General features: G+C 46.2%; 40 protein-coding genes (2 of these 40 running past the window's edge). 4 read left to right on the forward strand and 36 right to left on the reverse strand.

All coding sequences use genetic code 11. The features are described from left to right. From JOE49_RS02945 to ftsE, 8 genes are all read right to left on the reverse strand, one after another. Window positions 1–209, reverse strand: the start of a protein-coding gene (locus JOE49_RS02945) for a glycosyl hydrolase (protein WP_209940527.1). 3,847 nt of this gene lie to the left of the window's left edge; the window shows 209 of its 4,056 coding nt (coding positions 1–209); the start codon lies at window positions 207–209; its stop codon lies beyond the left edge, outside the window. A 301-nt stretch (window positions 210–510) separates the two neighbouring features. Continuing rightward, window positions 511–894 (reverse strand): hypothetical protein, encoded by a 384-nt coding sequence (locus JOE49_RS02950; protein WP_023990615.1) that lies wholly within the window; start codon window positions 892–894, stop codon window positions 511–513. A 273-nt stretch (window positions 895–1,167) separates the two neighbouring features. Next, complete coding sequence (locus JOE49_RS02955) at window positions 1,168–1,725, reverse strand: class I SAM-dependent methyltransferase (RefSeq protein WP_023990616.1); 558 nt, start codon at window positions 1,723–1,725, stop codon at window positions 1,168–1,170. Window positions 1,726–1,902: 177 nt separating this feature from the next. Next, window positions 1,903–3,219, reverse strand: coding sequence for a PDZ domain-containing protein (locus tag JOE49_RS02960; protein ID WP_209940528.1), 1,317 nt, complete (start codon window positions 3,217–3,219; stop codon window positions 1,903–1,905). Between the two features lie 164 nt (window positions 3,220–3,383). Next, entirely contained in the window at window positions 3,384–4,850 is a 1,467-nt protein-coding gene (locus tag JOE49_RS02965) for a S41 family peptidase (protein ID WP_023990618.1), read from the reverse strand. A gap of 206 nt (window positions 4,851–5,056) precedes the next feature. Continuing rightward, the gene (locus JOE49_RS02970; RefSeq protein WP_209940529.1) at window positions 5,057–6,340 is read right to left on the reverse strand and encodes a M23 family metallopeptidase; all 1,284 of its coding nucleotides are present in this window, start codon (window positions 6,338–6,340) and stop codon (window positions 5,057–5,059) included. 86 nt (window positions 6,341–6,426) lie between these two features. Beyond that, a complete protein-coding gene (ftsX, locus tag JOE49_RS02975; protein ID WP_013312238.1) occupies window positions 6,427–7,344 on the reverse strand; it encodes a permease-like cell division protein FtsX in 918 nt (305 codons plus the stop codon). After that, entirely contained in the window at window positions 7,334–8,020 is a 687-nt protein-coding gene (ftsE, locus tag JOE49_RS02980; protein ID WP_023990620.1) for a cell division ATP-binding protein FtsE, read from the reverse strand. The genes ftsX and ftsE overlap by 11 nt, the downstream gene beginning before the upstream one ends. Before the next feature lie 224 nt (window positions 8,021–8,244). On the opposite strand from ftsE, the gene JOE49_RS02985 reads away from it, so the two are divergent. Further along, window positions 8,245–9,663, forward strand: coding sequence for a VanW family protein (locus tag JOE49_RS02985; RefSeq protein WP_209940530.1), 1,419 nt, complete (start codon window positions 8,245–8,247; stop codon window positions 9,661–9,663). A 71-nt stretch (window positions 9,664–9,734) separates the two neighbouring features. Here the strand turns inward: JOE49_RS02985 and JOE49_RS02990 are convergent, their stop codons facing one another. Continuing rightward, window positions 9,735–10,898 carry an S-layer homology domain-containing protein gene (locus tag JOE49_RS02990; RefSeq protein WP_209940531.1) on the reverse strand — a complete coding sequence of 388 codons (1,164 nt, stop codon included), beginning with the start codon at window positions 10,896–10,898 and terminating at the stop codon, window positions 9,735–9,737. Window positions 10,899–11,164: 266 nt separating this feature from the next. Between JOE49_RS02990 and JOE49_RS02995 the strand changes: the two genes are divergently transcribed. Continuing rightward, entirely contained in the window at window positions 11,165–11,953 is a 789-nt protein-coding gene (locus tag JOE49_RS02995) for an alpha/beta hydrolase (protein ID WP_209940532.1), read from the forward strand. A 74-nt stretch (window positions 11,954–12,027) separates the two neighbouring features. On the opposite strand, the gene JOE49_RS03000 is transcribed toward JOE49_RS02995, so the two are convergent. The 13 genes from JOE49_RS03000 to argC form a co-directional block, all read right to left on the reverse strand. Further along, complete coding sequence (locus tag JOE49_RS03000) at window positions 12,028–13,662, reverse strand: glycosyltransferase family 39 protein (protein ID WP_075154842.1); 1,635 nt, start codon at window positions 13,660–13,662, stop codon at window positions 12,028–12,030. Between the two features lie 103 nt (window positions 13,663–13,765). Next, window positions 13,766–15,367 (reverse strand): ArnT family glycosyltransferase, encoded by a 1,602-nt coding sequence (locus JOE49_RS03005; RefSeq protein WP_209940533.1) that lies wholly within the window; start codon window positions 15,365–15,367, stop codon window positions 13,766–13,768. Continuing rightward, on the reverse strand, window positions 15,364–15,783 hold the full coding sequence (locus tag JOE49_RS03010) for a GtrA family protein (RefSeq protein WP_023990626.1): 420 nt from the start codon (window positions 15,781–15,783) through the stop codon (window positions 15,364–15,366). Before JOE49_RS03010 ends, JOE49_RS03005 begins: the two co-directional genes overlap by 4 nt. Beyond that, window positions 15,746–16,753: a glycosyltransferase family 2 protein gene (locus JOE49_RS03015; protein WP_023990627.1), complete on the reverse strand. Its 1,008-nt coding sequence runs from the start codon at window positions 16,751–16,753 to the stop codon at window positions 15,746–15,748. The genes JOE49_RS03010 and JOE49_RS03015 overlap by 38 nt, the downstream gene beginning before the upstream one ends. Before the next feature lie 23 nt (window positions 16,754–16,776). Continuing rightward, window positions 16,777–19,236 (reverse strand): cyclic di-GMP-binding domain-containing protein, MshE-related, encoded by a 2,460-nt coding sequence (locus JOE49_RS03020; RefSeq protein ID WP_209940534.1) that lies wholly within the window; start codon window positions 19,234–19,236, stop codon window positions 16,777–16,779. After that, a complete protein-coding gene (locus JOE49_RS03025) occupies window positions 19,229–19,480 on the reverse strand; it encodes a hypothetical protein (RefSeq protein WP_023990629.1) in 252 nt (83 codons plus the stop codon). The genes JOE49_RS03020 and JOE49_RS03025 overlap by 8 nt, the downstream gene beginning before the upstream one ends. 515 nt (window positions 19,481–19,995) lie before the next feature. After that, the gene (gene argH, locus JOE49_RS03030; protein WP_209940535.1) at window positions 19,996–21,408 is read right to left on the reverse strand and encodes an argininosuccinate lyase; all 1,413 of its coding nucleotides are present in this window, start codon (window positions 21,406–21,408) and stop codon (window positions 19,996–19,998) included. Between the two features lie 86 nt (window positions 21,409–21,494). After that, window positions 21,495–22,730 carry an argininosuccinate synthase gene (locus JOE49_RS03035; RefSeq protein WP_013312249.1) on the reverse strand — a complete coding sequence of 412 codons (1,236 nt, stop codon included), beginning with the start codon at window positions 22,728–22,730 and terminating at the stop codon, window positions 21,495–21,497. 60 nt (window positions 22,731–22,790) lie between these two features. Continuing rightward, entirely contained in the window at window positions 22,791–23,747 is a 957-nt protein-coding gene (argF, locus tag JOE49_RS03040) for an ornithine carbamoyltransferase (protein ID WP_071558148.1), read from the reverse strand. A gap of 48 nt (window positions 23,748–23,795) precedes the next feature. Continuing rightward, window positions 23,796–25,058: an acetylornithine transaminase gene (locus JOE49_RS03045; protein WP_023990633.1), complete on the reverse strand. Its 1,263-nt coding sequence runs from the start codon at window positions 25,056–25,058 to the stop codon at window positions 23,796–23,798. A gap of 53 nt (window positions 25,059–25,111) precedes the next feature. Beyond that, the gene (argB, locus tag JOE49_RS03050; protein WP_023990634.1) at window positions 25,112–25,951 is read right to left on the reverse strand and encodes an acetylglutamate kinase; all 840 of its coding nucleotides are present in this window, start codon (window positions 25,949–25,951) and stop codon (window positions 25,112–25,114) included. A 118-nt stretch (window positions 25,952–26,069) separates the two neighbouring features. Beyond that, window positions 26,070–27,296 (reverse strand): bifunctional glutamate N-acetyltransferase/amino-acid acetyltransferase ArgJ, encoded by a 1,227-nt coding sequence (argJ, locus tag JOE49_RS03055; RefSeq protein ID WP_025723997.1) that lies wholly within the window; start codon window positions 27,294–27,296, stop codon window positions 26,070–26,072. 103 nt (window positions 27,297–27,399) lie between these two features. Further along, on the reverse strand, window positions 27,400–28,449 hold the full coding sequence (gene argC / locus JOE49_RS03060) for an N-acetyl-gamma-glutamyl-phosphate reductase (RefSeq protein WP_209940536.1): 1,050 nt from the start codon (window positions 28,447–28,449) through the stop codon (window positions 27,400–27,402). 390 nt (window positions 28,450–28,839) lie between these two features. On the opposite strand from argC, the gene JOE49_RS03065 reads away from it, so the two are divergent. After that, window positions 28,840–29,760, forward strand: a complete 921-nt coding sequence (locus JOE49_RS03065; protein ID WP_209940537.1) for an SMP-30/gluconolactonase/LRE family protein — start codon at window positions 28,840–28,842, stop codon at window positions 29,758–29,760. Window positions 29,761–29,858: 98 nt separating this feature from the next. Here the strand turns inward: JOE49_RS03065 and JOE49_RS03070 are convergent, their stop codons facing one another. The 4 genes from JOE49_RS03070 to hpf form a co-directional block, all read right to left on the reverse strand. Further along, window positions 29,859–30,758 (reverse strand): YitT family protein, encoded by a 900-nt coding sequence (locus JOE49_RS03070; RefSeq protein ID WP_023990638.1) that lies wholly within the window; start codon window positions 30,756–30,758, stop codon window positions 29,859–29,861. A gap of 96 nt (window positions 30,759–30,854) precedes the next feature. Then, a protein-coding gene (gene prfB, locus JOE49_RS03075; RefSeq protein WP_103744773.1) for a peptide chain release factor 2 occupies window positions 30,855–31,968 on the reverse strand; the annotation gives its coding sequence in 2 pieces (ribosomal slippage) (window positions 30,855–31,895 and window positions 31,897–31,968; 1,113 coding nt in all). A 445-nt stretch (window positions 31,969–32,413) separates the two neighbouring features. Continuing rightward, complete coding sequence (gene secA, locus JOE49_RS03080; protein WP_023990640.1) at window positions 32,414–34,864, reverse strand: preprotein translocase subunit SecA; 2,451 nt, start codon at window positions 34,862–34,864, stop codon at window positions 32,414–32,416. Between the two features lie 413 nt (window positions 34,865–35,277). Further along, window positions 35,278–35,838, reverse strand: a complete 561-nt coding sequence (gene hpf / locus JOE49_RS03085) for a ribosome hibernation-promoting factor, HPF/YfiA family (RefSeq protein WP_023990642.1) — start codon at window positions 35,836–35,838, stop codon at window positions 35,278–35,280. Window positions 35,839–36,272: 434 nt separating this feature from the next. Here hpf and JOE49_RS03090 point away from each other — a divergent pair, with 434 nt between their 5' ends. Further along, window positions 36,273–47,348, forward strand: a complete 11,076-nt coding sequence (locus JOE49_RS03090) for a DUF7507 domain-containing protein (protein WP_209940538.1) — start codon at window positions 36,273–36,275, stop codon at window positions 47,346–47,348. 159 nt (window positions 47,349–47,507) lie between these two features. Here the strand turns inward: JOE49_RS03090 and JOE49_RS03095 are convergent, their stop codons facing one another. The 10 genes from JOE49_RS03095 to JOE49_RS03140 form a co-directional block, all read right to left on the reverse strand. After that, the gene (locus JOE49_RS03095) at window positions 47,508–47,705 is read right to left on the reverse strand and encodes a cold shock domain-containing protein (protein ID WP_013312263.1); all 198 of its coding nucleotides are present in this window, start codon (window positions 47,703–47,705) and stop codon (window positions 47,508–47,510) included. Between the two features lie 261 nt (window positions 47,706–47,966). Beyond that, window positions 47,967–49,055 (reverse strand): hypothetical protein, encoded by a 1,089-nt coding sequence (locus tag JOE49_RS03100; RefSeq protein ID WP_069080794.1) that lies wholly within the window; start codon window positions 49,053–49,055, stop codon window positions 47,967–47,969. A gap of 135 nt (window positions 49,056–49,190) precedes the next feature. Beyond that, entirely contained in the window at window positions 49,191–49,916 is a 726-nt protein-coding gene (locus tag JOE49_RS03105) for a GNAT family N-acetyltransferase (protein WP_209940539.1), read from the reverse strand. Beyond that, window positions 49,910–51,064 (reverse strand): dTDP-4-amino-4,6-dideoxygalactose transaminase, encoded by a 1,155-nt coding sequence (rffA, locus tag JOE49_RS03110; RefSeq protein ID WP_209940540.1) that lies wholly within the window; start codon window positions 51,062–51,064, stop codon window positions 49,910–49,912. The genes JOE49_RS03105 and rffA overlap by 7 nt, the downstream gene beginning before the upstream one ends. Before the next feature lie 45 nt (window positions 51,065–51,109). After that, a complete protein-coding gene (locus JOE49_RS03115; protein WP_209940541.1) occupies window positions 51,110–52,660 on the reverse strand; it encodes a glycosyltransferase in 1,551 nt (516 codons plus the stop codon). Window positions 52,661–52,831: 171 nt separating this feature from the next. Further along, a complete protein-coding gene (locus JOE49_RS03120) occupies window positions 52,832–53,731 on the reverse strand; it encodes a polysaccharide deacetylase family protein (RefSeq protein WP_069080792.1) in 900 nt (299 codons plus the stop codon). A 2-nt stretch (window positions 53,732–53,733) separates the two neighbouring features. Then, the gene (locus tag JOE49_RS03125) at window positions 53,734–54,876 is read right to left on the reverse strand and encodes a GNAT family N-acetyltransferase (protein WP_028542138.1); all 1,143 of its coding nucleotides are present in this window, start codon (window positions 54,874–54,876) and stop codon (window positions 53,734–53,736) included. 59 nt (window positions 54,877–54,935) lie between these two features. Next, window positions 54,936–55,169, reverse strand: a complete 234-nt coding sequence (locus tag JOE49_RS03130) for an acyl carrier protein (RefSeq protein ID WP_028542139.1) — start codon at window positions 55,167–55,169, stop codon at window positions 54,936–54,938. Continuing rightward, window positions 55,166–56,833 (reverse strand): HAD-IIIC family phosphatase, encoded by a 1,668-nt coding sequence (locus JOE49_RS03135; RefSeq protein ID WP_028542140.1) that lies wholly within the window; start codon window positions 56,831–56,833, stop codon window positions 55,166–55,168. Before JOE49_RS03135 ends, JOE49_RS03130 begins: the two co-directional genes overlap by 4 nt. Window positions 56,834–56,864: 31 nt before the next feature. Continuing rightward, window positions 56,865–57,671, reverse strand: the 3' portion of a protein-coding gene (locus tag JOE49_RS03140; protein WP_053326232.1) for a TylF/MycF/NovP-related O-methyltransferase. The gene runs 39 nt beyond the window's last position; the window shows 807 of its 846 coding nt (coding positions 40–846); its start codon lies off the right edge, out of view — the gene reads right to left on this strand; the stop codon is at window positions 56,865–56,867.

The raw sequence follows: 57,671 nt of genomic DNA on the forward strand, positions 1-57,671 counted from the left end.
GCCAACTCCTGATTCGTACCGTAAATATAAGGGCTAATAGGCTTACGATCCTTGGATGTATCGACTTTAATGGTAACAGTCTTTGCCGTTTGACCGTGAACTACAGTTGGAGTCGGTAGAGCACCCCCTACTATAATCGTGCATGCCATGACGACAGGCAGCCATTTGGAACGTTTGGACCAAATACTACTACTATTTTTCGCCTTCATGCCGTTTTCCTCCCTTCAATTTAAAAAGAGCGGCACCCATACGAATGCCCCTCCTTGAGGCTTTAAGGCCCCTTCCCTGTCCCCAACGAGCTTATCGTTCCGTTGCAGCGTCATATCCCTGCTTGAAATGTTCCAGCCGAAGACAACACCTTCTTTCTTTGAAACTGGATTTATAATATTACCTTAACACAAAGGTATATTGACATTTTTAACTATTATTTTAATTAGCTAGTATTAATTTCTTAAATAACCATATAGCTTGAGTATCCCAATAGCTCTTGCTCATCCACACTCGTCTTCCCTAGCGCACTTTATCCTTTTGAATAAGCTTATAATAGATGCGTGCAGGCTCTGATTCTCCAGTGGATAAAATGTATTCTGCCAAAGGTGCGCACAGCTTTTGGAGATAGAAGGAGTATAGCAGCTCGGCCGTGTCAAAATGAATTTTCAACACTTGCTTCATCAAGCCTTCGAATTTGGAGTAATCCAGTTCTTCCGGGGTAATATCAAACGGGTATTCAGGAAAGGTTTTTTTCTGAATTTCAACAAACTGCTCCCTAAGCTTCGGTTGATTGCCTGAACGGGCAGCCGAGAAATTCATCATAAAAAAAGATACAAAATCCGTCTCACGGTCACTTAACTCATAGTACTCACACCAACGCATGAATATCAGCGGTTTTACCATATATAAATCTCCTTTAACAAAAGTTCAGATTTATCATGAATCTTACAAAAATCTAGCGGGTTCCATCTTATGTAATATATAGGTTAAGCCCCATTTTAAAATATGATTCCTTAAATGAATTTTGCTTTTTAACATATCCCCTTCTTATATATCCATAAAAGTGCACAACAAAAAAAGACTGTTTCAGCATCTCAATGACGCTGACCAAGTCTTCTCATAATTATCCGTATATTCACATTCGTATTTATTCTAATCCTCTACATAGCTGCAAAGTTACAGGCTGCAAGTGAACACATAAGCGGGAGGGACATTGCAGTTTACCTTTTTAATCTGAATGTCAGCAAAAAAGGTGCGAAAAAAATTGTGTTTGACCTTGCTGTACTGGAACGTAATAAATTTGCCTTCCTGGCCCAAAACCTCAGCCGTTTGTCCCAAAATGAGGCTGGATAATGCAGCGGGCAAGCTGGTGAAAGGGAGCCCTGACACGACATAATCCACTTTTGGGACCTCATACTGTCGTATATACTGCGCTACATGCTCAGCCGATCCATGAATAATGTGTACCCTCTCCAGGTGTCCGTACTTGCTTTGTAGCGTTTTGTAAAACGATTCATTAGCTTCAATCACTAAAAGTAGCGTTTCTGGACGCTTGTTCAAAATAAGCTCTTGCGTAAACACACCGGTTCCTGCACCATATTCAATAATGCACGATGCTTTGTCAAAGTAAATCGGTGTGGCAATTTGTTTGGCCAACTGTCTTGAACTGGGTATAACAGCGCCTACGCTACGTGGATGCCTGATGTACTCTCGAATAAAGTGAATCGCGTTCATCTTTTTCTCTCCCTGCTTGACACACATGATAGGCATTCGGTTCATCAACACTTCTTATTACATATTCATTGTATACCGATCAGAATATTGATTTCAAGCAGGCTACTGTCGGCATATAAAAAGAGCGTAGCCTTATTCGACTCTAATCAAATAATGACTACCCTCTTGTTGTAACATCTATTTGTCCATGGTATCCAAATGTGCATCCTCTGCCTGCGATGCCTGTCCAGCTTTACGTCGTCGTGCGCCTATGTGCATGGCAACAATCCGATAGATGGAGGCTGGCTGTATGGATACGGCCCAGCTCGCGTCTGCATCCGGTGCAAGCACGACCCCTAGCTGGTGATGATCGCCATCGTACATGCCTCGCTGCACAAACTTGCTCTCGCCCTGCAGATTGCGTACCTCCAGCTTACAAAAAGCAGAGTTGATTCGCAAGGCCTGGTGTAACTCGGCACGGGTATTCACAACAACCCCATTCACGCGGTAAATGGCCTCGCCCGGCAGTATGCCCATGGCTGTCGCTGGACTGTCTGGCAGCACAGCGAGAACACGCATCCCTTGCTCCGGATGGACAAACATCGGGCTAAGACGACTTTCCTCTATATTACCATACCAGATCAGCGCCTCATGAGCCAGAAAGGAGAATAACGCTGCGAGCAATATCAGCGGACTCCACCATGCAGCCAGCAAGCTCAGCAGAAGTAAAGCCACACTATACAGGAGCAAACGGTTCGAAGTAAGTACCGCCTTCTGTCGTGGTAGCTGGCCTAGCGTCACGCTGCTGAAGCCCATCAGGACTGGCAAGGCTGCCAGCATATACCCGGTTCCGGCATCGCCGCCGAACAAAGGTGTCCAGGGAAGCGTGAATCCTCCCTGAGTCGGTACCAACAACAACAACGGAATGGGCCAGAGGTCTTCCATACGATAACCGCCAACCAATCTTCCCCGTTTGCCCTCGACAAACAGCGGAGTGGCCGCCTTCCCCCCTTGCCAGCGAACCAACAGCGCCTCAGCCACATGCAGCACGGCGACCAACACCAACAGTGCTGGAATATCCAATCCGCGGATGGCTGCTACTGATGTTCCAAGCGCTCCTCCAGGTTGCCAGCCACTGGCCACGTTTAAGAAAAACTGAACCACACCTAGCAGACCTACCGAATAAGCGAGACACAGGTAACGGACGCGTACCAGCATGAGCAGTAATGTCGCTACCCACAGGCACACGATGGAAGCCGAGTTCAGATGCACACTGACGAACATTCCCAGAGCAGATAGCGCCATTCCAGCAAGCAAACCACTCCATACGACACGCCAGGTCTCTGCAGCCCAGCTATGCATTTTGGTATGAAATAGCTTGCGCTCCAGCAGCATTTGCCGACGATAACCAAGTGCTACAATGAGTATTGAGATATAATAAAACGGCTGCAAAAGCAGGTACAAGCAAGCATTCAAGACGCTCCATCCCCATTGTAATGCCCATTCCAAGTCCATTCACACTCCTTATGCCCCTGGCCCGCTGTATAGCGGATCACGTACATTTCATATCCATTTATTCTATATGAAATTGCCAACGTAGGGAAGACAAACCGACAGACTGCAAATAAATCCCAATATAAAAGGAGGCTGTTTCCAGCCCCCTTGTTGTAGCCTCACTATTATTTCGCTGCGCTTGTCTTCATTTCCTTCCGAATCTCTTCAATCCCCTGCTTGAGTTGATTATCATTTTTCGGATCACGAATTTTCTCAATCAGCTTGGCTTCCATCGCTGCTGCTGTCTTCGCATCAATGATGCCGCTAGCCGTCAGCTTCGCTTGTTTTTGGAAAGCAATAACAGAGCTTTCAGTTACTTTGTCAAAATAGCCATCCTCGCGACCTGGTTTGTATCCCAAGCCTTGCAGAATGATTTGTGCATTTTTCACATCACTGCTATTCATATTGTATTTCAAGGACTTTTCCTTGTTCAACGGTGCTGCTGTGAAGTATTCAGGCTGTTCCACCGCAATATTCGGCTTAATCCCTTTTTTATGAATCCACGTTCCATTTGGCGTTAACCATTTGGCAATCGTGATTTTGAGCAGGCTACCGTCACCCATTTGCTTGTCATAGCTGGTTTGTACAGTACCTTTACCAAAGGAATTTTCCCCGATCAACACAGCACCTGCTGATTGCTGGAGAGCACCTGCCAGAATTTCGGACGCACTTGCGCTGCCTTTATTCATTAGCAAAGTCACTGGATAGTTCTTACGTGATCCTTTGGATTTCTCTTCTTCACGCTTCTGATTCTTGTCTTCCACTTGTACAATCGTTTTGCCAGAAGGTACAAATTGCTGTGCAATATCAATGACCACGGAAAGCACGCCGCCCGGGTTATTACGCACGTCAATGACGAGCCCTTTAAGCCCTTGTTTTTCGAGCTTCGCTAACTCTTCCTTGAAACGTTCTGCTGTATTCAAGGAGAACTGGGTGATCGTGATGACGCCTACACCGTCGCTTTCCATATGAGCCGTTACAGTTTCCATATCAATGTTGTCACGGGTAATCGTGTATTCGAGCGGATCAGGAGAGCCACTGCGCTGAATTTTGACTTTTGCCTGACTGCCTTTAGGTCCACGGATTTTGGAAACGGCCTTGTTTAGATCCAATCCGTCCAGTGTTTCACCATTAACAGACAAAATAATATCCTTAGAGCGTAATCCTGCCTTTTCAGCCGGGGAGCCTTTAATTGGCGTGACTACAACTACTTTCCCGTTTTCGGCAGCTACTTCGGCTCCGATCCCAGTAAAAGAACCTTCAATGGATTGCTCGAATTGTTGGGCAGTTTCTTTACCCATATAAGAGGAATACGGGTCGCCGAGCGACTCCATCATACCATTGATGGCGCCATCCACCAGCTTGGTACGATCCACATCCTGATAATATTGTCCCTGAATCAGGTCCATCGCCGTCTCAATTTTGCGGATATCACTTCTGGAGGTAGAACTGCTACCTGTCACACTCGCCAGCAGTCCTTCGCCCAGAGCGCTGTTCCCTACTGTAGTCGTTCCAGTATAGGCAAAAGTGAGCAGACTGCCGCCAAGCAGCCCGATCACCATCAAGAGTATCGCTGTACTTTTTTTCAACATCTAATCGTCCACCGCCTTCTCATTATCTTGTATCCTATTGCCTTACAACGCATATCCATCCACGAAGTATACGTCTAGCTTGTACGGAATATGTTAATTGTATCCTACTCCGTGTCTCAATGCACATGTTCTTCATCGGATATTAACCATTACAGCAAAGCCCTATCTACAACCGTAATGGCTATAAATAGGGCTTACCTTATCTACTATAAATAGTTCATCGGATTTACAGGTTTGTTATTTTCGCGCACCTCAAAATGACAGTGAGGTCCTGTGGAATTGCCCGTCGAACCAACTTCTGCAATTTTTTGACCACGTTTCACAGTCTGCCCGGTATGAACCACCGTACCGCCATTGCGAATGTGTCCGTATAGGGTCCATAGCCCGTCTCCATGGTCAATCACAACCGTATTTCCATAGCCACTCCACCATTCGGCAACAATGACAACACCATCTTCGGCTGCATGAATATCGGTTCCCTGAGGAGCCGCCATATCAACACCTGTGTGGCCTTTAAGCTTGCCAGTAATCGGATGTACCCGCATGCCAAAAGTAGATGAAAGTCGGTAATGGGATACAGGTAAAGCCAACGTGCCTGATCCACCCGTATACGTACTGGCTGCCGCATGGCTGGAATTCGAGGCGGCACCTGAGGATGAAGATGCATATCGTTTGGCTTCAGCCGCACGTGCAGCCGCTCTAGCGCGTGCTGCTTTGGCAGCCTGCTCCGCTCTAAGCTTGTTCTTCTCCTGCACCAGACCCACACGTTTGTTAGCGAGTGCTACCAGCATGTCATTTTGCTCTTCGCTGATTTCATCTGACTCAGCAATATCATGATCGTAATTGGAAATCAGTCTTTGTTTCTCTTTTTCCTTCGAATTCAGTTCTGCTTTGGCGTCCTGCTTGAGCGCATAGAGCTTCTTGGCATTTTTATATTCCGTGTCCAGCTGTTTCTTCTTGCTTACGACCAATGCCTTGTCCTTTTTATGCTCGTCCAACAGGATTTGATCCTGCTCCACGATCGTTTTCAAGGAATCTACCCGGCTGAGAAAGTCACTAAAACTGGACGAAGACATAAGCACGTCCATATATGAGACGGTTCCATCCGTATACATCAAACGCACACGAGTTTCCAGCATTTTTTCCCGTGACTGGATACGATCAATGGCCTCAGCTAAATCTTTTTTAGTCGCACGTAGATTATCTTCCGTTTGATCAATCTGAACCGCAACACGAGTCAGCTGATCACTGACGCTGTTAATCTGAGCAAGCACAATTTTCAGGTTTTGCACGGTTTTATTTTTGTAATGTTGAGCATACTGTTTATCTTGAGCAGCCTTTTCCTGTTGTTGCTTGGCAGATTGGGCCTGCTTTTCCAATTGGTTCAGCTGCGAATTGATTTCACTCATGCTTTTGGCATATCCGTCAGAAGGCTGGATTAGCAATGCGGCTACCAAGGTAGCGGCCAACACAGATCCTGTTTTTTTCAACTTGCACTCCCCATCCTTTATCGCAAAATAACACCGGGCTTCCCCGTTCTAATTGATACCGACCACGACGTCCAGCCAACGCTTCTTTATACTTTTAAGAACTTGCGCATGGACAGGGTACTGCCAACAATTCCGACCAGCATACCCAAAATAATCAGCAAAGCACTCAACTGAATCCAAATGCCTTCAAGTGGCATAAGCTTCAACATATTCAGAGCTATATCGCCCTGAACGGCGGTCAGCAAACGCTGATAGCCAGTAAATAAAATACCTACAGTAATAAGGGAACCAATAAGACCAATAAGCGCGCCTTCGATAAAAAACGGCCAGCGTATAAAAAAGTTGGTCGCACCGACCAGCTTCATAATGCCAATCTCTCTGCGTCGTGCCAATATGGTCACTCGAATCGTATTCGAGATAAGGAACATGGACATGATCGCCAGTCCGGCGACGAATATAAAGCCTACATTACGAATAAGCTTCGTAATTGTAAAGAGTGTCTCTACGGTGCCTTTTCCATAACGAACCTTTAAAATCGGCTTCTCTGGATGCAACGTATTCAGCTTCTCAATCTTTTCGGCCACAAATGGAACCGTTGTTGGTTCAATAACTTCTACTACAATTTTGTCCGGTAACGGATTGCTGTCCTTATCAAAACCCTCCAGCAGCTCCTTGCCGCTGTCTCCCAGATCTTTGCGCAGCTCCTCCAAACCCTGAGCTTTAGTCACAAAGGTCGTTTTGCTGATTTCCGGCATCGCCGCAATTTCCTTTTGCAGTGTTTCGCGCATGTTCTGCTCTACATTTAGCTCCAGAAATACGTTAACCTCCACCTGACTATCTGCCTGATCAGCCAGGGAATTGACATTGAGCACCAGCATGATAAATACGCCCAATATAAGTAATGACACAATAATCGAGGTGACGGATGCCACGGACATCCAGCCATTGCGGAATATGTTTTTGAAACCTTCCCGCACATGACGTAAGAAGGTGTTAAAAGTCATATCCGTACTCCCCTCTTACCTGATCCCTTACGATGTTGCCATTTTCAATGGCAATTACACGTTTACGCATGGAGTTCACGATGTCCTTATTGTGGGTCGCCATTACAATAGTCGTGCCCCGAAAATTAATTTCGTCCAGCAACTGCATGATCTCCCACGATGTTTCGGGGTCCAGATTACCCGTAGGTTCATCGGCAATGATCACGGAAGGATTGTTCACGATCGCCCGTGCAATTGCTACACGCTGTTGCTCCCCACCGGAAAGTTGGGCAGGCTCACGATTCATTTTTGTTTTCAAGCCAACCAGTTCAAGCACTTCTGGTACCCGTTTGCGAATCAGCTTCTTAGGAGCTTCAATAACTTCCATAGCAAAAGCCACATTCTCATAAGCCGTCAAACGCGGCAAAAGGCGGAAATCCTGAAAAATGACTCCGATGTTACGACGAACGTAGGGAATTTTACGCTGCTTGAGCTTCCCGATATTAAAACCATTGACTGAAATTTGCCCCTTGGTAGGTACTTCTTCTCTATAAATAAGCTTCATAAAAGTCGATTTCCCCGCTCCAGACGGGCCGACTACGTATACAAATTCATTACGGTCAATTCTGACCGATACTCCTTGAAGTGCGTGGGTTCCGTTAGTATAGGTCTTCCACACATCCTGCATTTCAATCACTCGATCACTTCCCGCTGCTTAATCATATTACGCATAACCTAATATCCATTCGACATATTCCATGCATTTCCTTTAAAAACTTCTCTATTTCATCATACCGTTTATCATTGTAACAAATTTGTTACCTAAATAGTACCGAAAGTTTTCTGCTTTTGGCACATATATATGAATAATATGGCACACGAGTACGCTATCAAGCTTATCAGACAGGAGACATCTGCATTATGAAAAAAATTCATTTATCTGTCATTTGGATATGGGCTGGTGTTCTGGCGCTGGCCATGTTGTGGGGGGGACTTCATCTGTACGCCGACAGACAAACGCTGCCGGAGGGAGTAAGGGTCGGAGGAGTCAACGTAGGAAGCATGGATTACACAGCCGCTCTCCGGCTGGTGGATAAAAAGCTGGATGCATTAAAGCAACGCCCACTGCTTCTGACGGACAGTGACAGCAGTGCACAGGATATAAAACTTACACTCGGGGAAGCAGGGATTCGTTATAAAGCGGAGGCATTTCGGAATGCCGTGAAGGCGCTCAGCTCGGAGCACCTATGGACTCGTGTGCAGACACGTTTTAGCTTCGAAAAGGAATGGTCTATCACATCTTTCCGACAGAAGGAGATATTGAAAGCCCAATTCGGAGCCGATTGGGAGGAGCAACGATATGGCATGCCTATCAATGCTGTGCGTCAGATTGACGGGAATGATCAGGTTCGTTATATTCCGGGGCGCTCTGCGCGACGTCTGGATTGGCCCAAACTGGACGCCGCACTGGATAAGGCGCTGCCCAAGGATTTTACCGCTTCTGAGGAGCCGATACGAGTGGAATTACCGTTCCTTCAGCTGGAGCCGAAAATTTCGGTGGACAGCCTGCGTAACGAAGGGATTGAGCGTAAAATCGTCCAGTTCTCCACCAGTCTCGGCAGCAGCTCGGAAGGACGTGTGTATAACGTCAATTCAGCGGCAAGCACCGTTGATGGTTTAATTCTCAAGCCAGGCGACATATTCGACTACGGTCAATTGATTGCCAAGGCCGAGCGCACTCATGGCTTTCGTGAAGCTCCAGTGATCGTGAACGGTCAGTTGGAGTCCGGCATAGGCGGCGGGATTTGTCAGGTATCCAGCACGGTGTATAATGCAGCACTGCGAGTCGGTTTGGACATTGTTGAGCGCCGCAACCATTCCTTGCCGGTCAGCTACCTGCCCAAAGGTCAGGATGCGACTTTTGCTACAGGGTCCATTAATTTTCGTTTTAGAAACAATACAGGCAAGCATTTACTACTTCGTGCGGCTGTCCAAAACCGAACGCTTACTGTTAAATTTTTTGGTACATTTCCGTCCAATGTTTCGTATGAACTGGAATCCCATACGGTTCGCATACTTCCCATACCGGAGAAGAGACTCCGTAATGACTCACTTTCTCCCGGCTTCTATCAAGTACTTCGGCAAGGCAAAGAAGGGTATGTGGTAGAAACATTCCGGGTAAAAAAGGTAGACGGAAAAACTGTAGATCGCACCCGAATCAGCCGCGATACGTATCGAGCGCAGCAACGCATTATAGCTAGTTATGGCGGTGGCACATCGTCTGAGCCACAAACACATGAACCCGAGAAATCTATTGTCGAGGACGGTATAAGCGAATAAACGAAAAATCCCCCTTCCACTGTCGGCTGGACTTGTTCCAGGCAGAGTGAAAGGGGGATTTTAGCTATAAATTACTCGCTGCGTTTACCCAAAACAGAAATTTCTACAGGCTCACTTTCGTTACCGTCTGCATCTTCAGCTTTGATTACCAGCCTAACCGTTGCTTTTTGAGTAAGCACACTGATACTAAATGTGCCATCACCTTTGGCTACTGCACTACCGATAGGCAGTTCATTGGAATAGGCGGTTACTGTGGAACCTGCTTTAGCTGTCCCCGTAATTGTACCTTCTCCGTCATACACATCGTTGACTTTCAGTGCTTCCGTAGTTGCAACCGCGTCAGTAGCTGTGTCTGTAGTGCTATCTGTAGTCGTATCCGTAGTTGTTTCTGTATCTGTGTTGGTATCTATTGTTGTAGAGTTATCCGTAGTCGTGCTATCTGTGCTGGTATTTGTGCTGCTATCTTCTGTTTCGCTGCCAGAAGTAGTCGACGTGTTACCATAAGTGGAATCTGTCACGTTGCCGTATGTGGAATCCGTCACCGTTCCACCAGGAGTCGTCGTCAGATTATCAACAGGGCTCAGGTTGTAACCGGAAGCAGCGTCCAGAATAGCAATCGCCTCTGCACGAGTCAGCGACTTCAGTGGCTGGAATTTACCATCTGGATAACCGTTGATGATTTTTTGCTCCGCAGCTGCAGCTACACTTTTCTTCGCCCAAGCTCCAATTTTGTCGGAGTCAATGAATTTAGTAACATCTGCTGCGTTACCGGCAGTGAGTCCAATAGCTTTGCCTACGATAGCCGCAGCCTCTTGACGTGTTACCTTACCATTTGGTTTGAGCTTGTTATCTGCATAGCCGCTTATGTAACCTGCATTCACGGCACTTGTCAGCTCGTTGTATGCCCAGTGAGAAGCTGGTACATCTGTGAACGTTCTGCTTCCATTACCGTTTACTTTTACACTGTCCGCATACGTTACGTCAGTCACTGCTGGAGTATCCTGCGTGAACGTACCCAAGCTGCGATTCAGAAGAACAATAAATTCTGCACGTGTGATTGCCGCATCTGGTTTCACCGCGCCGTCCAATTGTCCTGTGGCTGACCAGCGTTGCACCTGATCTCCTGCCCAATGTCCACTTGTAGTTTGAGGAGCAGCTGCCGCTGCGCTGAATGCGCTAAGAATAAGACCTGTACTCAATACACCTGTAACTGTGTTTCTTAACTTTTTTCCCATGCTATAAATTCCTCCTCTGATTGGATTCATCATTCTTTTTTAAACACTTTACCAGAAATCAAACCCAAATAACCCCCAAATTAAAAAAATCGTCCCATATAACCATACCCCCTCCTAATGTAGGATAAATAAGAAACGGGACTTAATGCCTAGTCATTCACTTGGATATGTATATTTAGACAAGCTAAGGTATACTGAATGAATATTCGGTCATATGCTGGAACACCGCAATGAGGTCACAAAACCCTAAGAAAAGAGGTCTTCTTATGGCTCTTATTCAATGTCAGTTTTATTCTGAAGTTCTTGGTCTGAGCACATCCATGAATGTTATTCTTCCTCAGGCAACCCGTTCGCAAATTGGACTGGAAGGCAAGCAAGGAACCGGGCCACATCCGACGCTGTATTTGCTGCATGGCCTATCGGACGATGATTCAACCTGGTTACGCCGAACCTCCATTGAACGCTATGTCGCCTCATTGGGCCTAGCTGTCGTCATGCCCCAGGTACATCGGAGTTTCTATACGAATATGGAGCAAGGCGCGGCTTATTGGACCTTTATCAGCGAAGAATTGCCGGCTTTGGCACGTTCATTCTTTCCTCTGTCCGACAAGCGTGAAGATAATTTTGTAGCCGGGCTTTCTATGGGTGGATATGGTGCTTTCAAACTGGCGCTCCGGCATCCAGAGCGTTTTGCAGCCGCTGCCAGCCTTTCGGGAGTCATGGATTTACACGCATCACGCACCGATCCTATGCAAAATGCGATGAATCCAGCGGAATGGCTTAACATTTTTGGTCCAGATGAAATACGTGGAACGGATCACGATTTGCTGGAACTGTTACAACGTCATGCTGCCTTGGGAACCTCACTTCCCCGGCTCTACCAATGCTGCGGCACGGAGGATTTCCTATATAAGGGAAATCAGGATTTTCGTGAAACATGTAATACTGCCGGAGTTCCGCTGACCTACGAAGAAGGTCCTGGAGCTCATGAATGGGGATACTGGGACGCGAAAATTCAGGATGTACTGGCGTGGCTACCGCTCCAAGAGCACTAAACAAGTTAAAAAATCCCCGCAGCTTCCCTCATCGCACCATGGCGAAGGGATAGGCTCGGGGATTTTTATGCACATTAGGGATTTGTCGTGGTCTCCGTCGATGGAGATCCTTTAGTTAGTGACTTGGGTAGCACCTTGTACAAGCGCCACTCACCGTTAAACTCACGTTCAAGCTGGACCCAAGGAGCGCCTTTTTCATATAAATTCGGATATACCATATTGATTTTACTCAGTGGCATGCCTGACATGATCTTAGGTACAAGGATATAATCCACATGGTTATCCTGCGGATAACTTAATGCCTTATTGAACAAATAATCACTGGTAATCAGGAAGCGTTTTGGATATTGGCTGTAGACAATCATGGTGTAGGCTGAAGCCGAATCGGTCATAATGGTAGACTTCGGCAGATGCTCATCCAACCAGACGGCAATCTTACGATCTGACTCCTGTCTCACATAGTTCACATTCCCCGTTCGTGTGAGAAAGCTGTTCTCATCCGGTGCAATATCCGGGCGAGTCAATGCATAGGAAAGTAATCCAGCGGTAAGCAGCAGACTGACGGACACCAGGCCAAAGGCTGCCCTCCGCCATCGTCCCTGAAGCTGGCTCAGCTCATAGGGCAACCAGGCTACGGTAATTGGGAACACGTACATAAAATAACGAAACCATCCGTACGAAGATTGCTTCATCATGAGTAAAAATTGCAACCCTGGCACTGACAGGAACAGCAGCAAAATAATCAATGTTCCCCATCGGAACAAGCGTCCACTCAACAGACGAATGAACAGAATAGCAAACAACGGTACCGAATACCAGAGTGTTTTGGAAGCAATAAATTTCAAGGCCACCAGCGGATTGGAGAAAATCTCTACAAACTTATCATCATTCAGCAGCTCTGCCGATTGGGCCGTGTTCGAATACTCCGAATTCAGGAAATAAAAAGCATTCCCCATAATGAGATAGTTAAAGAAAATCCACAACAGCCCGGAAAAGACCACGGGGAGCAGAAGCAGTAACCAAGTTGCCTCTACCTTGTGCAGTTTTTCTCGCAAGGCCAGTTCACGTCTGCCCATGTTCCGATGAAGAAACATGATCGCCAATACCACTCCACCCGCCATTGCCACGCCCAGAGGAACCGCTTCATAGCGAGTCCAGAACGCCATGGCAAGCGCTAATCCAGAAACAATAAGACTTGCCGTCATGCGATCCTTGAGCCACAATGCAAACTCAATCACCGTCATCATAATGAAGTATATGTATAGCGAATCGCTCAGCCCATTGGCACCAAACAGTAAAATAAACGGATTCAGTGCATACAACAGTGCCAGCATGATGCTCATCCGTGAGCTAAGCCCTGTTCTGACCCCCGCCCGATACAGCAACATAGCGGTCAAAGCAGCAAAGGTAGCACTAAGAATGACAGCAGCCAATCCATAGGTGGCTAATGCCGGAAAGATTGGATACAGCAGTAGAATCACCATTTCCAGAAGACTGGGTAGTGGATTCCAGATAAATCCGATTGCGCCCAGATGCGGGTCCCGGCTGTACAACACATAAAATGCATTAGCTACGCGACTGAGCGCGTCTGTGTGCATATATCCCAGAACATAGCTGAAATAGATGCCCGCAGACAGTTCCAATGCAAGTATAAATACAAACAGACCTATAGCCATCCATCTGCTTGCAGACCATTTGCGAAAGGACATTCCTCTCGTTCCCCCTCAAACTTCTTGCGGTGATACAGCTGTAGCCTACTCACACCCTACAGCTGTATGCTTTCCTCCGCTACGATGCACTAAAATATCATAATTATTTCGATTCTGCATGCTCTATTTTGTACAGTCGCCACTGACCGTCAAAGTCATGTACCAACGAGGCCCACGGCGCTCCCTTTTCGAACAAATCAGGATAGTTCCGGTTCACCTGATCCAGCGGTACCCCATCCACCAAGCGCGTGACCAAGACATAATCCACCTTGGAAGCAGGCAGATCCATTAAAGATTCCCCAAAATCAAAATCACTCGTAATCATAAACTTCTTCGGAATTTTGCTGCTCAAAATGATCGGATAGGCGGCATAAGAATCTGTCAAAATGAGAGATGAACCATAATGCTCATCCAGCCACGGCGCTATTTTCCGCTCAATAATTTGCCGTTCGTAGCTTTCATTACCACTATGCGTTAAATAGCTGTGTTCATCTGCTGCAATCGCGGGGTTCGTCAGTGCGTAGGATAACAAGCCTGCTGTTACCAACATTCCTGCTGTTACCAGAGAGATTCCGATCCCCCTCATTTTTCCCTTCAATAAACTTAGCTCATACGGCAACCAGGCAACTGTAATCGGGAATACATACATAAAATATCGGAACCATCCAAAAGAAGACTGCTTGAGCATCAGCAAAAGCTGAAGTCCTGGCACCGATAAAAAAATGGCCAGTAGCGTTAACGTGCTCCAACTCAACAGACGTTTGTCCAATAGTCGTATGAGCAAAATCGCAATCAACGGAGCAGCATACCATAAGGTTCGTTGCCCGATAAACTTTAGCATCAGCACAGGGTGGGCAAACATGGCCACGAAGCGTTGATCCTCCAACAAAGCCGCTGATTGTGTGGAATTGGAATATTGCGAGCGTAAAAAGTAAAGCGGATCGCCCATGATAATCCAGTTAAAAAAGAGCCACAGCAGACCGGAAAAGACAAGTGGCAACAACAATAGAAGCCATGTCGCTTCCACCTTGTATAGGCGCTCTTTTAAAGACAATTCCGTTCTAACCCTCTCTCTGTTTGTACGCCACCGATGCAGAAAAAAGATCGTCAGCAGGACACCCAAAGCCATCGCAACGCCAAGCGGGACCGCTTCATAGCGTACCCAAAATGCCAATGCAAGCGCAAAACCGGATACGATCAAATGCGCCGCCTTGCGATCCTTCAACCACATACAAAATCGACTCACAGTCAACAGGATGAAAAAGATATATGGCGAGTCACTTAAGCCGTTGAAGCCAAACAGAAACATAAATGGATTCAGTGAAAATAATAGCGCAATTAGCAAACTGGTTGCACCGTGAAGCCCCAACTGTTTGCCCGTCGCATACAATAATGCCGTGCTCGCCCCTGCAAACAGGCTGCTCACAATCACTGCCGCCAGCCCGTGGGAAGCGAGTACCGGAAATAAAGGATAAAATAACAGCACTATCAGTTCCATCAAACTGGGCAGCGGATTCCATACAAACCCGATAGCACCCAAGTGTGGGTCACGACTGTATAGCACATAAAATGCGTTAGCCACTCGACTGAGCGCATCGGTATGCATATAGCCAAGATGCCATGCAAAATACACACCCACGGCCAGTTCAAGAGTAGTAATACAAGCAAACAATGATAGCAATTTTCCGTGTTTTCTTAAAATCATGAAACCTCTTTCTGACGCTGTTGCGGAACGGAGAAGATCCAGTAACGGTTCCAGATATAATTATGAACAGGCACGATGATGGTAGTTAGTACTTCACCGATCAGATACGACCAACCGATCCAGTGAATGGTCACGTACATCAGAGCGGCATTTAAGAGCAAGCCACAGGTACAGACCAATAAATATTTAAGAAACTGGGTGCGGCTTCCCTCGCCGGTAGGCTCGAACGTCCAGTTTCGGTTCAGCACATACGAAACGAGCAATGTAACCACGAATCCGATTGTAGTAGCCGTTACTGCTGGTACCGTAAACAACTCCACCAGCAACACAAGCACACCAACATGGATACCTGTACCCAGCAGCCCCACAATACCGTATTTAATGATTGGATACTTTAGATATGAACGTCTGATCATGTTGATTAAACTCCCTGTCCACCCACAATCGGTCAGCATTCGCCCGTTTATCTGCTATCAGATAGCGAGGCCTAGCTTTGACTTCGTGATATATGGCGGCAATATATTCTCCTACCACACCAATTGACAGCATGAGTACACTGCCAATAATCAAGAGCAGCAAAATGACAGTGGTAAAACCGGTCACAGCATCACCCGTTAATTTGCGCATTAAGGTCTGAATCCCCAATACGACTGAAATCAGCATAAAAATGAGGCCCATCAGACTTACTACTCGCAACGGTACTGTCGAAAACGAAACGATCGCTTCTGCTGCCAGTCGAGTCAGCCCTAACGGACTCCAGCGGCTTGGCCCCTCTTCGCGTGGAGCCACCCGGAATGAAATCTGGGTTTTGCGGAAACCTAACCAGGCCGTCATCCCACGGAAAAACGGCATCCGTTCTGGCATCGCCATCCAGGCATCCACCACTCGTCGATCCAGTAGCTTATAATCGGAGGCATCCTTGAGATTAAAGCCCGTCAAGCGGTTCAGGGTCGCGTAGAACAAAGAAGCTCCGAGCTTTTTGCCCACCGACTCTTCTCCCCGAAATTCTTTCACACATTCGACCAAATCATAACCTTCATTTTGCCATAAACGTACCATTTCACCAATCATTTCAGGAGGATGCTGCAAATCACCGTCCATGACAATGATTGCATCGCCAGAGGCATTTTCCAAACCTGCACACAACGCCAGTTCCTTACCGAAGTTCCGACTCAGTCGGAGCGCGAGCAAAGAGGGCATACGACGGGACAATTCGGACAGCTTGAGCCACGTATCGTCTTTGGAACCATCATCTACTATGATGAGCTCATAGCGTGAGGTGACAACAGACAATACCCCATCAATTACCTTAAGTGAACGCTCGAGATGCGAGCTTTCATTATACATGGGAATGACGACGGATAAAAAAGGTGTTTTTGTCTCCATTCTTGCTCCTTCTTTCTTCATATTCAGGAGGACTGTGCCGGGGTATCATCCAAATCGTGCATATCGGTCAGACCATGTGTCGTCTTCTCCCAATAGAACGGCTTGGTAATGAGCTGCCAAGCGGCTTTCACCGCAGCTATACTCATAAGTACCCAATATAACGGCGAGAGTAGCCCGTATTTGACCATTGCGTATGAAAATGTTCGTTCACCGCGCTCTTCCAGTTCCCCGATGACCCAATACATTCCGGCCACGTTACTGAATACGAACAGAAAGTTACCGATATAAAATTCCGCGCTGGCCAGGTAATACACATACCCCGGGAACAGCTTGGGAATAAAGGATAATTCCCAGCCAAACCATAAAATAAGCAAACCCCAAAAAATCGGATTCAGCAACGGCAACATCGGAGTTGCCAAGATCATCACCTGAAAGCCGAAAAAGCCCTTCCAGCCCACTTCGCGCACCAGCTTAACCGGATTGCGCATATGAACCAGCCATGTCTGCATATACCCCTTGATCCAGCGTGACCGCTGACGAATCCAGTTGCCCACGCGGCTGTTAGCTTCCTCCCATGTGCGGGAATCGACAATAGCAGTTTTGTAGCCGCCTTTATACAGACGTATGCCCAGATCGGCATCCTCGGTTACATTGTAGGGGTCCCACGCATTAATATCTTTCAATACAGATACCCGAAAATGATTGGATGTGCCGCCTAAAGGAATTGGGGTATCTAACTGCATAATACCCGGCAGCAGTAACTCGAACCACATACTGTATTCTTGAGTGAACCAGCGGGTCAGCAAATTTTGTGTACTATTAAAGTAGTTGAGCTTCGCTTGAATACATGCATAATGCTCAGGGAGTGAATCGAACGCTGCAATGACCTTTTTAAGCTGATCAGCGTCGGGACGATCCTCAGCATCGTAAATCACGACAAACTCGCCACGTGCCCGAATAAGTCCATAATTACATGCCTTCGGCTTGGTTTTCGGCAAACCGTCTGGAACGACCAGTGTCGTGTAATAGGCCGGCAGCTTCATTTCACGGAGTAGCTCAATCGTCTCAATGTCATCCTCTTCAATCAGCAGCCGCACATCCAGCTTGGACTTTGGATAATCCAGCTGCTCCAAATTCCGCAACAACATCGGAAGCACGCCCGCCTCCTTATACATAGGTACAAGAATGGTATAGATCGGCAGTTTCTTTTCATCCATGGCGTCAACCTCTTCCTTCGTAAAACGAAGCTGCGCCCCACGCCGGGAACCGAGATAAATAATGCCAAATTTAAATAGCGTCATCGCAAAATAAAACAGCTGAATCATCATATTGATGATCAACACCGTTTTCCAACTGTTCCACAAGAGACCGAGCAGTGTAATCATACCCATAGCTGCGAACACCCAAAGTTGTCCCTTTGTAAAAGTCGTCCGCGCCGAATTGTGCGGTTCTTTTTCCAATAGCCCAGTCGTGCTCTCCTGCATCATTTCTTCACCGTAGATTTTACCCCAGAGCTGCTCCATTTCTTCCTTCGTAGCAAGCACCTGCTCTACCGGCATACCCAGGATTTCCTCCAGCTTCAAGCGTCGCTCTTCTGGCAACGGATCGCTAACCGCCACAATATATCGGTTCATATACTGATGGATGACGACCACGCCATAAGCCATTGCCACTTGCTCGGGTAGTTTGTACGCCGCATCCAGCGCCAGCTCCTCACCAATGCGCCCGATTCGGTTCTGTGTAGCAATCGCGCGGTACAAATCCGCAGGTTCCAGCATTTGCAATGACAGCAAGATGTCGCCGAGCAGCCCGCCGCTCTTCGCCTGGAACTCCAGTGCGCGCTCCAGTTGTTCCGGTAATATATAGCCGGAACGAACCAGCATATCGCCTAGGCGCTCCTTGGACTCGTCGCCGCCAACCTGTTCCTGTAGCTGCTCGGCTGTAATGAAGCCCATTTCTACAAGAATATCGCCCAACCTGCCACCGTAACGCTTCTGGTTACGGATGGCATCTGTCAGCTGATCGCGGGTGATCATCCCGTTCTCCACCAGTTGATCCCCCAGACGGGCCTTGCCGTTTCGTCCGCTCTGCGTTCCTGTTGCGGCCTCTTCGCCTTCCGTACCAGGGATACTGGAAGCAGCGTCCATAGCAGCTCCTGCTGCTGTCTGTTCCTGCCCAGATGCATATTGGACTTGAGCCTCCTGTACCTGTCCATCCTGTAACCCTTCATCCAGCAATTGTTCCACAGTTGCTGCTGTATCATTGGCATTCTGTATCGCCTGGATACGAAGTTCTGTATCCTGAAGTCGCCGTTCCAACTCTTCAATATGAAAATCAAGCTTGTACAGCACCGGGGCCTGCTCTAACCGCTGAGCCTCTAGCTGTTGTTGCAGTTGTTCGATTCGCTGACGCTCTTCTTTTATTCTTCTCTTGGTTTGGCGAATTGAAACTCCTCCAACCTGCCACCTAAGCTTGTCACCCATGAATTCCCGCCCTTTCAATCCAGCGCCGCTCTTCCGCAAGCGCATCCGCAAGCAGCTGCTTTAACTCCGCATCCCGCTGCTTTTTCCGTTCCAGCGCCGCGTGGAAAAGTTCCCGCTCCTCACGCAGTAACTCCTCCGCTTGCACCCGTTCCTCATGCAATGAAGATATCAGTTGATCGGCTTCAGAAGCGCGATAACCGAACCAAGCGCTCTTTAACTGACGCGCCGTCCTTTTAGTTCTCATAATACCTCCCTAGATCATCCCGACTCTGCCTTCAGCTACATCGCTACCTTAGAGCTTTTACTTGCCGTTCTCCCGAAACCAGGACATACCTATGTTCTCATTCAAGCCCTTCATTTACACATTTATGAAATTGGCCTAATCAAAAGTGCCTCTAGTAACTTGACATTTATTTATTGAATATAGTTCTTGTCCTATTGAATTGGTAATTCAATGAAAAACTTAGTGCTATTCTACCATAATCATCGTAGGCGTAGTATACAAAAATGTAAATTCTAGAAACTTTCACACTAGCGTATTAGTAGGTATTTAGAACTATAAATTAAATGCTTTGAAAAATACCTTCCAGGAAATCTATGCATTTCATGATCATTGGGATCATGAATAAAACAAATACCTCAAAAAGCACAAAAGACACCGCGAACGGTGCCTTTGAAACCTAGATTGCTAATTCCTTAAAATCTGATTTTACACAGCATCCCGCTACTGTGCAAGACAATAATATCTTTCTTTACTGATTAATTTTTCGGCTTGTGCCCTTCAAACCATGTTGATGTATTCGCCAGGAGCTGTTCACTGCGCCCAATGGCTGCCTGTACCTGCCCAGTAGCGGTTCCGCCATATACATTCCGTGCATTAACTACCGCTTCTGGTTGAAGCACCTCATAAATACGATCGTCGAACAGATCCGAAAACTGCTGAAATTCGTCCAGTGTCAGATCAAGCAAATATTTTCCATGCTGGATGCAATACAGCACGGTTTTGCCAATGACCTCATGCGCCTGACGGAACGGAAGCCCTTTGCCGACCAAAAAGTCCGCAATATCAGTTGCATTGGAGAAATCCTGGTTGACCGCTTGACGCATGCGATCCTTGTTCACCTTCATCGTGGCGATCATCGGTGCGAACAGTTGCAAGGCTCCTTCCAGCGTGGCAACGGTATCGAACATCCCTTCCTTGTCCTCCTGCATGTCCTTGTTGTATGCCAGCGGCAAGGATTTCAGTACAGTCAACAAGCCCATGAGGTTTCCATAGACACGTCCGGTTTTACCACGTACCAGCTCGGGCACGTCCGGGTTTTTCTTCTGCGGCATAATGCTGCTGCCTGTGCAAAAAGCATCATCCAGCTCGATAAAACCAAACTCCGTGCTGCTCCATAGCACCAATTCTTCGCTCAGACGAGACAAATGCGTCATAATCAGCGAGGCGCCAGCCAGGAACTCTACGATAAAATCCCGGTCGCTGACGGCATCGAGGCTATTTTCATATACGCCATCAAATCCCAGTTGCTCGGCTACAAAATGACGGTCGATCGGAAAAGTGGTCCCGGCCAAAGCGCCAGCACCGAGCGGCAACACGTTAATCCGCTTGTAGCTGTCTTTGAGTCGGTCAATATCACGCTCCAGCATAGACACATACGCCAGCAGATGATGTGCAAATAAAATAGGCTGCGCACGCTGCAAGTGTGTGTATCCAGGTACGATCGTGTCCAGATTATCCTTTGCCTGGCCAACTAATGCAGCTTGTACATCATGCAGCATACCCACCAGCGATACCACGCGTCCGCGCAAATACAAGTGCATATCCGTTGCTACCTGATCGTTACGGCTGCGTCCAGTGTGCAGCTTACCCCCGACCGGACCAATGGCCTCGATTAGATTTTTTTCGATATTCATGTGAATATCCTCATCCGAAACAGAAAATTCAATTTCCCCACGGCGGATACGCTCTAGGACCGTGTGCAGTCCTTCCTTGATCGTGTCTGCATCCTCCTGCGGAATAATTCCACATTTCCCCAGCATGGCCACATGAGCCAAACTGCCTTGAATATCTTCTTCCGCCAACGCCTGATCAAACCCGATAGAAGCCGTATATTCCTCTACCAGCTTGTTCGTTTGCTTCGTAAACCGTCCGCCCCATAGCTTACTCATTGCATGATCCCCTCTCTGCAATACAAGCCGCCCTCGTCGTTTGGACAAGAACGGCCCGCATCCCGTACATTTTTTAGGTTACATCATTATTTATGATTTTGTGTTACGCCCGCGTTGACCTTCAAACGCAGAGCATTCAAGCGGATAAAGCCTGTTGCATCGCCTTGATCGTAGGCTTGTGTCGGATCGGCTTCCATGGTCGCGATGTCCGGGTTGTACAAGCTAACCGGACTTTTAACGCCTGCACCGATAATGTTGCCTTTGTACAGCTTCACGCGCACGGTACCACTGACATTTTTCTGACTCTCATGAACCAGAGCCTGCAAAGCGACACGTTCCGGTGCGAACCAGAAACCGTTGTAAACCAAGGTAGCATAACGGGTAATCAGACTATCACGCAGATTCATAACCTCGCGATCCATCGTGATAGATTCCATTTTACGGTGAGCTGTGAACAGGATCGTACCGCCCGGCGTCTCATAGACTCCCCGACTCTTCATACCAACAAAACGGTTCTCCACCATATCCACACGTCCGATACCATGCTTGCCGCCCAGCTCATTCAGTTTTTCCATCACTTGCAGTGGATTTAGCTGTTCTCCGTTCAAAGCGACGCAGTTACCTGCTTCAAATTCTAATTCCAAATATTCTGCTTCATCAGGAGCGTCCTCAGGCGCGTTGCTGAGCAAGAACATTTCTTTATTTTCAGGAGCACTTGGATCAAACCAAGGGTCCTCCAGCACGCCGCTTTCATAGCTGATATGCAGCAGATTACGGTCCATGGAGTATGGCTTGGCTGCAGAAGCAGTTACCGGAATGTCGTGTTTTTCCGCATAGGCAATCATTTCTGCACGGCCCGGGAACTGATTGCGGAACTCTTCCAGCCGCCAAGGAGCGATCACCTTGATATCCGGCGTCAACGCCGCCGCGTTCAGCTCGAAGCGTACCTGATCGTTACCTTTGCCTGTTGCCCCGTGAGCAATGGCTGTTGCTCCCTCGGCAATCGCAATATCGACCATCCGCTTAGCGATCAATGGACGTGCAATACTCGTTCCGAGCAAATATTGTCCTTCATATAAAGCACCCGCCTGGAACATCGGATAAATAAAATCCTTGGCGAATTCATCACGCAGATCATCAATGTACACTTTGGAGGCCCCCGTAGCGAGTGCTTTTTCCTCCAAACCGTCCAGTTCTTCCTTTTGACCGATATCTGCGGTGAATGCGATGATTTCAGCATCATAAGTTTCTTTGAGCCATTTCAGAATGACCGACGTATCCAGACCGCCGGAATATGCGAGTACGATTTTTTCTTTTGCCATTGTTGAAGTCCTCCCCGATTGCTTACCTTTATCTTCTTTACCTATCAATACCTATCAATCTTATGCCATTAAAGCAACTAACAGTGCTTTTTGCGCATGCAGACGATTCTCCGCTTCATCAAAAATGACCGAATTCGGACCATCGATTACGCCTGCGCTCACTTCTTCCCCACGATGCGCAGGGAGACAGTGCAGGAATAAATAATCCGGCTTCGCCAGCTTGACCAGCTCCTCATTCACCTGGAAGTCGGCAAAAGCAAGCTCCCGCTCCTTCTGCTCTTCCTCAAAGCCCATGCTCGCCCACACATCTGTGTAGATCGCATCCGCATTTTGTACTGCTTCCTGCGGACTTTGGGTTATAACGATCTCACTACCTGTCTGTTTGGCAATTTCACGGGAAGCTGCGACCACACTCGGGTCAGGCTCGTATCCAGCTGGACTTGCGATGGACACATGCACTCCAAGCTTCGCTCCCCCAATCAAGAGGGAATGAGCCATATTGTTACCGTCTCCGATGTAAGCCAATTTGAGCCCTTTTAGCTTACCCTTTTGCTCATACAAGGTTTGATAATCAGCTAGCACTTGGCACGGATGAGCTAAATCACTCAATCCATTGATCACAGGAACGGACGCATAACGTGCCAACTCTACAACATTATCGTGCCCAAAGGTACGAATCATAATGCCATCTAGATAACGTGACATGACTTGAGCCATGTCGCTAATCGGTTCGCCGCGTCCCAGTTGAATGTCATTTTTGCTGAGGAAAAGAGCATGCCCACCCAATTGATACATACCGACTTCGAAAGATACCCGTGTACGTGTAGAGGATTTTTCGAAAATCAGTCCGAGCGTTTTCCCTTTTAGCGGCTGATAGGTTTCTCCGTTTTTGTGCTTACGCTTAATTTCAATGGCGAGATCAATTAAATACTGGATTTCCTCTGGAGAGTAATCGTCCAGTTCCAGGAAGTCCCGCCCCTTCAAATTCATCTGCTGCAGTGCGCCGCCCTGGCTCATGCTATCGTCTCCTTTTACACTCTAGTCTAGGATGATTTGGCCTTTACACTAAGCCACATGCTCCCGAATCAATTCAGCAATCAATGTTACAGCCTGATCTATTTCGTCTTTCGTTACATACAAGTTAGGCAACAGACGAATCACGTTCGGTCCTGCTGTAATGAACAGAATCCCCTTCTTCTGTCCTGCCAAAACAAGCTCCGCTACCGGTTCTGCACACTCAATACCGACCATCAGACCTTTTCCACGGATATCCTTTACAAAAGGACTATCTCCAAGCTGCTTTTGCAGACTATGGAAAAGGTAATCTCCCATCTCAGCTGCACGTTCTGGTAGCTTGTCATCAATAATCGTTTCAATAGTAGCTTGAACCGCTGCCATAGCAAGTGGCGTACCTCCAAAGGTAGAACCATGACTGCCCGCTGTGAACGCTTCACGCAAATATCCTTTGCCTAGCATCGCACCCACAGAGAAACCACTGCCCAGTCCTTTCGCCAATGTAAAGATATCCGGCTCTATACCATAGTGCTCAAAGGAAAACAGTTTGCCCGTCCGTCCCATACCTGTTTGTACCTCGTCAATGATCAGCAGCAAACCATGCTCGCGGCACAACTTTGTGATCACATCTACGAAAGCAGGGTCTACCGGATACATGCCGCCTTCGGCCTGCACCATTTCCAGCATAATTGCCGCCGTATGCTCACTGATGGCTGCTTCAAGCGCCGTCTGATCATGAAGCGGAACACTTTTGAACCCGGCAGGAAGCGGTAAAAAGCCCTCTTTAACTTTATCCTGACCCGTAGCGGTCAAGGTTGCCAGCGTCCGTCCGTGGAAGGATTGCGTGAACGTAATGATTTCGTAGCGACCGGTCTGCTTTACCTTCTGGTGGTAACGACGCGCCAGCTTAATTGCAGCTTCATTCGCTTCGGCCCCGCTGTTGCAGAAAAACACAGCATCCGCGCTGCTATTGGCTGTCAGCAAGGCAGCGGCTCGTTCTTGCCCCGGAATATGAAACAGATTGGATACATGCCACAGTTCATCGATCTGTTTTTTCAATCGCTCAGCTACTGCTTGAGGCGCATGGCCGAGATTGGTAACGGCAATGCCTGACATGAAATCCAGATAACGCTTGCCCTGATCATCCCACAGCCAGCTTCCTTGTCCTTTTACCAGCGTAAGCGGGTATCTTGCATAGGTTGGAAAAAGAGAGCTTTCTGTCTGCGCTTTTGCCGACACCTTTTCCGTTTGCACTCCGCTTCCATCCGTACTTGGCATTTCCTCGCTCACCAGCGTATTCGGTTCCTTACTCATTATGTTCACGCTCCTTTATCGTTTGGTTATATAGGTCGAGCTATATATTGTAATTACTGCATACGCACGATGCGTGTTCCAATCGATTCTCCGCCCAGCACACGGCTTAGTACCTGCGGTTCGCTACCGTTCACAATGACGACTTCCTTCACTTTGCCGTGGATACAGGCAATAGCCGCTCTCACTTTCGGGATCATGCCACCGTATATTTCACCTGTGCTGATCATATCCTCAATCTCCTGTACAGTGATAGAGTCCAGCACTCTCTTTTCTCCGCCATACTTCTTCAATATGCCTGGTACATCTGTAACGACGATCATCCGACTGACCCCCAGATGAGAGGCTACCGCACCCGCCGCTGTATCCGCATTAATGTTGTAACGCTGACCCGATCGATCAATCCCGATGGGTGCAATAACAGGCATATAGTCCATATCCAGTACACCTGTAATAATCGAGGCTCGAACGGATGTTACCTCTCCGACCCAACCGACCTCAGCGGCATTCGACACAGGCTTGGCTTCGATTAAATAGCCATCACTGCCTGACAACCCCAACGCTCGGCCCCCATGCATCCCTATTCTACGTACAATCTGCTTGTTAATGCTGCCAGCCAGTACCATTTCCACGACATCTAGCACGGGTTCAGTCGTTTTGCGTAATCCATGAATAAACTCTGTTTCGATCCCCAGCTTCGCCAAGTTGTCGGAAATCGCAGGGCCACCGCCATGTACAATGACAGGTTGAAGACCTTCCGACTGCAAACGCGCCAAATCTTCAAAAAAGGAATCAGGTAACGCAGCCAGCGTACTTCCTCCGCATTTCATCACAAAATTACGACGTGCCACTCCCGCATGATTCGCTTGATCCGCGTGTTCCACTGCCGATTGCATATCATCTCTCCTTTTCTTCTCTGCATATCCGTGCCATTTTTAAATGATGCTGGGCTTACATCCGCTCGTTGCTTCTAACAACTACTATCCTTATTCAATCCGTATTTTATTCTGGTACCTATGTCCGATAAGCAGCGTTTATCCGCACATAATCATAGGTTAGGTCACAGCCCCATGCTGTAGCGGTTCCGTTCCCGTGATGCAAATCAACAATAATCTGCACCGTATCTCCCCGCAAATAGGCTAGCGCCTCTTCTTCGTCAAAAGCGACCGGACTCGATTGGCTTAGCACAACAATATCACCCAAGCGAATATCTACCGTATCTGGATTAACAGGTTCTCCGGCACGCCCTACGGCCGCAATAATCCGTCCCCAATTCGCATCTGCTCCGAAAACGGCCGACTTGACCAGACTGGACCCCACCACTGTCTTGGCTATCGCTTGGGCGGACGCATCGCTTACCGCTCCGCTTACAGACACCTCTACCAGCTTCGTAGCACCCTCTCCATCGCGAGCAATTGCCTTCGCCAGCTCTCGGCAGATATAGGTGAACGCCTCGGCAAAAGCGTCCCAATCGGGATGCCCTACGTGCAGCTCACGGTTGCCAGCCAGTCCGCTCGCCATGGCGATTAGCATATCGTTCGTGCTCGTATCCCCATCCACCGTAATCATATTAAAGCTGGTATCCGTTGCCTGCTTTAATAGTTGATGAAGCGCCGTCTGTCCGATCACTGCATCACAGGTCATAAAAGCGAGCATCGTTGCCATATTCGGATGTATCATGCCCGATCCCTTGGCCGCCCCGGCGATGTGTACGGTCACACCGTCCACCTCAACCGCCACACATGCTTCCTTTTTAACCAAATCCGTTGTCAGAATGGCTTGGGTAAATTGCTCCGCTCCATCGTTTGCCCCGTTCATACGGTCAGGTAAGGAGGATATTCCGCCAAGCACACGATCCATTTTCAAATGCTCGCCGATCACGCCCGTCGAGGCGACGGCTACATTGCTCTCAGCAACACCCAGTTCACGAGCCGCAGCCGAACGCATAGCGTAGGCATCCTGCTCCCCTTGCTGTCCCGTACAGGCATTGGCGTTCCCGCTGTTCACCACTACTGCCTGCAATCGACCATCTGCCAAGCTCTCGCGGGTCACCTTCAGCGGTGCAGCCTGAAACACATTGGTGGTGTACACCGCAGCAGCTGTCGCCTCTACCTCGCAACGAATCGCGCCCATATCGTTGCGGTTCGTATTTTTTAGTCCGCAGTGTAATCCCCCGGCTGTAAAGCCACGCGGAGTTACGATGTTACCCCCGTTTACTACTGTAAACTCTACTTTGCCCATAATTATGTGCCCTCGTTCGCAACATATTCGATGAATGGCAGCTGCCTGTATTCGAAATTCCGCTCGCTGACGTTTCCTGCATCTTGTTGCGGTTACTTGCTACTTACGGATATACCGGTATGAAGCCCAGCCCGAGGTTCTCCTCCCATCCCATCATCAAATTTAAATTCTGAATCGCCTGTCCAGCGGCACCCTTCACAACATTATCAATGACAGAAATAATCGTAAGACGCCCGGTTCGGGCATCTGCTGCAAAACCGATGTCGCAGTAATTCGAACCCAATACTTCCTTCGTTGCTGGCCATATACCTTCGCCACGTACACGGACAAAAGGATGCCCTTTATAATAATCCCGATATAACCCGATAAGATCCTGATCTGTATGGTCACCCTTCAGCGTGACATAAATTGTACTCATAATTCCTCGGGTCATGGGAACAAGTTGTGTCGTAAACGTAATCGTAACGTCCTCGCCCACAACATCACCCAGTACCTGTTCGATCTCAGGGATATGCTGGTGCTTATTCACCTTATAAGCCTTGAAATTCTCGTTCATTTCCGCATAATGCGAAACAAGACTTGTTCCCCGACCCGAGCCGGATACACCGGATTTGGCATCCACAATCAGCGACCGATGGTCAATCCAATCCGCTTTCAGCGCAGGAATAATCCCCAGCAATGTTGCGGTCGGATAACAGCCTGGATTTGAAATAAAAGAAACGCCCGCCAGCTTTTCTGCATACACCTCACTGAGTCCGTATACCGCTTGCTTGAGATACTCGGGTGAAGCCGCAGGCTTTTTATACCATGCTTCATACGTTTCCCCGCTTCGAAGCCTGAAGTCCCCGGAAAGGTCAATGACTTTCAGTCCGGCATCAAGAAGCTGCGGCACTAACTTGGTACTAACGCCCGATGGCGTAGCAGTGAAAACCAGATCGGCCTTGGCAGCAATTTCGTGGACTTCGACTCCGTCCAAATCCTGCACCACAATGTCCGTCAGATGTGGAAACCCGTCACTGATTGGGACACCCGCGCTGGACGAAGAAATAACAGATACAATATCTACTCGCGGATGATGAACCAAAAAACGAATCAGCTCCACCCCGCCATACCCGGTGGAACCGACAATTGCCACTTTTAACTTGCTGCTCACAGACCTTCCTCCATTCCGTTCCTATGAAATATGTATTATTATACGACTCTATTCATATAAATACAACACCTCATGTCATGTTATTCCTCCAAATTTAAAATATGCGCTCTTGTCTATTCTTTTGACGGACAAGCTGTACGAGCTATAATAAAGGAAATAAAAAATAGACAGAGAGTCTCTTGAATACAGTCTGCCGTTTTGCATAAAGAAAAGGGGGGGATATTCCCTTTAAATTATCTCATATATTGGTATTCATCTCGATTGGCCGTTTGCTGCACTTTATGAACTTGTTGAACATGAAGGGAGTCACATGGGCTGCATCTAGTGAATCTGCGCAGAGGAGCCGCTGAAGCGGATAATTGGGGTCGAAAATAAACTTAAACGTTAGGGGTGCTACACATCGAAACATATACAGCAAATATCGTTATAGATGCTAAAGCAAAGTTAGGCGAGGGCCCCAGCTGGGATCAGCGGTTTCAACGTTTATTTTGGGTCGATATTGAAGGCTTTCAATTGCATATCTACGATCCTTCTACGTGCACAAATCGTACAATAGAGGTCGGTGAACACATTGGTACAGTTGTACCTTATCTCAAAAATAAAGTGATCGTAGCGCTGATTAGCGGTCTATATTGTTTGGATATTGAGGCAGGGGCCAAAGTATTGATCCATGATCCTGAGGAAGGTAAACTAGGTAATCGTTTTAATGATGGAAAATGCGATCCTACAGGACGTTTTTTAGCAGGAACAATGAGCCTAAATGGCGAACACGCGCAAGGAGCATTGTATAGTCTGAGCACAAAAGGCAATGTCTCCTTACTGGTTGATAAAGCTTCCATATCTAATGGATTAGCCTGGAGCGCAGATCATCGTACAATGTATTACATTGATACTCCAACATTGGAGGTCGTCTCCTTCGATTACGATGTGGCACAAGGCACGATTAGGAATAAGCAACTGGTGGCTAGATTGGATGAAAGTGAAGGGTATCCAGATGGCATGACAATCGATGCAGAGGGCATGTTGTGGGTCGCGCGATGGGGTGGTAAACGTGTCTCCCGTATCCATCCTGCTCATGGAGAAGTGATTGCTGAGGTGTCACTCCCCGTCAATTGTGTGACTTCGTGTGCTTTTGGCGGTGAACATCTGGATGAGTTATATATTACGACTGCTCAAGATAATGATAGTGCCGATCAACCATTAGCAGGCGGTCTATTTATGGTTAAAACAGGGGTAAGAGGAACGCTAACCTCGTATTTCAATCAAGGACAAACGGCAAATTGGCTTGAACGATTAGTAAAAGGAATCTAGGAAAGCCATTCTGAAGAGAGAGGAGCCTAATTAGTAGGCTCTCCTGCTCTCCTACATTAATTCAGTTAAGAGCATACCTCCAGACAGGCCCTTTTGTTTTAGCTTTCCTTCTTAAACCCTTCACCCAATACCTCACGAGTATTACTAATAATCACAAAAGCTTCCGGGTCTACCAAGCGGACGAGCGTCTTGAGGCGAGTTACCTCGTTTTGTCCGACTACAACCATAAGAACAGGACGTTCTTCGTTCGTGTAACCGCCCCGCCCTGCCAGCTCTGTCAATCCTCGGTCCAAATCCTGCAAAATAGCCTGCGTGATCGTTTCTTTCTGATTGGATATGATGTAAGCTACTTTGGAGTAGCTCAGTCCCATTTCCACAGCATCAATGACCTTACCAGTTACAAACAAGCCAATCAACGCATACAGCGCACGTTCCGGCGAGAGGGCGAAACCAGCCAGTGTAATCACCGTGCCATCCATCAACATGACACAGAGAGAAAGACTAAAGCCCGTATACTTTTGAATAATCTGCGCCAAAATAGCCAGTCCACCCGTCGAGCCCCTGCCCCGAAATACAGTGCCCAAACCCAATCCTACTCCGATTCCACCATATAGCGAAGCCAGCAACGGATTTGTTGTCGGAACTGCCCAGTCCTTCGTGACATAAACGAATAGCGGCAGCATAATACTTCCCAGCAGGGAACGCAACCCGTATTTTTTCCCTAACAGCAGTACCCCTGCTATAAATAACGGAATATTCATTCCCCACTGCGTATAGGCTGGTTCCAGGCCAAACAGGTCCTCACCCAAGATAGACAAGCCCGATACACCCCCGGATGCAATCCGGTTTGGAAGCAAGAACATGTTAAAGGTCAGCGCTGTAATGAAAGAGCCGAGTATAATCAGCAAAATGTCGGTCACGTTGCGTGCGGGTCCGCTGGCGGCAATCAGAGGCTTGCGGCGTCTTCGGCGGGCAGCGGGGGGATTCAATTGAGACATCATTCGTGTTCTCCTTTAGTTAAAAATACCGTTACACAAAAATTCCTACAGTCCGCAGGCACATGGTCTGCAGACTGTAGGAAAACGTACAGGCTATTATTCTGCGTCCAGCTTAATTTGGCTGCGCAGGTAACCATCGATGAACGGATCGAGATCGCCATCCATGACAGCTCCTACGTTGCCAGTTTCCACGCTAGTACGATGATCCTTAACCATGCTGTATGGATGGAACACGTAGGAGCGAATTTGACTTCCCCATGCAATATCGGACTGTTCTCCGCGGATTTCGTCCAATTGCTGACGCTGCTCTTCGATCTTACGCTCGTAGAGCTTGGAACGGAGCATCGTCATTGCCTGCTCACGGTTCTTGATCTGGGAGCGTTCATTTTGACAAGTTACAACAATGCCGGAAGGAAGATGCGTAATTCGAACGGCTGAGTCGGTCGTATTAATATGCTGACCACCTGCACCGCTGGCCCGGTACGTATCAATTTTAAGATCCTCTGTCCGGATCTCAACGTCCACATCATCCGCAATTTCCGGTACGACATCGCAGGATACGAACGACGTATGCCGACGACCCGAGGAATCAAATGGAGAAATGCGAACGAGACGATGCACGCCTTTTTCTGCTTTGAGGTAGCCATAAGCATTATAGCCCTTGATCAGCAGCGTTACACTTTTGATCCCTGCTTCATCACCCGCAAGGTAATCCAGCGTTTCTACCTTAAAACCGCGTTTTTCTGCCCAGCGTGTATACATCCGTAGCAGCATTTGACCCCAGTCCTGCGACTCGGTTCCACCTGCCCCCGGATGCAACTCCAAAATGGCATTAAGCTTGTCATATGGCTGATTCAAAAGCAATTGGAGTTCAAACTCTTGAAGCTTGCTCAGCAAAGATCTGATACTATTTTCAATTTCTCCAGCCAGTGTTTCGTCGCCTTCCTCATCAGCTAGCTCAGCCATCATCCCCGCATCCTCATATTCCTGACGGAGCTGTTCATAGCTGTCTACAGAAGACTTAACCGCGTTCATTTCCGCGATCACGGCTTGAGCTTTATCGTTATCATCCCAAAAATCAGGCGCAGCCATCTTTTCCTCAAAGTTTGAGATCATTTCCTGTTTGAGATCTAAGTCAAAGAGACCCCCTAAGGTTTGTTAGTTTCTTGCCTATTTCTCTTAAATCATGTTTTACATTTGGATCAATCATGATGACATTCTCCTTTTAATATAGGGTTAGGGGAGTAAAAGCGTTGTGAGTTACGGCTGATGGGTAGGCGCTGCGCGAATGATTTGATCTTACGATCGCTGGCGCTTCTCCAGATTCAAATCCTCCGCTTCGCTGCCGACCGCCGTAGAGTCAAACGACTTTTAAATTATCGGCTCTGGTATGTGAGCCGAGTCAAGAACTGAATTAACTGACAAACAAGCAGAGACCAGCTTGCTTGTCATAATTGTTTAAAAAGAATTGAGATCAAGCTAGCCATTCATCAATGTTCAAACTGATCCTCCAACAGAGACCTATAAGTTGGAAACATCAGTCTCACCCCTGTATGGCACAAAATGGCCGACGGTCAGTGGTTGAACTGCCGCCTGCCATTATATGCACTGCAGGGAATAGTGTATCTCAAGATCTCTCCCTTAATTTCAATCCGTTATTTTCTACGCGGACGCGAAGGAGCGGATTTCTTTTTAGGAGCCGCAGGTTCACCACTCGTCGAGATTTTGTCTTCGTCGATGACAGCCTGACGCTCTTGATTGGATTCGATTTGTGCTTTCATGATGTATGTGGCTACTTCCTCTTGGATGCTAGCAATCATAGCATGGAACATTTCGAAGCCTTCAAATTGATATTCGCGCAGCGGATCGGTACCGCCGTAAGCACGCAAGTGAATACCTTGACGCAATTGATCCATAGCATCAATATGGTCCATCCATTTGCTATCGACTGCACGCAATACGATAACCTTCTCGAACTCGCGTACCATATCTTCGCCAATCATTTCTTCACGGCTGTGGTATCTGTTGGTAACTTTCTCGAAGATCATATCCACGATCTCCTCTTTTTCCTTGCCCCACAGGTCGTCACGCGTAAGTGTATTTTCCTCAAGCAGGTTGTTGTTCACATACTCTGCTACTTCTTCAAGCTCCCAGTTTTCAGGAATGTCATCGCCGCAATGAGCTTCCACTACGCGCTCAATGACAGGCTTGATCATATCGAACACAATTTCCTTGATGTTCTCTGATTCCAGCACCTCACGGCGTTGCTTGTAAATAATAGCACGCTGCTGGTTCATTACATCATCATACTGGAGAACAACTTTACGCTGATCAAAGTTGTTGCCTTCGACACGTTTTTGAGCTGATTCGATAGCACGTGTAATCATACGGCTCTCGATAGGCTGGTCTTCCTCGAAGCCCAAACGCTCCATCATACTCAGCACGTTGTCCGCACCAAAACGCTTCATTAACTCATCGCCCAGCGATAAGTAAAACTGTGTGGAGCCCGGATCACCCTGACGTCCTGCACGTCCGCGAAGCTGATTATCAATACGACGGGATTCATGACGTTCTGTACCGATGATGTGCAAACCACCGAGTTCTGATACGCCTTCGCCCAGTACGATGTCAGTACCGCGTCCAGCCATGTTGGTAGCGATGGTAACTGCGCCAGCTTCACCTGCACGGGAAATAATCTCAGCTTCCTCAGCATGATACTTGGCGTTAAGCACTTTGTGACGAACGCCTTTGCGTTTCAGCATTTCAGAAAGAAGCTCCGAGTTTTCAATAGAAACCGTACCTACCAATATCGGTTGGTTCTTTTTGTTGCGCTCCAGGATTTCATCCACCACTGCATGGAATTTGCCTTTTACGCTCTTGTATACAACGTCAGGCATATCTACACGCTGGTTAGGCCGATTCGTTGGAATTTGGAGTACTTCCAGACCATATATTTTTTTGAATTCTTCTTCTTCTGTTTTCGCTGTACCCGTCATCCCCGCCAATTTGCGGTACATACGGAAATAGTTTTGGAATGTAATCGTCGCTAGCGTCATGCTTTCATTTTGTACAATGATGTTTTCCTTCGCTTCAATGGCTTGATGCAGACCATCACTGTAACGGCGTCCAGCCATCAGACGACCTGTAAACTCATCGACAATCAGAACTTCACCGTCAGCTACGACATAGTCCACATCCAAACGCATAATGGCATTAGCCTTCAATGCCTGTACAATGTGGTGATTGATTGTAACACTTTCCTGATCGTACAAGTTTTCAAGACCAAAGAAATTCTCGGCCTTGGATACGCCGTTTTCGGTCAAAGCAACCGACTTCACCTTAATATCCAGAGTGTAATCTTCTTCAACACTCAGGCTCTTCACAAAACGGTCAGCCGCGAAATACAGCTCTGTCGATTTCTGGGCTTGTCCTGAAATAATCAATGGCGTACGGGCTTCATCGACGAGAATAGAATCGACTTCATCAATGATACAGAAGTACAACGGACGTTGTACCATCTGCTCTTTGTAAAGCACCATATTATCACGCAGATAATCGAACCCGAACTCGTTGTTTGTACCGTACGTGATGTCACAAGCATAGGCTGCCTGCTTGGCGGCATGATCCATATTGGCCAAATTCAGCCCTACGGACATTCCCAGGAAGTTATATATCTGTCCCATTTCTCCGCTGTCACGTTGCGCCAAATAGTCATTGACCGTAACCACGTGCACGCCTTTGCCCAACAGAGCATTCAAATAAACCGGCAGTGTTCCTACCAGTGTTTTACCTTCACCGGTTTTCATCTCGGCAATTTTACCTTCATGCAGCGCAATACCACCGAGCATCTGTACGTCATAATGACGTTTACCCAGCACCCGCTTGGACGCTTCGCGAACCGTTGCAAAAGCTTCCGGCAAAATTTCTTCAGCCGTAGTCCCTTGTTCGACCCGAGCTTTAAATTCTGCCGTTTTCGCTTGCAACTCCTCATCCGAGAGCTTTTCGAAATCCGGCTCTATCTTATTGATCAGTTCAACCGTCTTCATTAAACGCTTGACGTCACGTTCATTGGTATCTCCGAAGATTTTCTTAACAATTCCTAGCATGGTTTACCCCTTTCGCGCAAAACAATTAATAGAATCAATTTCACAATAAGAAAGGGTCCATGATGAAATTGATTCCCGATATGTTTGACAGGCCCGGCTGTACCAGCCCATCGTGCGATGTTCTTTGCATAAATTGTAACAGTTTGTAGGACATGCCGCAACACAAGCAGCCTCCAGATTTGCATCCGGTTAAAGATACCAAAACAATTGACGCACGAAATACACAACTTCGTTACGCTTATCCAAGTTAAAATTTCCTTACATTTACAAAAAAAACATATAAAAGAGCCCTATCCCGCCAGGTTCGCAAGGATAAGGCTCGTGTTGTTTTCATTTTCCTAATATCCATGAAGCATGCTTCAATCGAAATCGTTCTATTCATTTTAAAATGTGAAAAGTTCCTACTTCACAGGCTATTCTCGTTCGATCAGACCGTATTTACCATCATTGCGCTTGTAAACTACGTTAACTTCTTCGTTGTCAATATTGGAAAACACAAAGAAATTATGTCCAACCATGTTCATTTGAAGAATAGCTTCTTCCACATCCATAGGTTTCAATAAGAAACGCTTGGTGCGGACGACTTCCAGCTCATCCAGTTCTACATCCTCATCTTCAGCAACAGCCACGCCACCTGCCGGATCTTCCACAAAAAGGGTTTTCAAACTGCCTTCCTGACGGAATTTACGGTTTAGCTTGGTTTTGTGCTTGCGAATTTGCCGTTCAAGCTTGTCTACCACGGCATCAATGGATGAATACATGTCATCGCTCTCGTCTTCGGCACGGAGTACAAGCCCCGGCAAAGGAATGGTTACTTCTACAGTGTGCAAATCTCTGGTTGTGCTTAACGTTACACTTCCATCAGACGTCGGGGGTGCATCGAAATACTTTTCAAGTCTGCTGAATTTCTTATCAACGTAGTCCTTCAAAGCGTCGGTAACCTCGATCTGTTGACCTCGTACTGTTAAGTTCATAGGGCACGCCTCCTTTGCTCCTTCAGTATAGCACATATGTTAACGCCAAGTAAAAAAAGAGACCAACATTTCGAAGCTATTTTACAAAATTCTTCTTTTTTCGCTAAAACGCTTCCGATAACGTCATTCTTTGAAAACAGGTATGTTTAAAATTGACTTGCATACATATGTGAATAATGAGTGCATATATAAATATTGCCCCGCTGACGTCATGACAAACAACTATTTCGGGCTTCATGCTAAGCTATTTTATCGAAAAAGGGGGTGGCCTTTTCCCGCTGGATTAGGTACATGGGCGTGTGCGATATGCAAGGCCTGGTTATAACGCAGGCAATTTATACGAAAGGATTATTACACCCAGCCTAGCTGGCTCTTCCTATACGAAAATCCTAAGATAACGGATTTGGAAGAGATGGAAAGTAGGAAGCTAATCCATGGCTTTTATTCAGCGTTACGTAACGAACCAGACGGGGGCTGTCACCTTTATAGGGAATACACTTGGGCTGGCACGCTCTAATTCGGTAGGAGTGCCGGGAACAGCGACCAGCATTGGCGCGTTCATCACAACTAATACAGCCTCTCGCTTCGGTACGTATCCATTTGGCACGACTTCTGCCTTTACCAGTAACTCATCGACAGCATTCCTTGTGCTCCCTGCGGGCAGTACGGTGCTGTATGCTGAGCTTATTTGGGGAGGAAGTTATGCCAACGGCAGTACCAATGTATTGTCCAGCGCCAGCAACCCGGTCACATTTCAGACACCTGCTTTATCTACTACAGTCAGCCCTGAATCGGCAACATCAGTTAACGTCACCAGTCTCAGTACCTATGTGAGAACAGCGAATGTCACAAATCTGGTCATTCAAGGCGGTGCAGGGGCATACACGGTCGGAAATGTGACGGGCACCATCACAGTTCCCGATTCCACCAACACCAACCATGCCGGCTGGACGCTGGCTGTGGTGTACAATAACCCATCTCTGCCCTTCCGTAACCTGTCGCTACGTGTTGGTGGTGAAGGGGTCAGTACTGCTACAGGCTCGGTCAATGTGGTTGTGAGTGGGTTTGCCACGCCCGTACAGGGGACTTTGCGTGGTAGGGCGCTGATTAGCGCCCAAGAGGGTGACGTGGACATTACGGGTGACCGTGCGTTGTTTGGACCTACCACATCGAGTTTGACTGCGCTGTCTGGGCCTAATAATTTTTCGACTAATTTTTTCGCTTCCCAAATTAACGGAGACGACGGTACATTGGTCACGACGGGGACCTTCGGTACAACTAATGCCGTGAATGGAGCACCTGGAACGCAGGTCACGGGTGGACGGCAAGGCTGGGACATTACCAATGTCGATATTTCCTCCACGCTGCTCAACAGCCAAACTACAGGCGTCCTCCAGCTGACAACAAATGGCGACATTTACACTGTAAATGCCAATGCCATTCAAATTGATATCAATGCTCCGCTGGTGACCCTGACCAAAACTGCCAGCTCTACAGGCTTGGTTATTGGCGATACAGTGACCTATACAGTTAACATTTCGAATACGGGGCTCGTCAGTGCTTCCAACACAGTACTTACCGATACCATACCAGCTGGGGCTACCTTCGTACCCGGCAGTGTTGTTGTCGCAGGCACAGCCCAGCCAACAGCCAATCCCGCTACAGGTATCACAGTGGGCAGTGTAGCTCCTGCTTCCACGGTGACCATTACATTCCGTGCAACCGTCACTTCATTGCCAGCAAACACCCAGCTGGGCAATCAAGCATCGGCATCCTTTTCCTTCCAAACCGTGCCTGGAGGACCTGTCATTTCTGGCAACGTTCCGTCCAACACTGCCAGTACACCAATCTACCAACCTGTTATTGGAATTGTTAAAAGTGCCAATACAACGGCTGCTACAGTTGGAGATACGATTACGTACACGTTTCAGATATCCAACACGGGCAGCATTGCTGCAAATCTCAGCTTTTCGGAGAGCATTCCCGCCGGATCATCCTTCATACCGGGCAGTGTGACCATTGGTGGTTCTTCCGTGCCTGCTGCCAATCCCGCTACTGGTTTTTCAGTAGGAACGATTAATACAGGTGCTACTGTACCCGTGACCTTCCAGGCCCTCGTCAACGCGGTTCCCGCCTCTGGTAATTTGACCGATCAGGCGGCTTACACGTATACCTTCACACCGCCTGACGGACGTATATTGAACGGAAGCGGGACGTCCAACACGCTCACCATTCCCGTATCCTCACCAAATGTGACCGTGACAAAAGCCTCTTCCCTGGCGGCAGCCGCAGTCGGAGAGACTGTTCAATTTACCATAACCGCCACAAACAACGGAATCGCCAATGTGACCAATGTAGTCGTTACCGATCCGCTGCCAAGCGGAGTTGCCTTTGTACCTGGTAGCGTCACCGTGAACGGAACTGCTTCTGCGACTGCTACACCTGTGAACGGTATTCCGATCGGCACTTTAGCTCCAGGCGCATCGGTTACGGTTGTATTTCGGGCAGCCATTAATTCTCTGCCTTCTCCTGCACAGATCAACAATCGTGCAACTGTCAGCTTCACTTCCGGGGCCTTTACCGGATCATCATTGTCCAATCTTGTAACCATACCTGTCGTTATTGCAGCGCCGACGATTACCAAAAGCGCCAGCTCCAACCGTGCCAGTGTTGGCGGGACGATTACTTATTCATTTCTCATCGCTAATACCGGAACAGCCGTATTAAACACGACCTTGACGGAAACTGTACCGACAGGCTCCACCTTTATTCCCGGAAGCGTCATTGTCGGCGGGTCCTCAGTGCCAGGCGCCAATCCTAATACGGGAATTTCAGTAGGCACCGTAAACCCTGGTGCACAAATTACAGTCTCATTCCGGACGACAGTGGATTCGCTACCACCCGGGGGTGGATTAAACGATCAGGGCCTGCTCCAATATTCATATCAGTTGCAAGACGGAAGAATCCTGTCGGGCTCGCTTCTCTCCAATATTGTTTCCGTATCGATTTCGCTTCCCAACGTAGCAGTAACCAAGTCTGCGGGGTTCACATCCGTTAGTGTTGGCGAAACGCTGACCTACAGCGTGAACGCCGTTAATAACGGAATTGACCCCATCACAAACACCGTAATTACCGATCCACTCCCCGGCAGCGTGTCATTTGTACCCGGAAGCGTAACCGTCGGTGGTTCACCTGTGAGCACAGCCGACCCAAGAAGTGGCATTCCAGTCGGCACCATTGGCGCAGGCGCATCCGTGCAGGTGTCCTATGCTGTGCTGGTCAATGCCGTTCCATCCGTGCAGCCGCTGCAAAACACAGCCAGTGTCAGCTTCACCAGTGGTGCTTTTACCGGAACATCCCAGACAAATACCGTCTCTGTGCCGGTTTATCAGCCTCGTATCAGTGTGGTCAAATCTGCAAATACAACAGCAGCTACGATAGGCGACACGATTCTGTACACATTGTTAGTCACTAACAGCGGCAACTATAATGCTTCTGTAACGCTGACAGATGCTATTCCTGCCGGGTCCACATTTATGGAGAACAGCGTGGTAATCAATGGCGTTAGTCAGCCCGGAGCCAGTCCAGCAGCAGGTATTTTCATCGGAACCGTGTCGCCGCAAAGCCCTATCACACTGACATTCCAAACTGTAGTGGCTACCCTTCCAACACCATCCCAACTGACAGACCAGGCCACCGCCGCCATTTCCTTTACCTTGCCCGATGGGCGAGTGCGAACAGATAGCACACCGTCCAACGTGTTATCCATTCCCGTGTCTGCGCCGAATGTGTCCATTTTGAAGACTGCAGACCGTTTCACGGCCATTCCGGGTGATTCGGTGTTATACACCCTGACCGTACTCAACAACGGAATCCAGACCGTGGGCAATGTGGTCGTTTCCGATCCTATCCCGGCCGGCTCTCAATTCACTGCCGGTAGCGTAACGCTGAATGGCTCCACAATAGCCAGTGGAGATCCGTCTTTAGGTATCGTAATTGGGAGCATTGCCGCTGGAGGGGGAGCTACAATCACTTTCAGGGTAACGGTATCCTCCCCATTACCAAGTCCTCCGCAGCTCACCAATCAATCGCGTGCCAGTTACACCAGCGGTGCTTTTTCAGGCGTATCAGTATCTAACCCGGTGAAGGTAGCCGTCAATGCCCCAGTGCTAACTGTCAGTAAAACTGTAGATCCCATACAGGCAACGGTTGGCGATATCGTAACGTATTCTGTGGCGGTGACCAACAATGGTAACATTGCTGCTGCTGCCACATTGACAGACAATATTCCCGCAGGCTCAACACTGGTACCGAACAGTGTGGTCGTCAACGGTGTTCCTATTCCCGGTGCCAGTCCCGAAGCAGGTCTGTCTATTGGCTCCATTGTACCTGGAGCCGCGACTCAAACAACTTTTCAGGTGGTGATTACTTCCGTGCCTTTACCTCCCCAACTCACCGACCAGGCGAATATCAGCTTTTCCTTTCAACCGCCGGATGGCCGGATTGTTAACGGCAATGTTTCGTCCAATATTGTCACAATCCCTGTATCGTCACCCAATGTACAGGTAAGCAAAAGCGCCTCGGTAGCTGATGCCGTTCCTGGGGATACGATAACCTATACCATTACAGCTACCAATAGTGGCATCGAAACCGTAACAAATGTTCGCGTAACCGATACCATTCCTACAGGCTCCACTTTTGTTCCTGGCTCGGTTATTGTAAATGGAACGGCATTGCCGTCAGCCAGCCCCTTAACGGGGATTCCAATCGGTTCCATCGCTGCTGGTGCGTCAACAACCGTCACCTTTTCCGTGTCTGTCAACAGCCTGCCTGACCCACCTCAGCTGAGTGATCAGGCTACAGTTTCTTTTACCAGCGGTACACTGAATTTCACATCACTCTCCAACACAGTTGTCATCCCTGTTTACCAGCCTATTATCAGTCTTGTTAAAACCGCAAATACGAGTCAAGCAACGGTAGGCGACACCGTAGTCTATACACTCACTGCTCAAAATACAGGTAATCTAGCAGCGACCGCCACCTTCACCGATGCCATTCCATCTGGTTCCTCCTTTATACCGAATAGCGTCACCGTGAACGGTCTGCCTGTTGCTGGAGCCAATCCCCAATCAGGGGTATTGGTCGGAAACATTGCAGCGGGGGCTTCTGTCGCCCTTACCTTTCAAGTGGTCATTAACGCTGTCCCTGCTGGCCTGGGTCTATTAAATCAAGGTTCGGCCACATTCACCTTCCTGCCACCTGACGGCCGCACATTAAATGGAAGCGCACAATCGAATCCGGTGTTCATTCCCGTATCCAATCCGAATGTCACCGTAACCAAAACGGTCAATCAGACCTCTGTAGCCTTCGGCGATACGATTACGTATACCATTAACGCAGCAAATAGCGGCATTACACCCGTAACAGGGACGGTCTTTATCGACCCGATTGCGGATGGCACTACTTTTATACCTAACTCCGTACAAGTCAATGGTGTCACTATACTGGGAGCCAACATCGCCACAGGCGTATCCGTAGGTACTATCCCTGCTGCCAGCTCAGTAACGGTCACCTTCCAGGCAACGGTAACATCCTTGCCAGCGTCAGGTTTGTCAACGGATCAGGCAACGGTCTCCTTTAATTCCGGGGCTTTCGCAGGTCAATCCGCCTCGAATCAGGTCAGCCTGCCTGTATTTCAGCCAATCTTGAATGTGACCAATACCCTCAGTGCAGATCGTGCAACCGTAGGGAATACACTTGGCTTTTTCATCACTGTAACCAATACCGGCAACGCGCCCGCAGAAACGGTCGTGCTTGATCTGTTGTCCAGCTCGCTTAGTCTGAATCAAAATAGCGTACTGGTCAACGGTTCGCCCATTCCCGGAGCAGACCCGATTACAGGCATTAATATCGGTTCGGTCGCCCCAGGTGCGACGGTAACCGTCTCGTTTAGCGCCGTGGTCATATCAGTACCACCTGGCTCCATACTAACCAACCAGGCCACTGTGAACTATACGTTCCAGCTACCAGATGGACGAACGCTGACCGGAAATGGTGCAGCCCTACCTGTATCCATTCCGATCTCATCACCGAATGTTACAGCCACAAAGGCAGCTGATGTGGCTGTCGCTGTCGTGGGTGATTCTGTTCCCTATGTCATAACTGCGTTCAATAACGGACTCGATCCTGTTACTAACGTAATCGTCACGGATACTATTCCTTTTGGAACTGCCTTTGTCCCGGGCAGCGTTACAATCAATGGTACTCCTGTTGTTACAGCCAACCCGCAAAACGGCATTCCTGTCGGAACGCTTGGAGCTGGAGGCGGAGCCACCATTCGCTTTTTGCTTAACGTACAATCACTGCCTTCGCCAGCGTCCATTACCAATGAAGCGACCGTCAGCTTTACTTCAGGTGCATTTAACGGATTTTCTGTATCCAATCCCGTTACCATCCCTGTGTATCAACCGATCGTCACTGTAACTAAAAGCGCGGGAACGGGAAGAGCTACGATTGGAGATACGGTAACCTATACATTCTCCGTTACAAACTCTGGAAACATCGGCGCAGATACCGTACTTAGTGATCCCATTCCGGCAGGGGCTGCTTTTATACCTAATAGTGTAGTGATCAATGGCACCGCCGCACCCGGTTCAGATCCAAGTGTCGGGATTCCATTAGGTATCATAGGTGCAGCTACGACTGTCACTCTGACCTTTCAGGCAGTCATTACCTCACTGCCTGCATCAGGTACATTGGTCAATCAGGCGACAGCAGCTTACAGCTATCAACCTCCAGATGGTCGTGTCCTGACTGGAAGTGCAGTATCTCCGTCCGTGACCGTCTCGGTCTCTTCGCCAGATGTGGACGTTATCAAAACAGCCTCCGCTACAGATGCCGTAGTCGGAGATACCATTACGTATACTGTGATTGCTACGAATAACGGAATCAGTCAAGTCGTCAATGCCGTTGTATCTGATCAACTGCCGCCCGGCACCAGCTTTGTTTTGGGTAGCGTAACCGTAAATGGAACTTCTGTGCCTGCTGCGTCGCCAAGCTCCGGTATCCCTGTGGGCACCATTGCAGTAGGTGGTTCGGCAGCAGTTACATTCCAGGTCTCCGTCGTTAGTCTGCCGCAACCGCCGCAAATAACCAATCAAGCGACCGTCAGCTTTACTTCAGGCGTGTTGACCTCGTCTTCGCAATCCGATCCGGTTACCTTGCCCGTTTATCAGCCGATCATCGGACTGACCAAAACCGTCAATACCGTCAACACACAGATCGGATCAACATTGGTCTATACCCTGACGCTAACTAATACCGGAAATATTGCCGTTATACCTGTGCTGTCGGATAACATCCCCGCAGGTTCTGAACTACTGCCTAACAGCGTAGTCGTTAACGGCATCCTTGTCCCGGGAGCTTCGCCAGTTACAGGCATAGCACTCGCATCTCTGGCTCCTTCAGGCAGTATCGCGGTGAGTTTCCAAACCATCGTCTCGTCTCTGCCAACTCCGCCTATATTGACCGACCAAGGGCAAGCGGACTTTACCTACTCACCACCTGACGGTAGAGTACTGAGCGGTTCTGTCACATCGAATACAGTCAACGTTGCTGTGTCTGCACCTAATATTCAGGTGATTAAAACATCCAGCCTGGCAGCCGCTGTAGTCGGAGATACGATCAGATATACACTGAGCATCACGAATAGTGGCGTGGATTCAGTCACAGATACTGTTGTAACCGATACAATTCCTGCAGGTACCTCCTTCGTTCCGGGCAGTGTCCTAATCGATGGAGTAGCCTTCCCTAATGCCTCTCCGGTTGCTGGAATTGCCATCGGAAACGTCGCACCTGGAAATACATTCGTTGTCAGTTTCCAGACAACTGTCCAGTCTTTGCCGCAGCCACCACTGCTCACAGATATTGCAGCCGTCACGTTTACTAGCGGAACGTTCACTGGCACTGCCTTTTCCGATCCACTCATCGTACCTGTGTTCCAACCGTTAATTGCAATTACTAAAGCATCCAGCACTCTTAACGCCTCCGTCGGCGATACACTGACCTACACGATTACAGCCGTGAATAGCGGCAATATTGCAGCAGCGCTTACCATCAGCGATAACATCCCGGCCGGATCGACTTTCCTAGCCAACAGTGTCAGCATTGCTGGCAGTCCGCAACCTGGATTGTCCATCGAAGCTGGCGTTCCAGTTGGATCCGTGTTGCCAGGCGGAACGGTATCCGTAACGTTCCAAACCATTATCAATACACTGCCTAATCCACAGGTACTGGTTGATCAGGCATCAGGCTCATTCACTTTCCAACCACCAGATGGCAGAACTGTATCCGGATCTGCGGTATCCAATTCAGTTAGTATCTCTGTATCCTCACCAGACGTTAGCATTGTCAAAGGAACGGCGGCTACCGACGCCATTATTGGCGATATCATCACCTACACACTGGCTGTCTCCAACAATGGGATCAGTACAGCCAATAATATAGTGGTTTCAGATATGATTGCGGCGGGAAGCTCCTTTGTAAATGGCAGTGTTACCATAAACGGAACTTCCTTCCCTGATGGAAATCCTGGATTTGGTATTGCCATCGGTACGCTCGCTCCAGGAGCTGTTACTACTGTTACGTTCCAGGTTCGAGTCGATTTCTTGCCCACACCGGCACAATTAAACAATCAGGCATCCGTTAGCTTTACCAGCGGGGCATTTACTGGTAGCTCAACATCTAATGTAATAACCGTTCCGGTCTTCCAGCCGATCCTGACAGCAGTCAAAACAAGCAATACCAATAATGCCACAGTCGGAGACATCATCACTTACACGATTGTCGTATCCAACACGGGTAACATTGCAGCCTCAACTACTGTAAGTGACAATATTCCGGACGGCTCTGTATTCCTTCCGAACACAGTCTCGATTAACGGCATTGCAGCTCCCGGTGCAAGCCCAGTTTCCGGCATCCCGACTCCAGCCATACCACCAGGACAATCGGCAACCGTCACTTTCCAAGTGCTGGTGTCTTCCATCCCTGCAACCGTATTACTGGTCGATCAGGCTGAGGTAGACTATCGCTTTAATGCACCAGATGGGCGAGAGGCAGGCGGTTTCCATTTATCCAACATTGTTGAGGTTGCCGTGTCACCGCTAGACATCACATTAAGTAAAAGCGTAAGCTCACCTTTCGCCACTACTGGCGATACCTTGACGTATGAACTCGTGATCCTCAACGAGGATACGAATACCGTGCAAGATGCCCGTTTGCTGGATACTTTGCCAGAGGACATCGAGTTTATTACAGGTTCAGTTCAGATTAATGGATCTACGGTGGCAGAAAGCGATCCCGGCACCGGCATACCTTTGCCACCGTTAGAAGCGAATACCAAGACTGTCATATCCTTTGATGTCCGTATCACAGCAACAGAACAGCCAGGACCGCGTACGAATCAGGCGCGCTTGTTACTCACGAATAGTGAAGAAGCGAGTGCCGTTTTGTCCAATGCTGTCACCATTGCCTTACTTCAGCCTGTGGTGAAACTGACGAAAATAGCCAGCACGGAGAGCGTACAGCCAGGCCAAAGCATCACCTATTCCATCGTCGCAGAAAATACGGGAAATATCGGTGCATTTGGCTTGTTAACGGACTCATTGCCATCGGAGCTTTCTTTTGTTCCCGGCTCTGTTTCGGTTAATGGAATCCCTCAATATGGGGTCAGTCCAGGGCAAGGCATTGCCCTAGGTACCATCGCACCAGGAGAAAAAACGACTTCCGTCTTCTCCGCGCTTGTCGTTCGTGCCTCCGAGTCTGGCACACTGGTGAATCAAGCTTCGCTGGCTTACTCCTACCAGCTGCCGGACGGACGAAGCATGAATTTGGTAACTGCTTCACCTTCTGTCTCAGTTAAAGTGGCCCCTACTGGTAAAGGAGCCTTGTCAGCTGTGCTACGCACAACAGTATCTACTGTCGCATTAAGCGATGCTGTGCCTTATCAGCTGACTCTTGTTAACGATGGAGGCTCAGTCATTACCGATGTAGTGTTAGCCGATTACGTACCGATTGGAACCATCATAAACCCGGACAGCTTGAAAATTAACGGTTCTCCACCTGCTTCTAGCAAGCCGGGTGAACCATTATTTATCGGCAGCTTACAGGCGGGACAGACAATTGATGTATCCTACAGCGTGAACGTTCAGTCTCTGCCTCTCGGAGGACGTCTAAACAATAGCGTACGGCTCCAATATGCTGGCAATGAGGGTGCGAGCGAGGTTACCAGCAACACCGTGACTATAACTGTTTTTGATCCACAGCTTGCCGCAAGTATCTCTACGGAAAATACGGAGGCCATCGCAGGAGAAAGCCTTACTTATACGGTACTGCTCAACAACTTTGGCAACGTAACATCCGAAGTTACACTGCAAAATTTCATTCCTGCCGGGACTCTATTGATTCCTGACAGCATACAGTTGAACGGTCAATCACTGTTGGGAACCGATCCTGCTGTCGGTGTTAGTCTGGGGTCTGTGGAACCTGGACAGTCATTGACACTGACTTATCAAGTGACCGTATCGGAGACGCCTCCATCTGGCTACATCGTAAATCAAGCTGCCTTTGCCTACTCGTTTATGTTACCTGGAGGAAGAGTCGTATCAGGGACATTGACTACGAATACCGTTACCATCCCAGTTGTATTCCCACTGCTCGAATTAGTTAAAAAAGTGAATACCACGGATGCCTCTGTAGGAGACATACTCACCTTCACCATTCAGATTACAAACAAAGGAGGAATTCCAGCACAGTATCCGCTGTTCACAGACCCGTTGCCGCATGGACTCATTTATGTACCCAACAGCCTAACTATCCAAGAAAAAGCACAGCCAGGGGCTAATCCCGCTGCAGGTATCACGCTCCCGGATATTGCACCAGGGGAGACGCTCACCCTTACGCTCCAGGCACAAATCCGTGAAGCACCAACAGAGGGAACATTCAGCAACCAAGCCACCATCGAATATACCTCACGTCGTAGTGGAGGAGAGACCATCCAGGAAACAACCCAAACCAACACCGTCGGCGTGACCGTTATTGCAGCCATTCCTAAACTTACACTTAGCTCCAGCGCTTTGCGTGTCGGGCAAGAAGATACCCTGTCCTTCACCGTCCATGTGGAAAACATCGGCAATACTCCGCTGGAAGAGCTCTTGCTCACTGCACCATTCGCAGCCGAAGATTTCATTTTGCTACGAACTGTTACCGTGAATTCTGTGCCGCTTCCGCATCCTAATCTGCTCCAAGGTATTCCGTTAGGTCGGCTTGACCCAGACCACAAAGCCGTCATCGTCTTTTCTTTCGACATCGAATCTGCGCTCCGCGCGTATCTGATCGCCCAGGTCATCCTGCGATATCAATTCCGCTATCCAGACGGAAGCGTAGAGAAACAATCTGCCTCCTCCAATACCATTTTTGTGGAGATGGCTGACTTTGATGGTTCTCTAGAGTAAATGTTCTATTGTGTCGAGCTCCTTACCACTGGGTAAGGGGCTTTTTTATGTAATTAGAAAACATAAAAAAGCCCTGGAATATTTTCCAGGGCAGTTGCTAGCGCGTTATCCATTGCTAACCATCTTACCAATTATGTAGGTCGGCTATGCCGGGGATGATTATAATTTGGTTACGTTAGCGGCTTGTGGTCCACGTGCGCCTTCGACAATGTCGAACTCCACGTCTTGTCCTTCTTCAAGTGTTTTGAAGCCTTCTGTTTGAATTGCGGAAAAATGTACAAATACGTCGCCGCCGTCAGACGTTTCAATGAAACCATAACCTTTTTCTGCGTTAAACCATTTTACTTTACCTTGCATGCACTAACATTCCCTTCGTCATCAAATGAAGTGAAGCTCTCGCCCACATTTCCGACTATACCACCCAAAGTTATCCATTGTCAATTGGAATTGATAATGTTTTCATTCATAGTTATTCCAATTTTACAAAGCAATCTATTTCTATAGATTGAAATGGTATATTAGGCAAAAGAGTTTACTATACAAGTATAGTAAACTCTTTGTGAACGTTTGAAACTCCTAGGAAAAAAACATTGAAAATTTTTGTTATTTCTTTTTTACTTAATTATAGTAAACTACCGTTGGCTGGGGCTCAATTCCTTTTGCATAGTAGTAATTCAAGTTACTTACAAAATCAATTACTTTCTTTGTATCCAGATCATACACAAGAATGTCTGGATCTCCAGCCATATCAATAAAATCCAGGCGTCTCGGCGTAGTTCTGCCACTGGTGTCAACAAAAGAGGAACTGTGATACGGTGGATTGCCAGAACTATATGCAGATTCAAAATAGGTAAAAAGCGTATCTGCATTTAGAACAATCAAAACAGCATTATCAGAGCTTGCATAATTTGAGGTATACTTCACAGGCGTAGTGATACTTTTAACCCGAACATCTGATACATTATGACTCCTTGAAGAATAACTGCCACCACTGGAAAAGTTGAATTCTCTTGACCATTCCAAATTCGGGTTTGTCACCGTTGTATTGGCAATTTGGGTCCCATTCACCTTAATATCTCCGTTTGGATACTCAATGACCGTATATAACAAATTGTTAGAGTAGGATGTTAGCTTGGCCGCCTTACCATTAATCGGTGTATCCGCTGGCGAGGCCGCATTCATGTGGATACTATAGCTTTCACCTACCGTTCCTGTGGAGGTAACACGAAGTCCCCAGTCCCCTGCTTTTAAGTCTGTAGCAAACTTCAATTCAGAGGCCTTTCCTCCAAAACCCGTCAAACTTGCTGTCCCCGTGCTCCAATCAATCGAGTACAAGTCAAATCTATAATTGGGATTACTGGATTTGATCTGAGCCAGAATGCTTCTATCCGTAGGTACGTTAAAGAACCAAAAATCTGTTGGATCAGCTGTCGTTAAAGAATCAGTGAAACTCATGAGGTCACCGTTCACATTGAAATTAGACATTAATGTAACCCGATGATTGTTCACTTTAAGAGTCTCGCCATATACAGCCTCAGTCGTGCTAGTAGGTTCCAGCGCTTGAGTCGTATTAAGCGAAAGTGACGTATCAGTATCCTTCGCCGTTGAACTTGATGAGCTGGCCTCAACTGAGGCTGGAGCTATTGACATACTGCTTAAAACTAAAATGGCTAATAAAATTCCAGAAAGGTATTTTCCCCACTTCATAAACATCATCCCTTCTCAGAATATTTAAAATTATTCATAGATTGAAAATAATTCCTATGGATGATGTACTAATTCTATAACATACTTAATTATCCTTTATTCTAAGATTTCGTCTTAGACGATCTTACATTGAATCTATGAACGAGCATTGATCAGCACCCTCGTCCAATAATACCAACTTTCCATTTTTTGAATTCTGTAACCACACTTTATATATAAATTCAATGCATTGTAATTTCGACCTTGTGTTGAAACTACTAGTTGTTCAATCGGCCTGCTTTCAAGAAACACCTTTAATTCTGTTAGCAACTTCGTGCCCATTCCATTGTTTTGATGTTTCAGATCAATTCCTAAAAGACCGATTCTTGCCTTTCTATTTATTAGATTTTCTTTAATTGTCACAAATCCAATAATTTCTCCATTTAATTTAATGACAAGACAATAATCATCGAACGCACCAGTAATAGACTTTTTCACCCATAGTTTATATAACTCATCCACTTTTTCAAAATTAAAAATATGTGGATAACAAGAATATCTACTATCCTTAAATAATCCAGTCATCATATTTTGTAAAACAGGAAAGTCATGCTCCGTTGCTAATACAAGAGAACTTTTATTCTGTGCATTAGTATCTATTCTAGTCTCAAATGTTACTTTAGTATCCGCTAAGTGGAAATTTTCATTTTCGAGAAAATGAATAGTCGTTATATCATCAATTTTACAAAGTGCTTGTATAAAATCTAATTGATTCTTTTCTATCACATGTTGAAAATATGAGCTTGTAACTGGAGAAGTAGTAGAAACTTCCGCCATATTCATAGCAAAAAAAATAGAATCCCAATGCAAAAGCCTTAGCATCCTAAATCCCTCCAACTATACTGTCGAAAAAAATCGTATATACAATCTACAATCTTATTTATATCTGACTCTTTTATATTAAAATAGAGAGGTAATCTAATTAAGCGTTCGCTCTCTCTAGTTGTATAGGCATCCTCACCAATAAATGAACTATGCTTTAATCCTGCCTCGGAACTATGAAGCGGCACATAATGAAAAACAGCCATGATTTCATGTATTTTCAAAAAATTCAATAGTTCGGTTCTTATTTCTAAATCTCTTACTTTAATATAAAACATATGAGCATTATGGGTACTATTAAGAGGTATAAATGGTAAGTCGATTAAATTTAATTCACTCAAAGGCTGTAATAGATTAAAATATAAATTCCAGCTAACCAATCTATTCTTTGTAATCATTTCTGAGGCCTCAAGTTGTGCCATTAAAAATGCAGTGTTTAGTTCACTAGGGAGGTAGGAAGAACCTATGTCAACCCAAGTATACTTATCTACCTGACCTCTAAAAAATTTAGATCTGTTTGTCCCTTTCTCACGTATTATTTCAGCCTTTTCCATAAATGTTTCATCATTAACTAACAAAGCGCCACCTTCCCCGCAATGTACATTCTTGGTTTCGTGAAAGCTGAGACATCCTAAGTGACCAAGGGTACCCAGTTTCCTTCCTTTATATTCGCTAAGAATCCCTTGTGCTGCATCCTCCACAACTGCCAAATTGTATCTATTCGCCAACTCTAAAATTTTATCCATATCACAAGCTACTCCAGCATAATGCACTGGGACAATTGCTTTTGTTTTATCTGTGATCGCATCTTCTATAAGATCTTCATTAATATTCATAGTATCAGGTCGAATATCCACGAATACAATCTTAGCTCCTCTTAAAACAAAGGCATTGGCAGTGGATACAAACGTATAAGATGGCATGATAATTTCATCACCCTGTTGGATATCCAAGAGAATAGCAGCCATCTCCAGAGCATGTGTACAAGAAGTCGTTATTAATGTTTTTTTTACATCAAAAGTTCTTTCAAACCAGTTTGCACATAAACGCGTAAATTCTCCATCCCCCGAAAGATGTCCACTAGAAAATGACTTTTCGACATACTCTCCTTCTTTGCCTACGATTGCCGGTATATTGAAATTTATCATTATCATCTCTCATTTCAGCAAATTATGTGGTAAAGCCCATGCAGCTTAATAAAAGTGTGGTGATTTAGTCATAGTCTCTATAATTTCTCTCATAACCTTTTCACTGTCAAAAATTTCATCAGCCCTATTTATTGCTACAGATCTTTCGCGTTCCCTAAATACAGGATTTTCCCAATTTTTTATAAATGTCTTCACTTCATCAAAACTGTTAATATGATAGTACTCTCCTGCCGTGTGAGCAACATCTCCGAAGGCATATGTAAAAACGGGTAGCCCTTGCCGTAAAGCAATGGCAGCAGAAGTACCGCCTCCAGATCGAACTGTGTTTAAATACGCGTCACACACTTCATAAACAGCGGCTAAGTCCCTTTGAACTCCGACATGGACAGATTGTTTTTCAAGAGTGACATACTGATTCGTTATCTTTTTATAATTTTCAAGTTCACCTATAAACATAATGCGGGTATGATCATTACATTTCAATAGATCGTCTAGTTCTGTTAAAAAAGAATCGTCTAGCTCCGTATCAAGGCGATTACCTACTACGGCCAATACAAAATTATCCTCGGCTAACCCCCAATACTCTCTATGCATTTTAGTCTGTGGAGGCGTATATTTATAAGTAAACACACTCTCAATAACTGATTCTCGAGACCTATTTAATTCTTCTAGCGTGTTCAAATCTGCTGTGTTTATTTTTCTGGGCAAAATTGAAAATGTGCTCTCTGAGATGGGGAGATCATAAGCCAATGGCAGAGTAATTACGGGCACAAAATTAGAAAATAAGTCGGAGCTTAGATTTGAGCCTGAGATGGATAAAACAAAGAGCGGCTTTAAATGCAATATCATTTGCATAAGCTCCATTATTTGGCTACCATTTGGCATTTCTTTTTGACATTGAAAGAATGGAATACTTAAATTTTCATACATTAGCTTGTCAGTTTGATTGTAACCCTCAACATAGTTAGATAGGACAGCTCCGAAATAAGGCGTAGCTATAGAGCGGGGCATGTCTGCGGTATTGATAAGGAAAATATTTTTTTTGAGATTATATAAAGCTTTGCAATGATCTAGTGCTACTTGTGTTGGGCTATGTAACATAGAAAGCACCTGTCCAGCTACAACAACTACAAAATCTTTGTTGCGTTCTTCATAAGGAATCCATTTCGCCTCGTTTGCAATTTGACTATTAAAATACTCAAAATATTTTCGATATATCCTTCTCAGTCTGTTAGTATTTTTTTCTGTTTTCAACTTAGGAGTAGTAAAAAGAAAGCTCGTAATTTGCCAGTAAATAAAATGAAGCACATCTATTCTTACTTCTTTTTCTATATATTCAAAAATATCATCCAAAAACTTCTGATCCATTGTACAGGTGAGTAAAAATGACGTTAAATATATTCCCCAATTCTTATAATCTGATATCATTTGTTCGATTTCAGTTACTATCTCTTGACGACTATTTGAATTTATACTTTCAAAGTTTCCAATTAATTTGGTTAGTTCATGATCCAGTAATTTGTATACTTCCACATTCGACAATTTATCATTTGACAGTATTTTTTCTATTTCAAGCGTTGCCTCAGAATAGCTCATTAGGAACCTCTTTTCATTCTATCATTAGGGTTTGTTAAGGAAACCGAATTTAGGCGTGGAAAGCCAAACAATCTCCTAATCTCCCTTTTCATGCCCCAAATCAAATCTAATTTTGGATATAAAAAAACAAGGGACAAACACAGTAGTTCGTTCCCGTTCACATCCTACAGATCACAAATACGATGACGTCCCTAGGGGAGGTAGACGTATACAGTCTATTCTATCCATCCAAAACTCTCTGTTATCAGAAACCCCTCCTTCTCTTGTACTAAAAGCACCAACAAATCCATTCTTCACTAGAACTGGAGTTAGTTTGTCCAACATTAACTTTTGGTTAACTCCACCACCAAAAGCAGGCGTATACCAGATCGGGTTTATACCTAAAACACTCTTCATCCAATCTTTACAAGGGCCGATTTCAATATCATAAAATTCCTGTGGATCGCCATTGTAAGGAATATGATTATGAGCATGCACACCTATAGTCATTCCTGCCTGGCTCATTTCAACTATTTCTTCTGTACTTATATAAAAATCATTTATAAATTTTTGCTTATCGGGAAACAAGGACTGAAAAATAGACTCGAGAAAGATAGTTGCTTCCGTAACAGATAATTTAAAATTAAGCATAAATTTATTGTATCTGCGGAGTTTTTTCTGTTCATACTTATAGATTTGGCTCTCCTCTTCCACACCGCTCGTATCATATGTTCCACTCAATAATTCCCATAACTCTTCATCGGATTTGAAGGAGAGCACCGTGTGTACCAAATGAACTAATGGAACGTTACCTGTGAGGTGTGGACCAGACATGACTGTAAAATATGCAGGAATTCCTTTTCTTTTCAAGATGTCAAAAGCAAACGTATATTGGTCTTTTGTACCATCATCAAACGTTAGTACACACCATGGTTCCGAGTTGGACTTATCAATCTCGTCTAACGAGATAATTCGATGTGTCTTGCTAATTAAATCTAGCTGTTCTTCAAAGTCATGGGGATGCATGGGAACAATCCCACCCCATCCTTTCTTCTCACGTACATAGTGGTACATCGCAGCAATATTACCCATTATCAATTCCACCCTTTAGGAAGTGGCCAAATGTTGGGACGATCCATATCTCCGTCAGTTTTAACAAGATATATGTCATTCACTTCCGTATTTTGAAAGTAACCTTCATTTTTTTTAATTTTCCATACAAAATTAATGGGATTAACACGATAACGAAAAGGCTGGAACAGGCCTGCCAATCCACATTCCTTTGGCGTGTAGTCTATATTTTGTTTTTTAAAACCGATGGATTCCAGAACATGCTCTAAACGATTTGAACTTAACTGAAAATCCGCCGCAACACACCCTTGGTCACGAGCCCATGACAAAACCCCAGATACCATCTCAATCAAACGATGATCTGCTATTCCTTCCCAAACCTCCGCATTAGCTGGGATGATTTCTATAATCCTTAATACTTTTGTGCCGTGGGTACTCCCCTCTGGAGCATATACTCGATCTAGACGTGCAATTACAATCCCCTCAGCAGTGGAATCACCGAAAAATAAATACTTATAGCCCGCACTATTTATATATCTCCATTCCCAAAAGGAGGCGCTACGGTACTGCGAAAGTGAGAATCGATGTTGAATACTTTTAATGTATAATTGCTCTAACTCCTCACCCGTAATATTGAGTATTGGGCTGTATGAATGTATCAATCTTTCCTCAACACCTGATATCCATTGTCCAATAACCGAATGATCGAATGAATCATTTAGTAGGTTAACATAACCGTTGGCGTCAAGCGGAATGATGTAACGGTTCAAATGATCTGAATACGAATACCCCATACGTTCATACATAGGTACCACTTGAAGATTACAACCTAAGGTCACGCACACCGAATTATACTTTTCAGCTTCTTTCATAAGCATAATGCCCAAGCCACTGTTTCTATACTTCTCTGATACAATCCACATGGCGAAACTGATACCTTTATATTGTTCTCCGTTAGAACTATACTCACTAGGAATGACCCCAAGGAACCCCTCAATACAACCATTGTCAATCAGCAGTAAACTTTCCGATAAACCATTCTCGTCAATCCGATACTGCCAATCAAACAATTCTTTGTTATAGATAGCATGCTCTGGGGACCAATTAATTCTCATAAACGCAACCAGCGACTCATAATCAGAATCTTTATATTTTACAATTTCCAATAGCTTTCCCCCTCCTTTTTATGCGTTATATTTTTCCACATAACACTTCAAATAAATTATTAATTATGAATATTATTCAAAATATGCAAAATGCTTTGCACTGAATCTATATTAGCTATTTCATCAATGGGAATAGACACATTAAAATTAGCTTCAAGTTCCATCACTAAATTCAATTGATTGAGCGAATCCCAATTTTCAAAGTCACTTTTTACCGATCCCAATGTCACTTTTTCGACAGACACATTCATAATTTTAGATATTATCGATTGAACTAACTCAAATTTATTCAAAAAGAGCACTCCTTAAGTAAGATATGATGAGGTAAGAATATCTCTCCTAGATCTAATTCATTGTTTTTGGATACATCCCTATACTTCTTTGAAATAAAGTCATAAAAAGGTTTATTCTTTTCTGTTTTTATATACATACCCTTAATACTATGGGGGGAAAAATGCTTGGTAACTAAATAAAGCATTGCTTCCTCAATTCCCTTGCCCATGACACGACAACTCATAACAAAATCATGGATTTCAGCCTGACCTTCATCATCACATGAAACCGAAATCAGTCCTGTATAACCTGCATTTCCAAATTTGTCTTCCACTTCAAATAAGATTGCATGATTATTCGGCAGTTCACTCCAGGACCAATACTCTTCAATCGTAAACCTGCGGGTTGCCATGTTAAACTGATTCGTTTTATTCATTAACTGGACAGCACGTGTTAGCAATAATTTATTCAATTTATGTGGAGTCAGCTTAATTTCAAGTGAATGTAGCCATTCTTCCAATGATTCTACGTTTAACTTTATCGACTCTCGCTTTTGCTCCTGTTTGAACCAGTCTGTTCGTTTACGATCCTCCAACGTTATAGCAGGAGTCTCGAAACAATCCAGTTGGCTAATAAAAACAGGGTATTGGGTAACATCAATAGGTAGGTCAGGTACATATACTTCTGGAAGAGCCTGCTTGATACGATCTCTTTCAGATGGATTATCGTCTAGAAATACAACAGATTGCAGACCTAGGTTGAGCTCCTTTACAATTTCAACCACATTGGCAGCCTTGTCGTTCCAGTTGATTCGAATTGAAGAAAAGTCCTTTTTTCTCAGAATCATTTCCGGATGCTGTTCTATCATTTCTAGTGCTATCGGTTCGCTGTTTTTACTGCATATAGCCAGGATGACACCTCGGTTACTCAATCTGTGCAATTCTTGCTGAAAAAGCTTGAAACTCTCACCGACGGGATCAATCCCCCCCAGTTTGATGTTGTCAATACCATCGTCACCAATCACGCCACCCCAGAGTGTATTATCCAGATCACAGATAATTAACTTTTTACTTTGTCCGTATAGACCACTAATGATTGATTTTAGCTCATTGGATACAAAGAGAAAAAAATCGCGAGAGAACTGAATTTTCCCAAGTGCATACATTTTAGCATCGTAGCTTTTTTGCTGGATTGCTGCATACCAATAGCTAGAATCAAGAATGATAACATGCTCGTGCTCTTGTAGTCGTTCTGAAAGACGTAGATTCATTTGCATAAGTACATTGCTTAATCCTACATTGTGCTTTAATGTCATCGATTGTATCCAACGGTAATGAGGTGGGAGGGACCAAGACACAACAAAAATATGTTTTGCTTTTCCCTCAGCCCTGATAATAAGCTCGCAAAATTGATCGACTTCATTAAGAACATCACCGATATTAATTTCCTTATACTCCAGCAGTTTATTAAAAGAAGGAATTACTTTCTCAGGACTTGTCCATAAAAGCAACATATCCTTTTTTTCCGACCATACGGAGTGATCAGAATTCATAAGAACCTGATTTACTTGATTATAAGGAGCTTCTGTCACTTCTAACGTCAAATCTTGATAAGATCCCTCTAGAAAACGAACCATCGGATTTAGATTAGAATCAGAGAGGATTAATAGTTTATTTTTTCTCATTTATTTTCTCCCCCATAAATCAAGGTTCAACTTACTTCATAATGGCGACACTACCACATAAGTCACTTATAGGAGTGTACTTAACACCATGTTCTCTACAATACTCTCTAACCGCCTGTTTTACACCATGAAATCGAGTACTGTTGTAGTCATGGATTATAATATATCCCCCATCTGACATCTTAGGATAGAAAAATTTTAATCCTTCGAGAATAGGCTGATACAAATCAACATCCAAACTAACAAATGCAAAAGTTTCATTCACGTCACTTGCTGATTCTGGAAAATACCCTTTTTTCACAATACAATTTTCTTTATACATCATTTTATTCAGTACTAAGTCCACATCCGAATTGCAAAATTCTCCTGCAACCGAGTTCGAAAAATCACCTTTATTTTCGTTATCAATATCCTTCTGGTCAAAACCGCTAAAGGTATCAAATAAATATAGTTGACGATCAGGAAAAACCCGGTTAATATACTTAGAAAATTCCCCCTTAAACACACCGAGCTCTGCTACACTTCCCTTTACTCCGCACTCATTTATTTCATCAGCAATTTGCCGTAATAGAGCCAGCCTAGTATCAAATTTCAAACTCATAAAATAGTCAATAATTTTTTCCTTTTCAATCGACAACTCTTCAGTTAGCTGTTTGTACACTGATTCTCCATGAATATTCGCTATAATTACATAATCGAATACAAGCTTACAAATTTCATTAGGAGCAACGACCGGTTTGGACAAAAATTTCGAGCCTTGTTTAGATCCATCATTGTCTGCAAATGCGATAACCTCGAATTCATCACTTAATAGATAATGAACACGAAGTCCTCCGTC

The organism is Paenibacillus sp. PvR133 (assembly GCF_017833155.1).
GTDB lineage: Bacteria > Bacillota > Bacilli > Paenibacillales > Paenibacillaceae > Paenibacillus > Paenibacillus polymyxa_B.

Coding starts and splice junctions, on each gene's coding strand:
- JOE49_RS02950 (WP_023990615.1), bottom strand. CDS start 894: ATGGTAAAACCGCTGATATTCATGCGTTGGTGTGAGTACTATGAGTTA.
- JOE49_RS02955 (WP_023990616.1), bottom strand. CDS start 1,725: ATGAACGCGATTCACTTTATTCGAGAGTACATCAGGCATCCACGTAGC.
- JOE49_RS02960 (WP_209940528.1), bottom strand. CDS start 3,219: ATGGACTTGGAATGGGCATTACAATGGGGATGGAGCGTCTTGAATGCT.
- JOE49_RS02965 (WP_023990618.1), bottom strand. CDS start 4,850: ATGTTGAAAAAAAGTACAGCGATACTCTTGATGGTGATCGGGCTGCTT.
- ftsX (WP_013312238.1), bottom strand. CDS start 7,344: ATGACTTTTAACACCTTCTTACGTCATGTGCGGGAAGGTTTCAAAAAC.
- JOE49_RS02985 (WP_209940530.1), top strand. CDS start 8,245: ATGAAAAAAATTCATTTATCTGTCATTTGGATATGGGCTGGTGTTCTG.
- JOE49_RS02990 (WP_209940531.1), bottom strand. CDS start 10,898: ATGGGAAAAAAGTTAAGAAACACAGTTACAGGTGTATTGAGTACAGGT.
- JOE49_RS02995 (WP_209940532.1), top strand. CDS start 11,165: ATGGCTCTTATTCAATGTCAGTTTTATTCTGAAGTTCTTGGTCTGAGC.
- JOE49_RS03000 (WP_075154842.1), bottom strand. CDS start 13,662: ATGTCCTTTCGCAAATGGTCTGCAAGCAGATGGATGGCTATAGGTCTG.
- JOE49_RS03005 (WP_209940533.1), bottom strand. CDS start 15,367: ATGATTTTAAGAAAACACGGAAAATTGCTATCATTGTTTGCTTGTATT.
- JOE49_RS03010 (WP_023990626.1), bottom strand. CDS start 15,783: ATGATCAGACGTTCATATCTAAAGTATCCAATCATTAAATACGGTATT.
- JOE49_RS03015 (WP_023990627.1), bottom strand. CDS start 16,753: ATGGAGACAAAAACACCTTTTTTATCCGTCGTCATTCCCATGTATAAT.
- JOE49_RS03020 (WP_209940534.1), bottom strand. CDS start 19,236: ATGGGTGACAAGCTTAGGTGGCAGGTTGGAGGAGTTTCAATTCGCCAA.
- JOE49_RS03025 (WP_023990629.1), bottom strand. CDS start 19,480: ATGAGAACTAAAAGGACGGCGCGTCAGTTAAAGAGCGCTTGGTTCGGT.
- argH (WP_209940535.1), bottom strand. CDS start 21,408: ATGAGTAAGCTATGGGGCGGACGGTTTACGAAGCAAACGAACAAGCTG.
- JOE49_RS03035 (WP_013312249.1), bottom strand. CDS start 22,730: ATGGCAAAAGAAAAAATCGTACTCGCATATTCCGGCGGTCTGGATACG.
- argF (WP_071558148.1), bottom strand. CDS start 23,747: ATGAGCCAGGGCGGCGCACTGCAGCAGATGAATTTGAAGGGGCGGGAC.
- JOE49_RS03045 (WP_023990633.1), bottom strand. CDS start 25,058: ATGAGTAAGGAACCGAATACGCTGGTGAGCGAGGAAATGCCAAGTACG.
- argB (WP_023990634.1), bottom strand. CDS start 25,951: ATGCAATCGGCAGTGGAACACGCGGATCAAGCGAATCATGCGGGAGTG.
- argJ (WP_025723997.1), bottom strand. CDS start 27,296: ATGGGCAAAGTAGAGTTTACAGTAGTAAACGGGGGTAACATCGTAACT.
- JOE49_RS03070 (WP_023990638.1), bottom strand. CDS start 30,758: ATGTCTCAATTGAATCCCCCCGCTGCCCGCCGAAGACGCCGCAAGCCT.
- secA (WP_023990640.1), bottom strand. CDS start 34,864: ATGCTAGGAATTGTTAAGAAAATCTTCGGAGATACCAATGAACGTGAC.
- hpf (WP_023990642.1), bottom strand. CDS start 35,838: ATGAACTTAACAGTACGAGGTCAACAGATCGAGGTTACCGACGCTTTG.
- JOE49_RS03090 (WP_209940538.1), top strand. CDS start 36,273: ATGGCTTTTATTCAGCGTTACGTAACGAACCAGACGGGGGCTGTCACC.
- JOE49_RS03095 (WP_013312263.1), bottom strand. CDS start 47,705: ATGCAAGGTAAAGTAAAATGGTTTAACGCAGAAAAAGGTTATGGTTTC.
- JOE49_RS03100 (WP_069080794.1), bottom strand. CDS start 49,055: ATGAAGTGGGGAAAATACCTTTCTGGAATTTTATTAGCCATTTTAGTT.
- JOE49_RS03105 (WP_209940539.1), bottom strand. CDS start 49,916: ATGCTAAGGCTTTTGCATTGGGATTCTATTTTTTTTGCTATGAATATG.
- rffA (WP_209940540.1), bottom strand. CDS start 51,064: ATGATAAATTTCAATATACCGGCAATCGTAGGCAAAGAAGGAGAGTAT.
- JOE49_RS03115 (WP_209940541.1), bottom strand. CDS start 52,660: ATGAGCTATTCTGAGGCAACGCTTGAAATAGAAAAAATACTGTCAAAT.
- JOE49_RS03120 (WP_069080792.1), bottom strand. CDS start 53,731: ATGGGTAATATTGCTGCGATGTACCACTATGTACGTGAGAAGAAAGGA.
- JOE49_RS03135 (WP_028542140.1), bottom strand. CDS start 56,833: ATGAGAAAAAATAAACTATTAATCCTCTCTGATTCTAATCTAAATCCG.